General features: G+C 60.2%; 42 protein-coding genes and 3 pseudogenes (2 of these 45 cut by a window edge). 27 read left to right on the plus strand and 18 right to left on the minus strand.

What is annotated here, in order from left to right:
• The 4 genes in view from H8F21_RS25135 to H8F21_RS25150 are tightly spaced (at most 20 nt apart) and all read right to left on the minus strand, a layout consistent with a single transcriptional unit that may run on beyond the window.
• On the minus strand, positions 1-87 hold the beginning of the coding sequence (locus tag H8F21_RS25135) for an efflux RND transporter periplasmic adaptor subunit (protein WP_203541362.1). It extends 1,254 nt beyond the left edge of the window; 87 of the gene's 1,341 nt are visible here — the first part of the coding sequence; it begins with the start codon at positions 85-87; the stop codon falls past the left edge of the window.
• Positions 80-847, minus strand: a complete 768-nt coding sequence (locus H8F21_RS25140) for an efflux RND transporter periplasmic adaptor subunit (protein ID WP_203541361.1) — start codon at positions 845-847, stop codon at positions 80-82. The genes H8F21_RS25135 and H8F21_RS25140 overlap by 8 nt, the downstream gene beginning before the upstream one ends.
• Positions 831-2,360, minus strand: coding sequence for a TolC family protein (locus H8F21_RS25145; protein WP_203585563.1), 1,530 nt, complete (start codon positions 2,358-2,360; stop codon positions 831-833). Before H8F21_RS25145 ends, H8F21_RS25140 begins: the two co-directional genes overlap by 17 nt.
• A 20-nt stretch (positions 2,361-2,380) precedes the next feature.
• Positions 2,381-13,876 (minus strand): VCBS domain-containing protein, encoded by an 11,496-nt coding sequence (locus H8F21_RS25150; RefSeq protein WP_203585564.1) that lies wholly within the window; start codon positions 13,874-13,876, stop codon positions 2,381-2,383.
• 371 nt (positions 13,877-14,247) lie between these two features.
• Between H8F21_RS25150 and H8F21_RS25155 the strand changes: the two genes are divergently transcribed.
• The 5 genes from H8F21_RS25155 (at position 14,248) to H8F21_RS25175 (ending at position 21,148) form a co-directional block, all read left to right on the plus strand.
• Positions 14,248-15,825, plus strand: a complete 1,578-nt coding sequence (locus H8F21_RS25155; protein WP_203585601.1) for a mechanosensitive ion channel family protein — start codon at positions 14,248-14,250, stop codon at positions 15,823-15,825.
• A complete protein-coding gene (aspT, locus tag H8F21_RS25160) occupies positions 15,822-17,507 on the plus strand; it encodes an aspartate-alanine antiporter (protein ID WP_203585565.1) in 1,686 nt (561 codons plus the stop codon). Before H8F21_RS25155 ends, aspT begins: the two co-directional genes overlap by 4 nt.
• Positions 17,508-17,727: 220 nt before the next feature.
• Entirely contained in the window at positions 17,728-18,105 is a 378-nt protein-coding gene (locus H8F21_RS25165) for a helix-turn-helix domain-containing protein (protein WP_203541357.1), read from the plus strand.
• Positions 18,102-19,406 carry a type II toxin-antitoxin system HipA family toxin gene (locus H8F21_RS25170; protein WP_203585566.1) on the plus strand — a complete coding sequence of 435 codons (1,305 nt, stop codon included), beginning with the start codon at positions 18,102-18,104 and terminating at the stop codon, positions 19,404-19,406. Before H8F21_RS25165 ends, H8F21_RS25170 begins: the two co-directional genes overlap by 4 nt.
• A gap of 410 nt (positions 19,407-19,816) precedes the next feature.
• Entirely contained in the window at positions 19,817-21,148 is a 1,332-nt protein-coding gene (locus H8F21_RS25175; protein WP_203585567.1) for an MFS transporter, read from the plus strand.
• On the opposite strand, the gene H8F21_RS25180 is transcribed toward H8F21_RS25175, so the two are convergent.
• Entirely contained in the window at positions 21,145-22,041 is an 897-nt protein-coding gene (locus H8F21_RS25180; protein WP_203541350.1) for a LysR family transcriptional regulator, read from the minus strand. The two genes, H8F21_RS25175 and H8F21_RS25180, sit on opposite strands and share 4 nt — an antisense overlap.
• Before the next feature lie 126 nt (positions 22,042-22,167).
• Between H8F21_RS25180 and mdlC the strand changes: the two genes are divergently transcribed.
• The 5 genes from mdlC (at position 22,168) to H8F21_RS25205 (ending at position 28,862) form a co-directional block, all read left to right on the plus strand.
• Positions 22,168-23,754 carry a benzoylformate decarboxylase gene (gene mdlC / locus H8F21_RS25185; RefSeq protein WP_203541349.1) on the plus strand — a complete coding sequence of 529 codons (1,587 nt, stop codon included), beginning with the start codon at positions 22,168-22,170 and terminating at the stop codon, positions 23,752-23,754.
• A 64-nt stretch (positions 23,755-23,818) separates the two neighbouring features.
• Positions 23,819-25,159: an MFS transporter gene (locus H8F21_RS25190; RefSeq protein ID WP_203585568.1), complete on the plus strand. Its 1,341-nt coding sequence runs from the start codon at positions 23,819-23,821 to the stop codon at positions 25,157-25,159.
• Positions 25,160-25,184: 25 nt separating this feature from the next.
• Positions 25,185-26,660, plus strand: a complete 1,476-nt coding sequence (locus tag H8F21_RS25195; RefSeq protein WP_203585569.1) for an aldehyde dehydrogenase family protein — start codon at positions 25,185-25,187, stop codon at positions 26,658-26,660.
• 120 nt (positions 26,661-26,780) lie between these two features.
• Positions 26,781-28,034, plus strand: coding sequence for an OprD family porin (locus H8F21_RS25200; protein WP_203585570.1), 1,254 nt, complete (start codon positions 26,781-26,783; stop codon positions 28,032-28,034).
• A gap of 114 nt (positions 28,035-28,148) precedes the next feature.
• A complete protein-coding gene (locus H8F21_RS25205) occupies positions 28,149-28,862 on the plus strand; it encodes a GntR family transcriptional regulator (RefSeq protein ID WP_203585571.1) in 714 nt (237 codons plus the stop codon).
• 6 nt (positions 28,863-28,868) lie between these two features.
• Here the strand turns inward: H8F21_RS25205 and H8F21_RS25210 are convergent, their stop codons facing one another.
• The 4 genes from H8F21_RS25210 to H8F21_RS25225 all read right to left on the minus strand — a co-directional run bounded on the left by H8F21_RS25210 (position 28,869) and on the right by H8F21_RS25225 (position 31,842).
• On the minus strand, positions 28,869-29,819 hold the full coding sequence (locus tag H8F21_RS25210; RefSeq protein ID WP_203585572.1) for a PDR/VanB family oxidoreductase: 951 nt from the start codon (positions 29,817-29,819) through the stop codon (positions 28,869-28,871).
• A 24-nt stretch (positions 29,820-29,843) separates the two neighbouring features.
• Positions 29,844-30,911 (minus strand): aromatic ring-hydroxylating oxygenase subunit alpha, encoded by a 1,068-nt coding sequence (locus tag H8F21_RS25215; RefSeq protein WP_203585573.1) that lies wholly within the window; start codon positions 30,909-30,911, stop codon positions 29,844-29,846.
• A 228-nt stretch (positions 30,912-31,139) separates the two neighbouring features.
• Positions 31,140-31,319, minus strand: a complete 180-nt coding sequence (locus H8F21_RS25220) for a hypothetical protein (RefSeq protein WP_203585574.1) — start codon at positions 31,317-31,319, stop codon at positions 31,140-31,142.
• Positions 31,320-31,425: 106 nt separating this feature from the next.
• Positions 31,426-31,842, minus strand: a complete 417-nt coding sequence (locus H8F21_RS25225) for a low affinity iron permease family protein (protein ID WP_236043216.1) — start codon at positions 31,840-31,842, stop codon at positions 31,426-31,428.
• Positions 31,843-32,026: 184 nt separating this feature from the next.
• On the opposite strand from H8F21_RS25225, the gene H8F21_RS25230 reads away from it, so the two are divergent.
• Positions 32,027-32,551 carry a hypothetical protein gene (locus H8F21_RS25230; protein WP_203541341.1) on the plus strand — a complete coding sequence of 175 codons (525 nt, stop codon included), beginning with the start codon at positions 32,027-32,029 and terminating at the stop codon, positions 32,549-32,551.
• Positions 32,552-32,625: 74 nt separating this feature from the next.
• Here H8F21_RS25230 and H8F21_RS25235 read toward each other — a convergent pair.
• The 6 genes and pseudogenes from H8F21_RS25235 to H8F21_RS25260 form a co-directional block, all read right to left on the minus strand.
• Positions 32,626-34,025, minus strand: a pseudogene (locus H8F21_RS25235) (MmgE/PrpD family protein).
• A 34-nt stretch (positions 34,026-34,059) separates the two neighbouring features.
• Positions 34,060-34,677: a TetR/AcrR family transcriptional regulator gene (locus tag H8F21_RS25240; RefSeq protein WP_203585576.1), complete on the minus strand. Its 618-nt coding sequence runs from the start codon at positions 34,675-34,677 to the stop codon at positions 34,060-34,062.
• Positions 34,678-34,699: 22 nt separating this feature from the next.
• Complete coding sequence (locus H8F21_RS25245) at positions 34,700-35,524, minus strand: HpcH/HpaI aldolase/citrate lyase family protein (RefSeq protein ID WP_203541338.1); 825 nt, start codon at positions 35,522-35,524, stop codon at positions 34,700-34,702.
• Complete coding sequence (locus tag H8F21_RS25250; protein ID WP_203585577.1) at positions 35,521-36,363, minus strand: HTD2 family dehydratase; 843 nt, start codon at positions 36,361-36,363, stop codon at positions 35,521-35,523. Before H8F21_RS25250 ends, H8F21_RS25245 begins: the two co-directional genes overlap by 4 nt.
• A gap of 15 nt (positions 36,364-36,378) precedes the next feature.
• Positions 36,379-37,581 (minus strand): CaiB/BaiF CoA transferase family protein, encoded by a 1,203-nt coding sequence (locus H8F21_RS25255; RefSeq protein WP_203585578.1) that lies wholly within the window; start codon positions 37,579-37,581, stop codon positions 36,379-36,381.
• A 39-nt stretch (positions 37,582-37,620) separates the two neighbouring features.
• Positions 37,621-37,821 (minus strand): annotated as a pseudogene (locus H8F21_RS25260) (acyl-CoA dehydrogenase family protein); the annotation flags it as partial.
• On the opposite strand from H8F21_RS25260, the pseudogene H8F21_RS25265 reads away from it, so the two are divergent.
• From H8F21_RS25265 to H8F21_RS25310, 10 genes and pseudogenes are all read left to right on the plus strand, one after another.
• Positions 37,812-39,146, plus strand: a pseudogene (locus H8F21_RS25265) (acetate--CoA ligase family protein); the annotation flags it as partial. The pseudogenes H8F21_RS25260 and H8F21_RS25265 overlap by 10 nt on opposite strands.
• A complete protein-coding gene (locus H8F21_RS25270; protein ID WP_203585579.1) occupies positions 39,136-40,002 on the plus strand; it encodes a MaoC family dehydratase in 867 nt (288 codons plus the stop codon). The pseudogene H8F21_RS25265 and the gene H8F21_RS25270, both read left to right, overlap by 11 nt.
• A 50-nt stretch (positions 40,003-40,052) precedes the next feature.
• On the plus strand, positions 40,053-41,399 hold the full coding sequence (locus H8F21_RS25275; RefSeq protein ID WP_203541328.1) for an MFS transporter: 1,347 nt from the start codon (positions 40,053-40,055) through the stop codon (positions 41,397-41,399).
• A gap of 25 nt (positions 41,400-41,424) precedes the next feature.
• A complete protein-coding gene (locus tag H8F21_RS25280; RefSeq protein WP_203585580.1) occupies positions 41,425-41,892 on the plus strand; it encodes a PaaI family thioesterase in 468 nt (155 codons plus the stop codon).
• Positions 41,889-42,947, plus strand: coding sequence for an acyl-CoA dehydrogenase family protein (locus H8F21_RS25285; protein ID WP_203585581.1), 1,059 nt, complete (start codon positions 41,889-41,891; stop codon positions 42,945-42,947). Before H8F21_RS25280 ends, H8F21_RS25285 begins: the two co-directional genes overlap by 4 nt.
• Positions 42,947-43,711, plus strand: coding sequence for an enoyl-CoA hydratase/isomerase family protein (locus H8F21_RS25290; protein WP_203541325.1), 765 nt, complete (start codon positions 42,947-42,949; stop codon positions 43,709-43,711). Before H8F21_RS25285 ends, H8F21_RS25290 begins: the two co-directional genes overlap by 1 nt.
• A gap of 1 nt (position 43,712) precedes the next feature.
• Positions 43,713-44,858, plus strand: a complete 1,146-nt coding sequence (locus H8F21_RS25295) for an acyl-CoA dehydrogenase family protein (protein WP_203585582.1) — start codon at positions 43,713-43,715, stop codon at positions 44,856-44,858.
• Positions 44,859-44,928: 70 nt separating this feature from the next.
• On the plus strand, positions 44,929-45,846 hold the full coding sequence (locus tag H8F21_RS25300; protein ID WP_203541323.1) for an SDR family NAD(P)-dependent oxidoreductase: 918 nt from the start codon (positions 44,929-44,931) through the stop codon (positions 45,844-45,846).
• Between the two features lie 16 nt (positions 45,847-45,862).
• Positions 45,863-46,849 carry an NADH:ubiquinone reductase gene (locus H8F21_RS25305; RefSeq protein ID WP_203585583.1) on the plus strand — a complete coding sequence of 329 codons (987 nt, stop codon included), beginning with the start codon at positions 45,863-45,865 and terminating at the stop codon, positions 46,847-46,849.
• A gap of 69 nt (positions 46,850-46,918) precedes the next feature.
• Positions 46,919-48,169 carry an OprD family porin gene (locus tag H8F21_RS25310; protein ID WP_203541321.1) on the plus strand — a complete coding sequence of 417 codons (1,251 nt, stop codon included), beginning with the start codon at positions 46,919-46,921 and terminating at the stop codon, positions 48,167-48,169.
• 115 nt (positions 48,170-48,284) lie between these two features.
• Here H8F21_RS25310 and H8F21_RS25315 read toward each other — a convergent pair whose 3' ends face one another.
• On the minus strand, positions 48,285-49,307 hold the full coding sequence (locus H8F21_RS25315) for a substrate-binding domain-containing protein (protein WP_203585584.1): 1,023 nt from the start codon (positions 49,305-49,307) through the stop codon (positions 48,285-48,287).
• A 253-nt stretch (positions 49,308-49,560) separates the two neighbouring features.
• Here H8F21_RS25315 and H8F21_RS25320 point away from each other — a divergent pair, with 253 nt between their 5' ends.
• The 6 genes from H8F21_RS25320 (at position 49,561) to H8F21_RS25345 (ending at position 56,010) form a co-directional block, all read left to right on the plus strand.
• Entirely contained in the window at positions 49,561-50,910 is a 1,350-nt protein-coding gene (locus tag H8F21_RS25320; RefSeq protein WP_203585585.1) for a uracil-xanthine permease family protein, read from the plus strand.
• 21 nt (positions 50,911-50,931) lie between these two features.
• Entirely contained in the window at positions 50,932-52,329 is a 1,398-nt protein-coding gene (locus H8F21_RS25325; RefSeq protein WP_236043217.1) for an amidohydrolase family protein, read from the plus strand.
• A gap of 21 nt (positions 52,330-52,350) precedes the next feature.
• Complete coding sequence (locus tag H8F21_RS25330) at positions 52,351-53,064, plus strand: sulfite exporter TauE/SafE family protein (protein ID WP_203541318.1); 714 nt, start codon at positions 52,351-52,353, stop codon at positions 53,062-53,064.
• Between the two features lie 47 nt (positions 53,065-53,111).
• A complete protein-coding gene (locus tag H8F21_RS25335; RefSeq protein WP_203585586.1) occupies positions 53,112-54,368 on the plus strand; it encodes an OprD family porin in 1,257 nt (418 codons plus the stop codon).
• A 265-nt stretch (positions 54,369-54,633) separates the two neighbouring features.
• On the plus strand, positions 54,634-55,128 hold the full coding sequence (locus H8F21_RS25340; RefSeq protein WP_203585587.1) for a YkgB family protein: 495 nt from the start codon (positions 54,634-54,636) through the stop codon (positions 55,126-55,128).
• 51 nt (positions 55,129-55,179) lie between these two features.
• Positions 55,180-56,010 (plus strand): AraC family transcriptional regulator, encoded by an 831-nt coding sequence (locus tag H8F21_RS25345; protein WP_203541699.1) that lies wholly within the window; start codon positions 55,180-55,182, stop codon positions 56,008-56,010.
• A 276-nt stretch (positions 56,011-56,286) separates the two neighbouring features.
• Here the strand turns inward: H8F21_RS25345 and H8F21_RS25350 are convergent, their stop codons facing one another.
• Both H8F21_RS25350 and H8F21_RS25355 read right to left on the minus strand, forming a co-directional pair.
• Positions 56,287-56,955: a GntR family transcriptional regulator gene (locus H8F21_RS25350; protein WP_203541315.1), complete on the minus strand. Its 669-nt coding sequence runs from the start codon at positions 56,953-56,955 to the stop codon at positions 56,287-56,289.
• A 66-nt stretch (positions 56,956-57,021) separates the two neighbouring features.
• On the minus strand, positions 57,022-57,671 hold the 3' portion of the coding sequence (locus tag H8F21_RS25355) for an SDR family NAD(P)-dependent oxidoreductase (RefSeq protein ID WP_203585588.1). It continues 85 nt past the right edge of the window; the window shows 650 of its 735 coding nt (coding positions 86-735); the start codon falls outside the window, past its right edge; it ends in the stop codon at positions 57,022-57,024.

The raw sequence follows: 57,671 nt of genomic DNA on the forward strand, positions 1-57,671 counted from the left end.
CGCATTCAACGAGTCGGCGGCCAGGGCTTTGTCACGCAGGGCTGCGATCGCCAACAGCAGCTGCGGGTGCGGTAGCGGCTCAGTCATTGGCGCCAGGGAAGCGTGCGGTGCCGCTCATGCCAGCGATCAGGTCCGGGTGTGCGGCGTCCAGGCGTGCCTCCAACTCCACGGTTTGGGCAACGGCGTCTACCCGTGCGTTGATGGCGCTGACATGCGCTGGGTAGGCTTTGCCGGTTTCCAGAATGCTCACCTCAAGCGCCTGGTTTGCCTTGAGCTGAGGCAACAGGCTGGACGGCACATTCAACCGCACCTTGAGTGCGCCATCGCTGACCAGGTCAAACAGCGGTGTGCCTGCGGCTACGGTTTGGAAAGGTTTGGCATGCACTTTGGCCACGCGCCCGGCAAAAGGCGCCTGTACCACGCAGTAGCCGCTCTGGGCCTGCGCCATGGCGCGTGCACCATCGGCCTTCTGCACTTCAGTGTTGGCCATATTCACTTCAAGGTCGCCCACAGCGTCGAGCTTGCGCAGGTTGCGTTTGGCTTCGAGGTTTTGCCGGGCCATGGTCAGTTCGGCGGCAGCGACTCGCGAGCGCGCCTGGGCTTCGGCGCAGTCAAAGCGCGCCAACACCGCATCCTTGGCCACATGTTGGCCGAGCGCTGCCTTGAACTCGCCAAGGGTGCCGGCCATCTGGCTGGAGAGGGTGGTTTCAAGCCCGGCAACCAGCAACACGCGAATCGTACTCGGCTCGTTGCTGCTGGGCAGTGGTGCCGTTTCATCGGCTACTGCAGGGCTGAGGATCAAGGACAGGATTACTGCGAGCAGACTGCGCTCAAGGCTGTTTGGCATTCGGCGTTCCTTGCATGGCCAGAAGGTTGCCGCGTTCCTGATTTTCCACGGTGCGCTGGATTTCCTGCGCCAGGGTTTTGATGCTGTGTTGTTCGATCTGTTGGGGTAGCGTGTCCAGGCCGACCGAGTTGTACAACCGTCCCCACGCCGCCTGGGCGCTGGAATAAGCCGCCTCACGCTGGTAGCGCGAGAGCAGGTAGCGACCCTCGGCACGTATCACCTCCAGCTCTGAGCCATAGGCAGTGGTGCGTGCAGCTTCAGCGTAGCTCAGTAAACTCTGATCGACGCGCAGGCTTTGATCGGCAAATTCAACTTCCTGGCGTGCCAGTTGGTAGCGCAAGGTGCCCACCCGTACCTGAGTGAGGATCGCCATCGATAACGCCACCCGGCGCATGTCATCGGTTTTGCTCTGCGACTCGGCGGCGCGATTGAGCGAAGGCAACTGCAACAGGCGCAGCAGGTTCATCGAGACTTGCAGGCCGGTCTCGTTCCAGTCGTTGTTATAGAGGTATTTGTTGGAGTCGTACTTGTAACCGAAGTCCAGGCTCACGTTCGGCCACAGTTGAGTCTTGGCGATCTTCAGGTCGTTCTCGTTGACCCGCTTGCGGTACCACTCCTCCATGATTTCGGGACGGTGGTTCAACGACAGCAATTCGAGCTTGTTGATGTCCTGGGACAACTCCGGCAGGGTTGGCTCGACCTGATCAGCCAGGATTAACCGAGAACCGGGTGGCAGCGACATCAGTGCCGACAACTCGGCGCGGGCAAACTCCAGGTCCTGGCGGCGCACAGTCAACAGATAGATGGAATCGAGCAGCGCGCGCTGGTACGACAATACCTCCTGGCGCGGCAGCAGGCCCTTGGTCTCGGCTTGACGTGCTGAAAGCAGCGCCTGATGGGTGCGTACCAGCAAGCGGTCCACCTGCGGCATCAACCGCTGCGCGCTGAGGGCCCGCCAGTAAGCATTGCGTACGTCTTGCAGAACATTCTGTGCCACCTTGCGGCGGCGCTCTTCGGCCATGAGGATCTGGTCGGTTTTCTGCTGGGTGCGGTAATAGGCCACGCCGAAGTCCAACAGGCTCCAACTCAAACCGAGCCCGTAGATTTGCCGGTAGCGCTCTTCAGACGTCGATGCACGCAAGCTCTGTTCGCGGTCTTCGATACCGATGGAGGTGCCACCGGAATCATTGTTACGCCCCGCGTACCCGGCCGAAGCTACCAGGCGCGGCAGCATTTCGTGGCTGGAAACGTCGCGCAGGTCGCTGGCCAGTGCGCCTTCCATCAGTTTCAGGCGGTAATCAAGATTGTACTTGAGGGCGCGTGCAGCGGCCTCGTAGAAGGTGATGGGTGTGGTTACCGGCTCCTGGTTTGCATACATCTGCGCCTGGTCCTGAATGATCCGTTGCCGGGTTTCATCCTCGGTGTATTCGACAGGCTTGGTCGCAGAACAGGCGGCGAGCAAAAAGGTGGAAGCAATGGCCGTACTGAACAATGTCTGAGGCAGTTTTGGCATGGTCTGTCCTTGGTCCTTGCTTATTCGCGGGTACCGTTGTCCATTGCCCGCAGGCGCTCGGCCGCTTCACGCAGTTGGGCGCGAAAACCGGAGGCAATGCGTGCTTCGGAAGGCGGTGGCAACTGGGCATCGCCCTTGTTCATGTGCGCAGCGTCGCTGGCAAAAACCGAAGGGTCAGGCAGCAGGCCGTCGGCGCTGAGGTTGATGCGTGACTGGCGGCCGAGAATCCAGGCCATGTCCAGGCTGCTTTCGCGACTGCTGTTGTGCACGGCCTTGGCAACGAACTGACCTTGTTCCAGGCCCAAGCGCTGGTTCAAGGTTTCGCTACGAATTTCAGGGATCAGGCCATAGCTCAAGTTGCTGCCGTCGGCCTGCCAGCTGGAAAGCTCGAGCGCGCGGCTTTGCGCTTCAACCACGGGGCCGACGAACACTGCCGGCTGTACATCGGGCAGCGGCAAGTTGTGCAGCGGGTCCACTGCATCGCGGCCGAAGAACGGGCCGGCGGGGGCCGGGATGAACGGGGCGGTGATGTCTAGCGAAATGGTCAACTGGGCAAGGTCCGTGGCGCCGGCTCGATCGACAAGGGTGTAGGTGAAGACATCCTGGAGCACTTGACCCAGCCCGGCGGCGGCCAGTACTTGCGGATTGCTCATGTCGATGGTGTAGGTGTAGCTGCCATCGGCGTTTATCACCAGTGTGCCGTAGCGACCGGCCAGCGGTTGGCCGAGCACACCATGGGTGCCGGTGCCGGTTTCAGCACCGGTACGAATGGCGCTGACGCTCAATTGGTCGCCAGCGTCGACATCGCTGTCATTGGGCAGGACATTACCGGAGCTTTGCGGCGCTGTGGTCTGGTCGCTGGCGACGTTGCTGTCGTCGCGGGCAAGCGGACTGTCGTTGGCGCCTTGAATGAGGATATTGAGCCGCGCCTGCGACTCGACCCCGGCAGTGTCGTGCATGCGGTAAGTAAACACTTCACGCAGGGTTTCACCTGCCGTGCGCAGGGCCTGCACGGTTGGATTGTTATTGTCCAAAACGTACTGGTAGCTGCCGTCGGCATTGAGCAGCAGGTGGCCGTAGCGCCCGGCGATGGTCTGGCCGGCGAGGGCGGTGTTACCGGTTTCACTGGTCACCGATAGCACTTGGCGGGTTTCGCCCAAGGCGCTGCTGTCGACGTCGGTGTCGTTGTCCAGCACATTACCGCGTGGGTCTACACCGGGTTTGCCATTGCTCACACCTCCCGCCTCGACAGCGATGCTGTTGTCGTCGACGGCAATTGGCGTGTCGTTGCGACCGTCTATGGTGATGGTCAGCTGTGCAGTGTCATCGGCCTGGTGAGGGTCGACCACTGTATAGGTGAATACATCTACCAGTACCTGGCCACTGGTGCGCAGCGCTTGCACCGCTGCCAGGCTGTTGTCGACGGTGTAGGTCCAACTGCCGTCGGCGTTCATCACCAGGTCGCCATACAGCCCACGGAGGGTGGTGCCTACCGTGCCATCGGTGCCTGTACCGGTTTCACTGCCGGTTCGGATTGCCGAGACTGTCAATACATCGTTTTCAAGGTCGATGTCGTTGCTGAGCACATTGCCGCTGGGGTTGAAGCCAGGCGTCGCATTGTTCAATCCGCCCGCCTCGACAGCAGTGGCAGCATCATCAATGCCATCGGGCACATCATTGCGTCCGATGACGATGATCGACAGTTGCGCGAGGTCGGTGAGACCGCCTCGGTCGGTCACTTGGTAGGTGAATTTATCGACCACTGTCTGCAGCAGATCCAACGCCAGAACGGCCGGGTTGGAGCTGTCGACGTGGTAGGTGTAGCTGCCGTCGGCATTGATTACCAGTGTGCCATATTGGCCGATCAACACATTGCCAACCGTGCCGGCCACCCCCGTGCCACTTTCCGGACCGGTACGAATGCCGGTCACTGTAAGTACATCGCCTTGGTCAACATCGCTGTCGTTAGGCAGTACATTGCCGCTGGGGTTGATGGTCAGGCCATCGCCATTATCGGCCACGGCAAGATTGACGTTGTCTCGGGCCACCGGGGCATCCCACGCGCCTTGAATGGTCAGGCTGAACTGGGCGATGTCCTCGGCCCCGGCAGTGTCGCGCATGCGATAGGTGAACACCTCCTGAAGGGTATCGCCCGGTTTCAGGGCCTGGACGGCAGCCAGTGCGTTGTTGACTTGATAGCGATAATCGCCGTTGGCAAACACCGTCAAGGTGCCGTATATCCCAGAGACGGTCTGCGGGCCGGTGACTGCGGTGAAGGTGCCACCTGCCGCTTCGCTGCCCGCGCGAATGCCATTGACGGTCTTGCTGTCACCCGCATCGACGTCAGTGTCATTACTTAACAGGTTTTCAGTGGGGTTGAGGCCTGCGGTGCCGTTATTGGTGCCACCGGCTTCGACAGCAATGGCGGTATCGTTGACCGCGAGCGGATTGTCGTTCTGGCCGCGGATCGTGATGGTCAGATTGGCGGCGCTGAGCGCACCCGAAAGGTCGCGGATGGTGTAGGTGAAAAATTCACTGACAGTGGCGCCGGCCGTGCGCAAGGCTTGCACCTGCGGATTGTTGTTGTCGACCAGGTAGGTGTAGCTGCCATCGGCGTTCAAGGTCAGGCTGCCGTACTGACCGGTAAAGCTGCTGCCTACGCTGCCAGCGTTAGGCCCTTGGCGAACTGCGATGACCGTCAGTTTTTCGCCAAACTGGTCAACGTCAGTGTCGTTGCTGAGCACGTTGCCGCTGGGGTTACTGCCAGGGGTGGCGTTGTTCAAGCCGCCAGCCTCGACGGCCAGTGCACTGTCGGGGTTGGCGACAGGCGCGTCGTTGCTGCCCTGGATGGTGATGTTCAACACTGCAATGTCGGTAGCGCCTGCGGTATCGATAACGTGGTAGTTGAAGGCATCAGTCAGTGTGTTGCCGGGACGCAGGGCTTGCACGGCCGCCATGCTGTTGTCCAGGCGATAGCTGTAGCTGCCATCGGCATTGAGGGTCAGCCAGCCGTAGGTACCGCGCAATTCGCTCCCCAGCGTGCCGGCATTGCCAGCGCCCTCGGTGGCGCCGGTGCGTACCGAGGCCACGCTGCTGGTTTCGCCGTAGTCGGTCGGGTCGCCGACACCGCCATCGACGTCGTTGTCATTGGTCAATACGTTACCGGTCGGGTTGACGCCGCCACTGCTGTTGTTGTTGACCCCGCCGGCTTCTACGGCGGTTGCCGAGTCATTGCCAGCAACCGGGTTATCGTTCTGGCCTCGGATGACGATGACGATCTGGGCGTCGTCGAATTCGCCGTCGGAATCGGTGACCCGATAAGTAAAGACTTCCACCAGCAAATCGTCGATCCCGCGCAGCGCCTGGACTTCAGAATTGTTGTTGTCGATCACATAGGTGTAGGTGCCGTCGGGCTGAATGGTCAGGACACCGAATTTGCCGTTCAGCGGGTCGCCAACCACCCCGACAGTGCCGTCGGTTGCACTTTGCAGCCCTGTGCGTATACCCGTCACGCTGATTGGATCGCCATCAGGGTCGGCAAAGGTTACTTGCCGAATTGGCGCGGGCGGAACGCCGGGGTCAAGGCCTGGTGTGCCGTTACCGACGCCACCCGCTTCAGTGGCCAGCACTACGGTGTCCTGTGCATGAGGTGGATTGTTGGCACCGGTGACCACAATCACCAGTTGCGCGGTGTCGGTCAGCCCAGCCGAGTCGACAAGCTGATAGGTAAAAACCACTTCCATCGACACCCCACGGGGTAGGGCGATAATCGCGGCGTTGTTGCTGTTGACGTCGAAGGTGAAGGAACCATCGGGATTGATGGTCAGAGTGCCAAAGTTGTCGCCCGCGACGACGGCAATAGGCACCCCCGTGCTGTCTCGGGCGTAAACCGCCGCGATGGAAACCGGTCCGCTGGTGACTGGCGCCAGCGCGCCATTGCTCGGTTCGATGCCATTGACGGCCTCGATGCCACTGCGAATGCCATTGACCTGCAACACGGTATTGGGCCGGTCCGCCGCGTCGACGTCGGCGTCTATGCCAGTGCCACCTGGGCCGGTGTTGCCCGGGCGGCTGGGGAACTGAATAACGTTGCCGCTGGGGTTACTTTCATTGGTAGAGTCAGAACCTGCCTGCGCCTGGGCTGCATCGTCGCTGGCGAGTGGATTATCATAGTTGCCCTTGACCGTGATGCGCAGTTCAGCCAGGTCATTGAGGCCCAAGGCATCTGTTACTTGATAGCTGAACACTTCGGTCAGGCTGTCATTGGGCCCGAGGCGTTGTACGGCGGTATTGCTATTGTCGATGACATAGCTATAGGTGCCATCGGAAGCGATGGTCAAGGTCCCATAGGTGCCCGTGAGGCTGACACTGCCGTTGGCCGGCACAGTGGTCAGGGGCGCAGGGGAGATTTCCGGTGTGGCGCGAATACCGGAAACACGGATGGTTTCGCCATAGTCGATCGGGTCTGTCGGCTTTTCGCCGCCGTCCACATCGTTATCGTTGTCCAGCACATTGCCGCTGGCATCGGCGCCAGGAACAGGGAAATTACTGGGCGGGGTATCGTTGGGCTTGCCGACATCGGTGTTGCCAACGCCGCCTTTTTCAATGGCAGTGGCCGAATCGGCGTTTCCAACCGGTGCATCGTTGCTGCCTTGAATCACCACGGTCAAGCTGGACGTGGACTGCAGCGGCGGGCCACCCAGGCCGATATCGGCAATGGTATAGCTGAACACTTCGGTCAGTTGGTCGCCGGCCAGGCGCAGTGCCTGAACCTGGGCATTGTTGTTGTCGATGATGTACTCATAAGCGCCATTGGCCGACAGCACCAACTTGCCGTAACGCCCGGCAATCTCTATCACATCAATGCCAGTAAGCGCCCGGGTAACACCCAGTGGGGATGTCACCGAAATCACATTGAGCACATCACCGTTGGTGGCGATATCGACATCGGTGTCGTTATCCAGCAGGTTGCCACGTGGGTCGATACCGTCCAGCTGGTTGTTGGTGCCGCCGGCCTCTACGGCGGTGGCAGTGTCTGGATTGGCCAGGGGGGCATCGTTGACTGGTTCGAGGTTGATGACCAGGAAGTCGGTGTCGGTGCGCGCATCGGTCAGTTGTCCGGGAATGCCGTTGCCATCGAAATCGCCATAGTTGCCTAAATCGGTGGTTTGAACCTGAAGGGAGTCGACGCCATTGAAGTTCAGGTTGCCCAAATAGCTCAGGCTGGCCAACGCCGCGTTGATGTCGGCAATCCGTCCCAACAGCACCAAAGACGTGGTGCCCGTGCCGCTTACGTTAACCCCGGTGGCAGCACCGGTGAGCGACAGGGTGCCGTGAGTCACCGTCAGTGTCACCTGAATGGCCCGGCCGTTGACGTTCGGGTTGCGCTCGGCATCTACGTCGCTGACGCTGATACCGGGGATTGCCAGTGGGGCGTCCTCATTTCCAGACTGAGAGCCGGGCAGGGTGTTGACCGGTGCGTCGTTGACCTCGACATAGCCGGAGTTGGCTTGCTGGGTACTCCCTTCACCCAATGTCACGCGGACCTGGCCGAGGGTGCTGCCGTCGGTATCGATGCGGATGCGCAGCTCGCCAAACTGGCTGATGCTGTTGACGGTGGTCGGTGCATCTACACGGTACAAGCCAGAGGGCAGAACACCGAAGATAAAGCGGCCATTGCTATCGGTGGTGGTGCTGAAGGTCTTGTCGTCGCCATTGCCGAGGACTCCGTCAACGCCTGCCCAGATCAGCTTGATGGTCTGGTTGGCAATTGCCAGCTCGTAGGCTGGGGTGCCGGGAACAGGGTCTGCGTCCGGGGCGACGTCATTGGGTGAAGAGACGGCGGTGCCGGTGTCGTTCCAGAGGGTGCCGCTGATGATGCCAAGTCCGGCACCTTCGCGCAGGACATAGTTGTTCAAGGTTGTAGCGTCCGCACCGGGACCGTCTGTTCCGTTACGCTCGCCCGATGCGCTGCCGTCGGCGCCAACCGTGGTACCGCCCCAACTGGTGAACGTTTCGGGCAGGCTGCTCCAGCTCAGGTTGGCGTCGGTATTGGCGATAGTCGTGCCATTGGGAACGTCGACTGAATACACCACGCTGACCCGCGTACCTATGTCGATTCGAGCGATATCTACGCTCAGCCCACCTGTGGTGCTGAAGGTCACGCCCGCGGGCAGGTTGCCCGGACCATAGAGTGTGCCGCCGATGGTAACGCTGATCAGGTTGTAGTTGCTGCCGGTCGGGAAACCGTCGCTCAGGTGCACGTCATAGGCTGGCAAGCCGCCGCTGGCGGTGAAATTGACGGTGACCGTGGCATTGCCCGTGGTGCCGGCAGGGTTGGGCGTAAAGTCGGTGACCTGCTTGTTGAACTCGCTGAAACTGGACTCGACGATGCGCTCGCGCAGCACATCACTGGTTGCCCGCAGGTTGCCGTTGACACGGTCTTGAACAATGGCGTCGAGGCCCACGCCGGCCTGGTTTTCGACAATGTTGCTGACCCGGGCATTGAACTCGACGACGATGCCCTCAAGGTCATCATCGTTGCCATCGTCACCCGCGCCATGCGCGCCGTTGGTGATGTTACCCAAATTAAGGGTAACGATCTGATTGCCATTGGCATCGGTATCGAGTTGGACATAAATCGGGTTGAGCACGCCGGTCGGCGCTGCGCCAGAGAGATCCGGGGTGATGAATTGGGCCTCTGGACTGTCCTCGTTGCCAAGAATCTGCAACGTACCGCTGGTGATCAGGTTATTCAGGCTGGTGACCAGGCCACCATCGGAGACGAAGCCGATACGCAGGGTACTCAGGTCGCCCAGGGTCAAACCACGCCCCAAGGTAATCACCAGCTGGTAGTTGGGGTTGTTCCCTTCAGGCACCAATACAGTCGCCCGGTAGCGAATCACTTCTCCGACCGCGACCTGTTCTTCCAGGGCGTTGGTCGGGTTGGGGGCTGCGGTGTCGGTAAGCCCGCCCACGCGCGAGAACTTGATGCCTTGCGCCACTGGAATGATGAGCACGCTGTCCCGGCGGTAATCATTGAGTACGCCGCTGTTGAGTGTGCCGTCGTTGCCGGTTCGTTCACCTGCAACCGTACCGTCAAGGCTACTCCAGCGTACTTGTGCCAGGTTGTCGAACTGCGCTACCGATGCGCCGGTGGCATTGACCACCCCGGAAACGCGCAAGAGCACGGTGCCGCCTTTGGCGATATCGACATTGCCGGTGTTGATCAGCGTACGACCTGTAGGGTCGAGGGTAAAGCTGCCAGTGATATCGGTGCTCACACCATTGACCGTGTAAATCGCACTGATCAGGGTCAAACCGTCCAGCTCAGTGGGCAGTTCGCTGCTGAAATTGATATCGAAGGCGTTATTGTCGCTCGACGCAGTACCGTTGCTGAGGGTGATGTTGTACTCGACCTTGTCACCTAGGTCGAAACCCAGCCCTGGCGGGGTGACCAGTTGCTGGTTGAGTTGCAGGGTTGGTTCCTGAATGGTGATGGTGGGTTTGGCGCCGGTCAGTGCCACGTCGCGGCTTACTGCGGTAGTGCCATTTGGCGTATCACCGTCGGGATCGCGGTAGTTGAGGGTGGCGTCGTTTTGCCTGACTGCGCTGGTCTGGTTAGCTGTGACGTTACTGGCAACCAGGCGCAGGCGAATGACGAAACTGTTGTTGCCGGTGTTGTTGTCACCGGTGGCGCTGGAGACTGTAAAGACGAAGCGCGCATCGGCACCGTCAGCGCCCAGGGTGCCAGAGGGTGCACTTAAGCTGCCGATGGTGACGGTACCGCCAAAATTTTGCGCCAATAGGCCACCAGCGCTGGTGATCACCAGATAGCCACGACCCTCAAAACTGGTGTCCAGGCGCATGCCGGGCGGTATCAGATCATCGATACGCAGGTTCTGGGTAGTCCCTTCAGGCAACGTCACGACGATGTCGTAAAGCATGCTTTCACCGACCACCAGGTTTGAGCCGGTGGTGTGGGCGGCGCTGGAGTCGCTATTGTCGAGACTGCCGCCCGCATAGTTCTTACTGATGGTCGGGGCAGCGACCTGCTGGCCGGCAAGGTCGGTCAATGGCGTAGCGCCAACGAAGTTCTGTCCACCTTCGACACTGGCGTAACCGAGCAGTTGGGCGCTGGTTTGCAGCGTAGAGCTGGCGGCGATGGTGGCGCTGACATTGACCTCGTAAGTGATGACTACCACGTTGGCACCGCTGTTGTCGGCAGCACTGCCGGGGCGCCCGGCCAGAAGCGCGCCGACCCCAGCGCCGTCGATGAAGGTAATAGTGTTGGTGGCGTTGTTTACGGTGAAGTGAGTGCCGGCGATGAGCCGTGTGCCGTCGCCACGGTAGATTTGCAAGTTGGCGGCAGACAGGCTGCCACCGACAAAGGACAGCCCCGGCGGCAGCGTGATGCTGGTGCGCACATCGAATGCACTGCCACCACCGGAGTTCTCGATGGCGGTGGCCAGGCGCAGGCGATCACTGGCGTCGATGCCGCTGACATTGCCATTGACCGCGCTGATATCGGTGATACTGCCCGCGAACGGCGTGCCAGCGGTGCCCGGTAACGTCCAACTACCGGTTGTACCCGATACCGTGCCATGGCTGCTGGAGACTACGCCATGGCTGATGTTGAGCACAGGCTCAGCGACCGAGGCGATCAAGGTCACGTCATCGGTGGTTACCAGGGCGCTTTTGTCCAGCGTCCGGGTCTGACTGGATTCGCCCAGCACGTTGAAGGCACGTTGGTCGGCGAACGGCTGGTCACTGACGGTCAGGGTGAAGTCGATCGAAATACGGCTGCCTTCGACCCCGGTGTTTACATAGTCGGCGAAGGTGAACACCAGCGAGTTGCCTGGCCCGAGGGTAACGGACGTTGGAGTATTTGGATTGGTGTTGTCTGTAGCCAGGCGCCAGATGGTGTTGAGGTCCAGGCCGCTGAGGTCGAACAGCGGCAGCGGTAGGTAGGCCGTGAGCTTGAAGTTCTCGTAGTCGCCGGTGATCAAATCGTAGCTGAGGCGGAAGGTGACACGGTCACCAGGGCGCAACTCGGTGCCAGGTGCCGGCGCGCCACTGCCGTTGCGATCGGCCAGGTTGATTTCAACCTGGCTGGTGGGGATGGTCGTGGTGGTAGTGGAGCTGTCGCTCTGGTTGTCGCCGCTGAGGTTTAGGGGGTCGAGCAGTACCGTGGCGGTAACAGTGGCGTTGTTGCCGAGCGGATCGCCTTCGTTGATTTCAGGATGAGGGTTGCCGCTTGGTGGTGTATAGCTCTGTCCGATTCGCGCCTGGTAGCTGATCACCGCCAGGGTTGCGCCTTGCAGCACATCGTCAAAGGCCAGGTCACCGTTGAGCCAGTTGCGCAGGGCAAAGGCATTGCTGATAGATCCGGCAACGTCGAACTGCATAGACGTAGTACCGTCCGCATTGACCACAGCGCTGCTGATCAAGGTGATGGTCTGGCTGACACCGTTGACCGTGAGGGTCAAGGTGGCCGTGCCCGGCACCAGGGTCTGGCCATCACCGAGGCTGTCGGCAATCACGAAACTACCATTGCCGAGGAAGGTTTTGCCAAAGGCAAAATAGTCGGAGAGGGCAATGTTGAGACGGTAGCTGAGGGTGTCGCCCGGGCTTACCCCGGCAGTGCCACCGTCAATCGCGACCGTGACCTCCTTTTGCAAGGTAATCGACTTGGCAATAAAGCTGACATCCTGCCCAGTGCCACTGAACTCGATCTGCCCACCCGCAGCGTCGCGCGGATCCAACGGCACCCAGTCGCCGGTAGCAGTAGGTCCATCGAAAACGATGGCGACATCATTGCCGGTGACCGGGTTGAGGACTGGAACGCCATCGGCATCGTCATCGGGCACAAAAAACTGCACGCTGGTGACAGTCGGGACACTGATCGTCGGGTACCGCACGCTGAACTCGCGAAGATACACGTCGTTGCCGAGGTTACTGTCGTTATTGCGCGCGAGCGTTACCCGAATCAAGGCCGGGTCGGTAATCACACGACCATCGTAGAGGGTTATGGATACAACTGTGCCTCCGGCAGCCGGGGTGATGCCTTTGACAATGACATTGTCTGGCACCGGCTGGCTGATCACCACGTTGGTCAAGGTCTGCGAGTCGGCGGGGGTAATGGTGCCAGATAGCGTGCGCACGAAGTTCGGGCCGGTGGCAGTTTCACCTTCCGGTGTGCTGACCGTTTGATCAACCGTAATGACAGTGGGGTGCACGACGTAGCTGTCGGCATTGGCTGAAGGCTCAAGAATACTCGGGTCAGTGGCAGGGTTATTAAGTGAATCGTTGCCATACTGAAAGCCACTGCGTGCACGAATGGTCAGGTCAGGGGTGGAGCCTGAGAAGGAGAAGTCGGTGTCTGCCAGGTTACTTAAGGTCGCGGTCACTTGAATGGCAATCGGCGGCTGGCCCTGGCTGACGCTGGAGAACGGCAGTTCGAGAACTACCATCTGATCACCCGCGCGCATTCCAAAGTCAGCTGCGTTGATAACCAGGGGCTTGCCGTCGGTGCCGACGGCCAAGGGGTGGCTGGCCTTGCCATTGGCATCGAAGGTCAATACGTGGGCGGTCAGCGTCTGGCCCAGGTAGCTGGCGGAACTGAAGGTGATACCGTCGTCAATTTCTGCGCCGGCGCCATCCTTGCCGGTGGCGGGGAAGAATAGATCGATAAAGGGCGCATAACCGGCATCGGTAGTGCTGTTGCTGAAGGTCACCGTGAAGGTGAAGTTCTCACCCAACAAGACGTCGGCACCACCGGACAATCCAGTGCTTGGACCTGCAGCCAGCAACCGCTCGTAGCTGCTCATGGCCGCGCTGGAGAGCGCGATAGACTTATCGATCAAGCCATTGCTGATTTCCAGGCTCCAATCGCCACCCGCTTTAGCGCTACCGGTGTTGTCGTCAGAGGCGCCCACGTCTGCGCCGGTCCAGCGCGCCAGTTCATCCACCAGGGTACGCCCATCCTTGCCTTCGCCCACCTTGCAGCCGTAGAGCTGGATGTCGGCGCCTTCGTTCAGGGACTGGCTCCATTGACTCAACGGTTGCGCGTATTGCCCAACATTCTCGGCAGTCAGGGTGGTGCTGCCCAGGGTGAACTCGCCGGCGGCACCATGGGATAGAATTTGAATTGAGTCGACTTGGCCCAGCTTGGCCAGGGCGCTGGAAATCGCGGCCAGTCCATCCTGATTAGCCTCCACCACCAGCACGTCAACGTTGTCCGGCAGATTGGCGGTGAGTTGCTCGCGGCCTTCGATACGGCTGTCGAGCACTAACAGGTGACGCGCTGCAGACGCTTGCTGGGCGGGCTCGCTACGCGCCTCGGATGGTGTGGCGTGCGTCGTGTCGCTTTTGCCTGCATCGCCGGCATCCTGCTGGTGCTGGTCTGCGGTCGCTGCCGCCGCTGCCCCGTCAAACAGTATTCGCGGCTCAAGCGCCAGGGCTTGGCGTTGCGGCTTGAATGCAGCTGGAATTGCAGTACGGAGTCGGGTCGTCATGTCCACCTCAATACGAAAAGCTCCTGGCGAAGGCGCACCGCCGGCAACTGGAGCAGCGCTGATGCTGGCGACAGCCGGTTATTCCTTCGGGCCGTCGAATGATTCTCAACAAAACCAGACTAGACGCATTTTAAACATTGTGTGATTCGCCTGACGGATGCGGTCCACGCGCCTTTCAGCCGGTCTGGACGGCCAGCAATCTCATGCGTGCAGAGGAATGATCGCTCAGGAGGTAGGAGGGCGGAACGCCGTCTATCCTGACCTTGCCGCTTACCACGGGGGTGCGTGGGAGGTGGCGATGTTCAACCGGAGCGAAGGCTATGGAAAAGTGGGTAAAACGCTGGTGCCTTGGGGCGGCTGTACTGTTGTGGATGACGTGTTATCAGCCCGCTTACGCCGATCAGGAAACTGCTGTCGTTACAGCGCCGCCTGCCGAACTGAAAGTGTTCAATCGCAGCATCCTGACCTTTCGCGCCACCTTGCTCGGCGAAACCCCGAAGGTTCGCATGCAACGTGCCGAAGCTGTGATCAGCGAGATGATTGGCGGTACCGAGGAACTCGACATCAGGATCGATGCCATCCAGGACAGCTATCTTGTGCTGCTCGGTGAGCGTCGGGCGTTCATTGTCACACCCAAGGATACTGACGCCGATATCAGTGTTGCCGAGGCTGCCGCTGAGGCTGCCAAGCGCCTCGAGACGGTTGTGACTGAATCACAGCAGGCGCGCAGCGTACGATTTTTGCTGGTCGCAGGCGGCTTCAGTGTGGTTGCTACCTTGCTGTACCTTGCCTTGTTGCGCCTTGCTGCGTATGTACAGCGCAAGCTGTTGTCGTGGCTGCCGAAGAAAATTCGTCGCCATCATGATGTACTGAAGGTTGGCCAAACGCCCCTGTTCGATACCAGCAATCTGTTTCCCGTGTTCAGGCGCTTGTTGGCGTTGCTGTACTGGATTGTGGTGCTGCTGCTCACGTATGAATGGTTGACCTTCGTGTTGCGGCGTTTTCCCTACACCCGACCTTGGGGTGAGAGCCTTGATAACTACCTGCTGAACCTGGCGGGATATCTGCTGGATGCCATCGTCAGCGCGATTCCGGGGCTGGTGATTGCGCTGATGATCTTTTTCATCGCACGTGGGGCCAGCGCCTTCAGCAAACGCATTCTTGAGCGGCTGGCGCGTCCCGGCACAATTTCCTGGCTCAACGAAGAAACCCTGCAGCCGACGATGCGCCTGACGGCCCTGGCGATCTGGCTGTTTGCCCTGGCGATGGCGTATCCCTACCTGCCCGGTGCCGGGACTGAGGCGTTCAAAGGGCTTTCGGTGTTGATCGGCTTGATGATCTCGCTGGGGGCTTCGAGTGTGGTTGGCCAGGCGGCGGCCGGTCTGATCTTGACCTATACCCGCACCTTGCGCCCCGGCGAGTTTGTCAAAATTGGCGAGCATGAGGGTACGGTGACCGAGTTGGGCATGTTCACCACCAGTATTCGCACCGGCTTGGGGGAGGTGTTGACCCTGCCTAACTCGATGATCACCGGCACGGTGACGAAGAACTACTCGCGTGTGGTGCAGGGCGCCGGTTACGTGGTGGACACAGTTGTCACCATTGGCTACGACACACCCTGGCGCCAGGTAGAGGCCATGCTGCTGGAGGCGGCAAGCCGCACCGCCGGTATTTTGCAAACGCCTCGGCCGCAGGTGTTTCAAACCGCACTTTCCGACTTTTACCCTGAGTACCGCCTGGTCGCCCAGGCAGTGCCCAGCGAACCGCGACCACGTGCCGAGTTGCTTTCGCTGCTGCATGCCAATGTGCAGGATGTGTTCAACGAGTACGGTGTGCAGATCATGTCGCCGCACTACCTGGGCGATCCGGAACACGAAAAACGCGTGCCCAAGGAGGGCTGGTATGCCGCGCCCGCGCAGGCGCCACATGACCAGGGAGACGCGCAATGATCGAATTCGTGCTGCATGCCTTGCGTTCCAACCCCGAGATCGCCGTATTCCTGGCCATTGGCTTGGGTGTACTGGTCGGTCGTATCCAAATTGGCAGCTTTCATCTGGGTTCGGTGGCCGGTGCGCTGCTGATGGGGCTGGTGATCGGCCAGGTCGGGCTGGAGGTGCCCCACGAACTCAAATCAGTGTTCTTTGTGCTGTTCATTTATGCCGTTGGCTTCAAAAGTGGCCCGGAGTTTTTCGGTTGCCTGAACCGTGGCAGTCTCAAACTGGTGCTGTTCTCGGTGGTGCTTTGCAGCACCGCCCTGGGCACGATTTTGCTGATGAACAAAATCTACAACTTTGATGCCGGCTTTACCGCCGGCTTGGGTGCAGGCGCCCTGACTGACACGGCGATCATGGGTACGGCCAGTAGCGCCATTGCGCAACTGGGGTTGGATGAGGCGGCGAAGAACCAGTTGTACAGCCATATGGCAATTGCCTATGCCATTACCTATGTGTTCGGCACAGTGGGGTTGGTGGTGTTTGTCGGCAGCATCGCCCCGAAATTGCTGGGCGTGGACCTGCGCGCCTCGGCGCGGGAACTGGAGCTGGAACTGGGCATCGCCAGTCAGGAAGAGATCATCAGCATCCCCTATACACGCATCGTGGTGCGCGCCCATTCTTTGACTGAACCCAGCACACTAGGCTTATCCATCCACCAATTGGAACGCCAGCATCCGAGCATGAGCATCGAGCGGGTGGTACGCGCAGGGGTGGTGCATGAGCGCGACTCGGCGATGCAATTGCAGTTGGGCGATATCGTCGGTATCTATGCCCTGCGCGAAGACGTTGGGTACTTGAGTGGATGGCTGGGCGCCGAGCTGGACCACCCCGAAGCGTTGTCGTTTCCTACTCGTACTGCCGAGATAGTGCTGACCAACAGGTCATTGGCTGGCAAGACCGTGCATGAGATCAAATCCCGGCTATCGGGCTCCGAGCGTATGGGCTGCTTCATCAATTCGATCACCCGGCAAAACCTGGACTTGCCACTGCTGCCCAATACTGTACTGCACAAAGGTGATGTGATCTCGCTTACCGGGCGTACGGCCAGTGTTGTCGCCCTGGCCGAACAGTTGGGACGAATTCGCGAGCGCAGCTATAAAACCGATATCGCCGTCCACGGCTTGGGCATGGTGGTGGGCGCGCTGCTGGGTATGCTATCGACGCATATCGGCATGATCCCCATTGAACTGGGCGTGGGTGGCGGGGTGCTGTTGGTTGCACTGCTGATCGGCTGGTACAACTCGCGTCATCCGGAATTCGGCAGCTTACCGCCGGCTGCCCAGTGGGCGTTTTCCGAGTTTGGCCTCACCGCATTCGGCGCAGTCGTTGGCTTGCTGGCAGGCCCACCGGCAATCGCCGCCATGCAGAACGAGGGCCTGGCGCTGCTGATCTCAGGAGTCGTGGTGACGTTGTTGCCGCCGCTTGTATCGCTGTACTTCGGTCGCTATGTGCTGCGATTGCACCCCATGGTGCTGTTTGGTGCATTGGCCGGAGCGCAGACTGAAGCGGCGTCGATGAACAAGATCATCGAACAATCCGGTAGCAACACACCGGTGATTGGATTCACTGTGTGCTACGCGATTTCCAACGTGTTGTTGGCCGTGTGTGGCCCGATCATTGTGTATATAGCCAGTTAACCTCCGTTTCAGTCATTCGTTAGGTTCAGATGCACCTGATTAGCGCCAACAAAGCTAGGCGTTAATCGGTTTAAAGTAATTCTGCGCCTAAAAATCTAGGCGTTGCTATATCTCTTCATAAGCCCTTTAATAGCAGTCATACAAGGCCTATAATTCTAGGCGTAACTTGGCTTAATAGCCTTCTTTGCATAGGAAACTAGGCATTATGCGAGCAGAATCGATGACTGATGAAGCGATCGCCGGTGAAATTGGCCAGCGCATCGAAGCCATTCGCTTGAAACGCAATCTGGGCCAGGACATCGTTGCCCATGAAGCCGGCATCTCGCGTGAGACGTACCGCAAAATCACTGCAGGAAAAGGCACGTTAGTGAACGTTATTGCAGTGCTCCGCGTACTGGGGGAGCTGGGGCGCTTGGCGACGTTGATCGAGGAGGTCCGGTCAAGCCCCCTGCAGTTAGCCAAAATGCAGGGTAAGCGGCGACTGCGGGCCGCGCGAGCGACGTCTGCTGCGCCTTCATTGAAGCCGACTGCAACTACACCTATCGGCAAGCCGACGCTCATCGGTGGCACCCATACGAAAAAGGACAGTAGCTGGTGATTGCACGAATCTACCTGTGGGATGTGTACGTGGGTGCACTCAACTGGAACGCCGACACCCAGATTGCCGAATTTGAATACACCCCTGAGTTTGTCAGGACTGGATTGCAGATTTCACCGATCCACATGCCTTTGCGCGAGGACTATACCTATGTGTTCCAGGGTCTGGATCGGGAAACCTTCAAGGGCTTGCCTTCAGTCCTCGCCGACTCGTTGCCAGATGATTTCGGTAACGCGCTGATCGACGCCTGGCTGGCTCAACAAGGGCGCGACAAGGTCACCTTCTCACCGGTGGAACGCCTCCTGTACCAAGGGACACGGGGCATGGGCGCATTGGAGTATCGGCCGGCACTGGCTGCAGAGCAGAACAAGGGAGAGAGCATCCAGATCGATGCACTCGTGCGCCTGGCCAGCGAAGTATTGTCGGAACGCGGATCGCTGGCCGAAAGGCTGACTGCGCACGACCCGTCTGTCGATGACGTTGCCCTGCAGCACCTCATCCAGGTCGGCACCAGCGCCGGTGGCGCGCGGGCAAAAGCCGTCATTGCCCTGAACGCTGCGGGTGAGATTCGCTCGGGCCAGGTACCGGCGCCAGCGGGATTCGAGTACTGGCTGTTGAAATTCGACGTCGCCAAGGACTCGAAAGTCCTGGCGGACTCGCAAGGCTATGGGCGTATCGAATACGCCTACCACCTCATGGCCAAGGCCGCGGGCATTACCATGACCGAATGCCGGTTATTGGAGGAGGGTGGCCGGGCGCACTTCATGACCAAGCGATTCGACCGTACCGCCGATGGTGAGAAAATCCACGTTGCCACGCTGTGCGCGATGGATCATGCAGACTTCCGCAAGCCCGGCCAATACTCTTACGCCGAAGCATTCGCTGTGCTGCGCGCGCTTGGCGTTTCCCGCGATGGTGCCGAGGAATTCTATCGCCGTATGGTCTTCAATGTGGTGGCCCGTAACCAGGACGACCACACCAAGAATACCGCCTTCATGATGGACACCGACGGCAGCTGGTACCTGACTCCAGCCTACGACGTTTCCTATTCCTACCTTCCCGGTAGCTTCTGGGTCGACACTCACCAGATGAGCATCAATGGCAAGCGTGATGACTTCACCCTTGAAGATTTGCTCAGCGTGGCGAGCCAAGTGCGCGGCATGGACGCCAAGCAGATCATCCGTGATGTCGTCGAAGCTGTCCGGCAATGGCCGCATTTCGCTCAAGTGGCCGGCGTTAACGCTACATCCAGCAAGCGCATTGGTGACGTACACCGGTTGTATCTGAGCGAAGGGCTTTGATCGCGCGGAAACGCCACGGGTGTTATCGCAACAGTTTTCTATGGATCCAGTGGTGAATGATCAGGTAATGGCTTCTGGGCGATAATCGAACAGAATTATTTACTTTAGATTAACTAGATAAGTGCATGATATTTAACGCAATTACTATTCTGGTTTGATTTCAAATGGAGATTTCAAGGAGTAAAAGGCCCAGCTAGCTCAGTTAGCCACCGTTGTTTATGGATCCATTATCTGATTGATTAGCCCCTGGCAGCGTCGGGAGCCCTCCCGAACGTAGGCGATAACAATTACAAAAAGGGTTCAGTCATGAATGGCTTACCAAGGATGCGCACCTGCCAAGGTTCGCGCCGCTCGCTTTGTGTGCGCTCAGGTCTCTCCAAGCTGGTGGTTGCCGGTGAGCAGGTGACGCTATGAGCAATGATCTCAAGCATCGGGTCGACCATGGGGCAATGAGCAGCTTTCAATGTCTGGCCATCGGCATATGCATTCTCCTGAACATGATCGATGGCTTCGATGTGCTGGTGATGGCCTTTACCGCCGCATCGGTTTCTGCCGAGTGGGGCTTGAGCGGGGCGCAGATCGGGCTGCTGCTCAGCGCTGGGTTGTTCGGCATGGCGGCAGGCTCGCTGTTCATCGCGCCCTGGGCCGATCGCATTGGCCGGCGCCCGCTGATTCTATTGTGCCTGGCGCTTTCAGGTGCCGGCATGCTGCTCTCGGCGTTAAGCCAGACGCCCCTGCAATTGGCACTGTTGCGCGGGCTCACGGGGCTAGGTATCGGCGGCATTCTGGCCAGCAGTAACGTGATCGCCAGCGAATACGCCAGTAAGCGCTGGCGCGGTCTGGCAGTCAGCCTGCAGTCCACCGGTTACGCCCTTGGCGCAACCCTGGGTGGTCTGCTGGCGGTATGGCTGCTAGGGCATTGGGGGTGGCGCTCGGTGTTCCTGTTTGGCGGCATTGTCACCTTGCTGGTGATTCCCCTGGTACTGCTGTGGCTACCCGAATCGCTGGATTTTTTGCTGGCGCGCCGCCCAGCCAATGCCCTGGCGCGGATCAATCGCCTGGCCGTGCGCCTGGGCCAGCCGGCACTGACGCAATTGCCAACAGCCCAGGTAAGCGTTGCGGGAGCCGCTACCGGGTTCCGCCAGTTGCTGACCCCGGCTCTGCGCCGCACCACCTTACTGATCTGGTTGTTGTTCTTCCTGGTGATGTTCGGCTTCTACTTCGTGATGAGCTGGACACCGAAGCTGCTTGTCGCCGCAGGTTTGTCGGCCGAGCAAGGGATTACCGGCGGGGTGTTGCTCAGTGTCGGCGGGATCGTTGGCGCGGCGCTGATCGGCGGGCTTTCTTCGCGCTGGCCGCTGGTGCGGGTGCTGGCGTTGTTCATGCTGATTACCGCCGGGCTGCTGGTGCTGTTTGTCGGCAGTGGTTCATCAGTGAGCACGCTACTAGGGCTCGGCCTGTTGATCGGGTTGTTCTCCAACGGTTGCGTGGCCGGGCTGTATGCGCTGTCGCCGGTGGTCTATGACACCTCGGTGCGTGCCACCGGGGTGGGGTGGGGCATCGGCATCGGGCGGATCGGCGCGATCCTGTCGCCGATCGTGGCCGGGGTACTGCTTGATGGCGGCTGGCAACCACTGCACCTATATGGGGTGTTCGCCAGTGTCTTTGTGCTGGCCGCCGGTTGCCTGTTGTTGCTCAAGCCAGCATGCACCCCGGCGCAGCCAGTGATGGCCGGCGCCTAGGCCTGACCGTCGATGATCGCCTCGGCGACAGTGGCGCAGAACCATTGCAGGGCTGCGGAACTGTCGCTGTTGGGATGCCAGTGCAGTGACACCGTGAACGCGGGCACCTGGAACGGCAGCTCGAGCATCTTCATGCCGCCTTCCTGGATGAACAAGCGAGCGATCTGCGCCGGCAGTACCGCAAGCAGGTCGGTGCCGGGGAGGATTTTCGGCAGTACCGAGAAGTGCGGCACCTGCAGGCTGATCCGGCGCTGCACGTTCATGGCCGTCAACACGTCCTCGACGCTGCCGTGGCCGGTGGTACGGGTAACGGTGATATGACGCTCGGCAGTGAATTGCTCCAGGCTCAGCGCCTGGTTGATGCGCGGATGGTCGAGGCTCAGCAGGCACACATAACGCTCGTGCATCAGCACCTGGCTGCGGGTCCCGGCAACGGCTGGCCGGCAGATGGCCGCGTCGATCTTGCCACTGGCCAGCCAGTCGCCGACCTGGTCCACCTGCAGGGGCAGTACTTCCACTTCCGCGTGAGGCGCCTCACGGTTGAGGCGCGCCAGGATCAGCGGCAAGAAGCCCATTTCGCCAAGGTCGGAAAGGGCGATGCGAAACCTGCGTTCGGTGCTGCCGGGGTCGAACTGGCGCGTGCTCTGCACGGCGCCTTCGATACGGCTCAGCGAGTCGCGCAGGGTGGTGTACAGCTGTTGGGCGACAAAGGTCGGCTGGATGCCGTCGCGGGTACGGCTGAACAACGGGTCGTCAAACAGCTCGCGCAAGCGTGCCAGGCCATAGCTGACTGAGGGTTGGGTGACGAACAGGCGCTCGGCGGCGAGGGTCACGCTGCGGGCCTCGAAGAGGACGACGAAGGTGCGGATCAGGTTCAGGTCGAAGTTGCTCATGGGGCCTCGATGCACGCGCTTGGATATAGATCGTCTTTATTTTTGATAGAGATAGTATCAATTTGATCAATCTACTGGTGACTGCAAAAGTAACCCACATTCTAAAAACGAGCAGTAAGGGTCTTTATGAAAACGGTTCACCGCGCCTCCTACGACATTCTTCGCCAGCATGGCCTGACCACCATTTTTGGTAATCCCGGTTCCAACGAGCTGCCGTTTCTGCAGGGCTTTCCGGAAGATTTTCGCTACATCCTCGGCCTCCACGAAGGCGCGGTGGTGAGCATGGCCGATGGCTACGCGCTGGCAACCGGTCAGCCAACCTTCGTCAACCTGCATGCCGCCGCGGGAACCGGCAATGGCATGGGTGCGTTGACCAACGCCTGGTACTCCCACAGCCCGCTGGTGATCACAGCTGGCCAACAGGTGCGTTCAATGATCGGCGTCGAGGCGATGCTGGCCAACGTCGACGCCGCGCAGTTGCCCAAGCCGCTGGTCAAGTGGAGCCACGAGCCGGCCTCGGCGCAGGATGTGCCGCGCACCTTGAGCCAGGCGATTCACATGGCCAGCCTGCCGCCTCGCGGCCCGGTGTACGTGTCGATTCCCTATGACGACTGGGCCTGTGCAGCACCGACCGGTGTCGAGCACCTGGCCCGTCGCCAGGTCACCAGCGCTGGCCTGCCTTCGCCGGCGCAGCTTGAGCAACTGTGCGAACGCTTGGCCGCGGCGCGCAATCCAGTGCTGGTTCTCGGGCCTGATGTCGACGGCAGCGGTGCCAACCACCACGCCGTACAGCTTGCGGAAAAATTACGCATGCCAGCCTGGGTAGCGCCGTCGGCCTCGCGCTGCCCGTTCCCGACCCGCCACGCGTGCTTTCGTGGCGTACTGCCAGCGGCAATTGCCGGTATTAGCCGCTGTCTGGCGGACCACGACCTGATTCTGGTCGTCGGTGCACCGGTGTTCCGTTACCACCAGTACGCACCGGGCGACTACTTGCCTGCCGATTGCGAGCTGCTGCACATCACGTGCGATGCCGGGGAGGCTGCCCGCGCGCCGATGGGTGATGCGCTGGTCGGCGACATTGCCCTGACCCTGGCGGCGCTGGTCGACAGCGTGCCACAGGTGGATCGACCCATGCCGACAGCTTTGTCCCGAGCACAGCCGGTGGTCGAGGACGGTGGCTTGCTGCGCCCGGAAACAGTATTTGACTTGATCAACGCCTTGGCACCCAAGGACGCTATTTATGTGAAGGAGTCCACTTCGACTGTCGGTGCATTCTGGCAGCGTGTGGAGATGCGCGAGCCGGGCAGCTATTTCTTTCCGGCCGCCGGCGGACTTGGCTTTGGCCTGCCTGCCGCGGTGGGCGTGCAACTGGCGCAAACCGATCGACGTGTGATCGGCATTATCGGTGATGGATCGGCGAACTACGGCATCACGGCGTTGTGGACTGCAGCCCAGTACAACATTGCGGTTGTGTTCATCATTCTGAAAAACGGTACCTACGGCGCACTGCGCTGGTTCGCCGATGTACTCAATGTCAGCGATGCACCGGGACTGGATGTACCGGGCCTGGATTTTTGCGCCATTGCCCAGGGTTACGGGGTACACGCGGTACAGGCAGCCAGCGCCGAGGCCTTTGCCAGTGCCTTCAGCGAAGCGCTGGCAGGCAACCGCCCGGTGTTGATCGAGGTACCTACGCAAACCATCGAACCCTGACGCGGCTTGTGTAACCACGGCTTTGCGGGCAGGCGCACGTCCACAATAAAAACAAGAGGTGGCTATGAAAACGACTTCCGTCAGTGAAGTGATCGACGCTGCACCCTTCAATCGCACCCATTTGCTGATTCTGATGTGGGGCTGTTTCATCATGCTGTTCGATGGCTACGACATGGTGATCTACGGCTCGGTGGTACCGCGCCTGATGCAGGAGTGGCAGCTCACCGCCATCGAGGCCGGCACCCTGGGTAGCTGCGCATTGTTCGGCATGCTCTTTGGCGGGACCTTGCTGGCGCCATTGGCTGACCGCTTCGGCCGGCGCAAGCTGATTATCGTTACCACGTTGATGGCCAGCCTTGCGGCGTTCATGACCGGCCATGCCCAGACACCGATCGAGTTGGGGGCCTGTCGCCTGATTACCGGCCTGGCACTGGGTGCGCTGGTGCCAAGCGCGGTAAACCTGATCAGTGAGTTCGCCCCGCAAGGTCGGCGCAGCACCATGATTACCGTGATGTCGAGCTTCTATTCGGTGGGCGCGGTGCTCTCGGCCCTGCTGGCAATTGCGGTGATCCCGCAGTGGGGTTGGCAGACAGTGTTCTATGTGGCGGTGCTGCCGGTACTCGCGGTGCCGTTCATGCTGCGCTACTTGCCGGAGTCGGCGGCGTTTCTAGAACTCAAGGGGCGCCGCGTCGAGCTCGATCAGTTGCTGGTCAAAGTCGACCCAGGCTTTCGCCCTGGTACCGAGTTGCGCCTGCCAGACAATGACAAGCAAGTACGGGGTGCACGCCTGCCGCAGTTGTTCAGCAAAGGCCAGGCCCTGGCGACGCTGCTGCTGTGGGTAGCATTCGCCATGTGCATGCTGATGAGCTATGGGCTTAACACCTGGTTACCCAAGCTGATGGCACACGGGGGCTACCCACTGGGTTCGAGCCTGGCATTCCTGGTGACCCTGAACATCGGCGCCACGGTCGGCGCATTGTTTGGCGGCTGGCTTGCCGACAAGCTGGGCGTGCAACGCACCCTGGCGTTGTTCTTTGTGCTCGCGGCACTGTCGTTGGCGGCACTGGGCTTCAAGCCCGGCCCGCTAGTACTTAACCTGCTGCTGTTGATTGCCGGTGCCACCACCATTGGCACCCTGGCGGTGATCCATGCCTATGCCTCGATTGCCTATCCTGCGCATATCCGCTCCACCGGGGTCGGTTGGGCTGCCGGTATCGGCCGTCTGGGCGCCATCGCAGGTCCCATGCTCGGCGGCAGCCTGCTGTCGCTGGATCTGCCGTTCCAACAGAACTTTCTCGCGTTTGCCCTGCCGGGCGTAATCGGTGCGCTGGCCATCGTTTTTATCCAGGTGCGTGCACCGCAGCAGGCTTGCCAGCCTGAAGCGGCCAGCAAGCCCACTGTATGACTTTTATCTGTCCAAGGAGCCTTCCATGACTGAAACTCGCCCTCATTACAGCGACCTGCACCTGCAACCGATCGCGGGCCAGTGGCGCACTGGCGCTGCCGGTAAAAGCCTGCGGGTCACCAATCCGTACAATGATGCGCTGCTGCTGCAGATCCCGCAGGCCAACCGCGACGACCTCGATGCCGCCTACCGCGAAGCCGCGCGGGTGCAGCCGCAATGGGCCGCATTGGGCCCGTCGGCGCGCGCCGCGGTGCTGCATGAAGTGGTGGCGGTGTTTGACCGGCGCCGAGACGAAATCATCGACTGGATCATCCGCGAATCAGGCAGCACCCGGCTCAAGGCCCAGCTGGAGTGGGGGGCGGCGCGGGCCATTGCGCTTGAGTCGGCGTCGTTCCCGGCGCGGGTGCATGGACGTATTGTCGAGTCCAATGTCCCAGGCAAGGAGAGCCGGGTGTACCGCAGCGCGCTCGGCGTGGTAGGGGTGATCAGCCCGTGGAACTTCCCGCTGCACCTGACCCAGCGCTCGATTGCACCGGCCTTGGCGCTCGGCAACGCCGTGGTGGTCAAGCCCGCCAGTGACACCCCGGTGTGCGGCGGCTTGCTGCTGGCGCGGATCTTTGAAGAAGCGGGATTGCCTGCGGGCGTGCTCAGCGTGGTGGTAGGTGCTGGTAGCGAGATTGGCGATGCCTTCGTCGAGCATGAACTGCCCTCATTGATCACCTTCACCGGCTCCACCCCGGTGGGGCGCGGCATCGGTCGCATTGCCAGCGGCGGTGAGCACCTCAAGCACGTTGCGCTGGAGTTGGGCGGCAACAGCCCATTTGTGGTGCTCGATGACGCCGACCTTGAACAGGCGGTGAACGCTGCAGTGTTCGGCAAGTTTCTGCACCAGGGGCAGATCTGCATGGCGGTCAACCGCATTATCGTCGACAACAGCCTGTACGACGCCTTTGCCGAACGTTTCGTCGAGCGGGTCAAGGGTCTTGCGGTCGGCGACCCCAACGCACAGGACACGGTGATCGGCCCGGTAATCAATTTCCGCCAACTGCAGGGTTTGCAGGAAAAGATCGCCCTGGCGCGTCGCGAAGGTGCCGAGCCGCTGTACGAGGGCGGGGTGGACGGCAACCTGCTGGCGCCGCATGTGTACGGCGAAGTCACGATCGACATGGACCTGGCCCGTAATGAAATCTTCGGACCGCTGGTAGGGCTTATCCGCGCGCGCGATCAAGCGCATGCCTTGGAGTTGGCCAACGCCAGCGAATTCGGGCTTTCCAGCGCGGTGTTCAGTGCCAACCTGGAGCGCGCAGTGCGCTTTGCCCGGCAGGTACGGGCGGGCATGACGCACATTAACGATATCCCGGTGAATGATGAGGCCAATGCGCCCTTTGGCGGTGAGAAAAACTCGGGGCTTGGGCGCTTCAATGGCGATTGGGCGATTGACGAGTTCACCCGTGATCACTGGATCAGCGTCCAGCATTCGCCGCGCCAGTATCCCTTCTGAAGCCTTGAGTCACTGAGTACTGCCCGGCATTTGCCGGGCTTTAACGCAGCCACTGATGGACGGGCCCTGAACGGCCTGTCGGGGAGCGGCTGCGCCCATGAAAAGCGGAGAACAATAATAATGATCCACACTCCTTGCACCTTGTCGCGCGCGGTTGCCGCCGCCTCCTTGATTCTGGGCGCTAGCCTGCCGGCCTGGGCCGAGGACGGCGGCTTTTTCGAAGATGCCAAGACCGATCTGCTGCTGCGCAACTATTACTTCAACCGTGACTTTCGTGATCCGGGGGCGGCTAAAAGCAAGGTCGACGAGTGGGCCCAGGGTTTTATCCTCAAGTTCACCTCAGGCTACACCCCGGGGGTTGTCGGCTTTGGCCTCGATGGCATCGCCATGTTTGGCATGAAGCTAGACAGCAGCCGAGATACCAGCGGCTCGGAACTGCTGCCAGTGCATGACGATGGTCGAGCGGCAGATGACTACGGTCGCGCTGGCGTGGCAGCGAAAATGCGGATCTCGGCCACCGAGATCAAGGTCGGTGAATTGTTGCCGGACATCCCGCTGCTGCGCTACGACGATGGCCGCTTGCTGCCACAGACCTTTCGCGGCGCGATGCTCGATTCGCGGGAGATCGAAGGCCTTAGTCTGCAGGCTGGCCAGTACCGCGAAGTAAGCTTGCGCAACTCCTCGGACATGCAGGACCTGTCGGCCTGGGCCGCGCCCGGGGTCACCTCCGACGGCTTCAACTACGCCGGTGCCGAGTACCGATTCAACGAGCAGCGCACGCTGGTCGGCATGTGGCATTCGCAGCTCGAAGACATCTATCAGCAGAGCTACTTCAACCTGCTGCACAAGCAGCCGGTGGGCGACTGGGTGCTGGGTGCCAACCTGGGTTACTTCATTGACAAGGAAGATGGCCAGGCACGTATCGGCGACATCCAAAGCCGTACCGGCTACGCCTTGCTGTCGGCCGCAACTGGCGGCCACACGCTGTACCTGGGGTTGCAGAAAGTCAGTGGCGACAGCCAGTGGATGTCGGTGTACGGCAGCAGTGGCCGGACCCTGGGCAACGACATGTTCAACGGCAATTTCAGCAATGCCGACGAGCGCTCCTGGCAGGTGCGCTACGACTACAACTTCGCCGCCATGGGCATTCCGGGACTACTGGCGATGGTGCGTTATGGGCATGGCGAAAACGCAACCACGGCGGCGGGCAGCAACGGCAAGGAATGGGAGCGCGACACCGAGGTGGGCTATACCATCCAGAGTGGGACCTTTCAGCGCCTGAGCATCCGCGTGAACAACGCCACCAACCGGCGCAGCTTCAACAGTGATTTTGACCAGACCCGCTTGATCGTCAGCTACCCGTTGTCGTTCTAGGCAAGGGCTGGACCACCCCACGCACCGGGCAGTGGCCTTGACGGTAACGAGGCCGCTGCCACGCTGCTCACCTTGAGGTAGTATGACGGTCCATGTGTTGCGGAAGTCGCCTGGATGAGTAAGCCCGGTCAATTGGTGCTGGTTGCGTTGCGCAAGATGATTGCTTCGGGCGAGTTAGCGGCCGGTGCACGTTTGATGGAAATCCCTACCGCCGAACTGTTCGGTGTTTCACGCATGCCGGTGCGCATGGCGTTTCGTACCCTGGAGCAAGAAGGGCTGCTGGTACGCTTCGGCGGACGCGGGTTTCAGGTACGCTCGGTCAGTGCCGACGATATCGCTGGAGCCGTCGAGGTACGCGGTGTGCTCGAAGGCCTAGCTGCGCGCCAGACGGCTGAGCGCGGCTTGTCGCAGGCGGCACGAGATACCCTGCAGCACTGCCTGCACGAAGGCGATCAATTGTTTGAAAAAGGCTTCGTCACCGAGGAAGACCTCGAGGCCTATCATGACCTCAACATGCGCTTTCACCAGGTCATCGTCGAAGGCAGCCACAACCCGGCAATTGCCGATGCGCTAGCCCGCAACGACCACCTGCCGTTCGCCTCGGTCACCGCGCTGGCCGTCGACCGCCATGACCTGGCGCGCGAGTACCGGCGCTTCAACTACGCGCACATGCAGCATCACTCGGTATACGACGCGCTGGTCAACGGCCAGGGCGCCCGTGCCGAGGCGATCATGCGCGAGCATGCCAACGCTACCTTGCGCTATGCCGAAACCTTCGGCGTAGCAACGACCGCCGAGCGCATGAAGGTGATCCTGCCTTCGCCGTGACGTGGTTCAGATATCAAGCACCAGCAAGGGTGTTTTGGCGCGCGAGCAGCAGGGCGTGAACTGATCGTTCAACGCCTGTTCTTCTTCGGTCAGGAACAGGTCGCGATGCTCCGGTACGCCATCGAGCACCCGGGTCAGGCAGGTGCCACAAATACCTTGTTCACAGGACATGGCGATCGCGATGCCATGACGCTCCAACACCTGCACCACCGTCTGGTCGGCGGGCACCTCGAAGACCTGGCCGGTGCTGCCCACCTGTACTGAAAAGCTGCCGTCGTTGTCGGTATCCACCGGCGCGGCGGCAAAGTATTCGCGGTGCAGACAACTTTCCTGCCAACCCTGCGCCTTGGCGCTGTCGAGCACATGCTGCATGAATCCACCGGGACCGCATACGTACAGATGGAGGTCGTCCTGCGGGTTGGCCAGGACCTTACTGGTATCCAGGGCAGTTTCAGGTTGTTCATCGAGGTGCAGGAACAGGCGGTCGGCAAACGCTGCGGTACGGATCCGTTCGACAAAGGCTGCGCGCTCGCTGGAGCGGGCGCAGTAGTGCAATTCAAAGTCAGCGCCGATGTGAGCCAGGCGCTCAGCCATGCACAGAATCGGGGTGATGCCGATGCCGCCGGCAAACAGCAGGCTGCGCCGGGCGCCGTGGGCGAGCGCAAACAGGTTGCGTGGCTCGCTGATACGCAGCTGCGCACCACAGTGGATGTGCTCATGCAGGCTGCGCGATCCGCCTCGTGAGGCGGGGTTCTTGAGCACGCCAATCAAGTAGCGATGGCGTTCCTCGGGGTGATTGCACAGGGAATACTGACGGATCAGGCCGTCGGGCAAATGCACATCAATGTGCGCACCGGCGCTGAACGGCGGCAATGGACTGCCATCGACAGCAGCCAGCTCATAGCTGCAGATGTCTTGTGCTTCGTTGTTACGGGATACCACCACGACATCGATCATGTTCGCTCCTTGGGAGTAAGTGGCTCAGGCCGGTGTGGCGCTGGTGGCAATCAATTGCGCCTCGGGTGCGCGCTCCTGGGCGATCAACTGATCGAGAATTTTGCGCGACTGCACGCCGCCGGCATCGATGTTGAGCTTGAGCAGGTTGCGCTGCGGGTTGTCGAGCAGGTTGCGTTGCTGACGCTCGAGCATCTCCAGGTCTTCGCTGAAAATCTTGCCCTGTCCCTCGCGGATGCTCGCGGTCAGCGCGGTGTCCTGTGCGGCGAAATTGCGCGCCATGCCCCAGAAGTACCAAATAGAGGTATCGGTTTCGGGGGTAATGAAGTCGACGACGATACTCGACGCCTTGTGCTGCGCGTCGGCGTGGTAGCCACCTTTGCCCGCATGGGCTACGCCCACCTCGATCAGTACATGGCTGGGTGGGGTGAAGCGGCAGATCTGCCAGCGATCCACCGGCACATCGTCGGCCAGGCCATTGCCGCGCAGGGCCATACGCCAGAACGGTGGGGCCATGATGTTCTCCATGTGCCGGGCTGTAATCACCTCGTTATCGTTGACCGTAGTCACCGGAGGGGCTTCGTCGATTTCCTTCTGGCCGATGCTGGAGGCGTGAACATAGGTTTCGTGGGTCAAATCCATCAGATTGTCGATCATCAGGCGGTAGTCGCAGCCGATATGAAACAGTCCACCACCGTAGGCCCACTCATCGCTCACGGCCCACTCTAAATGCGGGATCAGGTCTGCATCAGCCAGCGTCTGATCACCGGGCCAGACCCAAATAAAGCCATAGCGCTCGACCGCGGCAAACGTCTTGTTGCACGGAAAGCCACGCACCCGCTGCCCTGGCATCTCGACCGTCTTGCCGTCGCAACCTATCACCAGGCCGTGGTAGCCACACACCAGATTGCCGTTCTCGACATAGCCCAACGACAACGGCGCACCACGATGCGGACAAAAATCCTCTACCGCGGCGACGCGGTGTTCCTGGCCTCGATAGAAAACGATGCGCTCACCGCAAATTTGCCGGCCCAGTGGTTTTTCAGCAATTTCGTCAGGGGTGCAGGCTACATACCAGGTGTTCTTGGGGTACATGAAGGCTCTCCGGTCAGCTTTGTTGTTATTTAATGGATCCATTAAATGTGCTTTGCGGAGAGGGCGTCAACAGATTGCGATGAGTTTCTTTGCCTTTCTGGGCGATAATCGGACGATGGATGGGATTTAATGGATCCATAGCCAGCGAGGGGCTATGGATTTACGCATCATGGCGAAAGCCGGGGCGGCGAGGACGGTGTTGTCGCAAGCGGTAGCGCCTGGCGTTGATCAAGGGTTCGTTTTGGACTGGCGTGAACGCTGGTATCGACTGATACCGATCTGAACGCCTGCCGCTACCAGGCAGAGCAAGCCAATCTTCAACGTCGAGTTCATTTCGTAATGCTCGCACACCTTTCCCACGAGTATCACGCTGGCAAAGATGGCGATCGGTAAAATCAGCTTGTTCATTTCATTCCCCTAGCGAAGGGGCTGAGTGTACGGAGCTGTATCTAATGGCGCCAGGTTCAACTGGTGTGAGCGCTCGGACGTGCTTTGACGGGTTGTCGCCGTCAATCTAGCGTTGAAAGTCATCGCGCCCCGTAGCATTGGACGGCAGCTCGGGCGGTGTGCCAGGGGGGCTTTGGCATCGATCGCCCATTGCCTGGTATTCCTTCCGGAGTTGGTGTAGCTGTCTGTTGTCCAGGGCTTCTAGATCGAGCACCGATTGCTCTGCGGATTTAGTGGCTCGAATCAGCTCATCAAGCTTCACATGAATAATGTCGTTGTCGCGGTTCTGGGTATTCTGAATGAGGAACACCATCAAAAAAGTAACGATGGTGGTCGACGTATTGATGATCAGTTGCCAAGTATCGTTGTAGTGGAACCAGGGACCTGATGTCGCCCACATGGCAATCAGGACCACGGCTATTAGGAAGGTGCTCGGTTTGCCGGCGTGGTTTGCAAGCCATTGGCAGAATTTCGCGAATTTCATGGTGCTGCTCCTCTCGTTCTATAAGCTCTGACCACAACGGAGCACTGAAATCTTTTTTTACACCCATCTTTGTTTACGAGCCCGAACCACATGGGCTCGCAACGATCCGATGAAATTTTCTCTGAGCCAGGGGATCTATAGCAGTCAACCACACAAGGCCTTGAACACTTCCAGGAGCATGCGAGTGCCGCGAATCATTACGCCGACAACCCCCGAGGAAGAGATCAGTGAGCACAACGCGCGCATGTTCGGCTCGCCGAAGGAGCGCCTGGATTTCTACCGCAAGGAAATTCACTACGAGACCAGTATTCTGGCCAATCGCACAGATGCGTATCTGGCCGCTCAGTCTTTTCTGGTCATTGCGTTTGTGTCGTCGATGGGCAACCTGAACCAGGGCTGGGGCGAGATGTTCACCCTGGTTGTGCCTGCGTTCCTCGCATTGCTGGGCGTACTGAGTTCGCTGAATGCCTGGCCGGGCATTCGCGACGCCTACCGCATCATTGATCACTGGCAGTTGAAGCAAAGCCATCTTTTGCGCAGCGAGCCAATGATGGGGTTGGTGTATGACGAGTCACCCTTGTTCTGTGAGGCGGAAACCTCCCGTGCGGGCCATCGCAAGTCACTGCTTTTTTCACTTCGTACGCCGTGGATCTTTCTTGGCTTCTGGGTGCTATTGGGCAGTTATTCGGTCTACATCCAGCTGGCGTGAGTGCCACTGTACGAGGGGCGCAGCTTGACGCTCACCCCCTGTGCGCGATCACTTGCGTCTTGCAAGACCGCGCGTCAGTCCATCAAGTTGTTTAGGCTTGGCGCCTGACGCAACCCCACACTCGCTGGATCAGTACGTCAGCCTGATCGGCATTCAGCGCACCGGCGTAGGCCAGCAAGCGGCGGAACTTATCTTCAAGCGCTTCGCGGCTCAAGGTGTTGTCGGGGTCACCTTTGGGTGAGTCGATCGCCGCCTGCAGCACGCGTCCGTCTGTAGTCTCTACCTCAACCCGGCCCAGCCAGCGCTGCGGGTACGCGCTGTCGACTTCGGCATCCAGCACCATGCTGACCTTGTCGCGCAGCGCAGCGACTGCCAAGTCGTTCAGTGCCAGCTCATCGAATTCGGTTAGCCCCGCTTTGCCATGCACGGCGATCAGGCCCAGCACGGTGCCCATGGAAAACTTGGCCTGGTGCACGGTTTGCGGCACGTGGACTCGTCCCAAAACATCGATCGCACCTTGATGCACGCGCGTCACTACCCGGGCGATGTGCTGGTGAGACAGGCCTTCGCGCTGCATCAACAGCAACAGTGCATCTGCAGCCGGGTGGGTATGGCGGCAAGAAGCATGGAACTTGAAGGAGGTTTCCAGCAGCGCCCAACGACTGCCGAGGCGATCAGACAAACACGCTGGGCGTGCATCGCTGGACATCCCGGCCGCCATACCTTGCTCGCCTTCGAGGATATCGCGCGCACCGGTCAGGCCGTCCGCAGTGAGGTAGGCTGCCAGCAGCCCGTCGGCAGCCGCCTTGGCTGTGTGCAACTGCTTGGAATCGGCCGCGTCGCGCAGAAATGCCCAGAGGCCGGCGGCCTGGGTGCCCGCGCTGCCCAGTAGGTTGATAAAGGCCTCTTGGTCGAACTCCATTAGTTTGCCGACGGCCACGGCAGCGGCGAGGGTGCCGACCGTCGCCGTGGTATGGAAGATGCGATAGTGCGAGCGCCCCAGAAACTCACCGATTCTGATGCCTGCTTCATAGCCGGCGACAGCCGCAAGCAGTAACGCCTGGCCGCTCTTGCCCAGGTCCTGGGCCGCAGCAAGCACGGCGGGGAACACCACGGTAGCCGGGTGCAGAACGGAGCTGTTGTGCAGGTCATCCTGCTCAACGAGGTGCGAGGAGGCAGCATTGACCAGGGCGGCAAAGTAGGCAGAGCTGCGCTGGCCACTGACCAGGATCGCTGCAGGCCCTGAGGCCGGCCCCATTTTCGCCGCATAGCGCTCAAACAGCGGAATCGGGTGAGCACCCTGACTGGCCAGCGCCGAGCCTAGCCAATCAAGGAACAAGTCCTCGGTGCGCGCCAGCACCGCGTCGGGAAGGTCGGTATACGAAAGGCGCGCCAAAAACGCGGCCAGTTCACGGGTATGGTTGACATCCGAGTCGTCACAAACAGCGTTCAGTACAGGGTTGCTGGAAGTCATTGTCAGTCCTTGCTTATTGTTATTCGGTGACGCGCTACTTGCTCGATGACGTGCAGTCAGGCCTGAGATCGAGAAGGCGCGAGATCATTTGGTAGTAGTGTGTTTCCAGGCGGGCGGGCGTCCAGGGTTCAGGGCTGTGCTGCAACCCCGTGGCACTGCCAATCAAGGCCAGAATCGCGGTGGTCGTAAACGCAGGGTCGATATCGGCGAACAGCCCCTCCAGACGACCGCGCTGCAACAGGCGCTGCAGGTGCGCCTGCAAACTGTGGGTCCGCTGTTCCAGCCAACGCTGCGAGTGCAGGTCTAGATGGCGATATTCATGTGCAAGCACCTTCATCTCATGAGGGTGTGAAGCCTGCCACTTGAGCAAAAAGCCGATAAAACTACGCAATTCGCCAAGTGTGCCGGCGCGACGTGAATGCTTGCGCCACGCGGCATCGCGCGTTTCGAGCAGGTCCGTCAGCACATGCAGCAGGACCTCTTGCTTGCCCGCAACATGGTGGTAGAGGCTGCCCGGCAACAGGCCGGCCCGAGTAGCTAATTGGCGCATGGACATCGCGCCATAACCGACCTCGGCCAGCAGATGCCTGGCCGCCTCAAGAATGAAGTCTGCGTACTGCGGCGTGCTTGCAAGCTGGGCAACTCTTGGCATTACGCTCTCCCAAACGGGCGACTCACGAAGGCTTCTCAGCCCGTTGCAGGATCGACCGCGCACGACCGATAACGGGAGCATCAACCATCTGGCCGTCAAGCACGAAAACCCCGCCTCCCGTTGCCGTTGCTTCGATTACCCGTCGCGCCCACTCCAGCTCTTCACGACTGGGATGCAGCGCTGCATGTATGGGCGCAACCTGGGACGGGTGAATGCACAAGGCGCCGCCAAAACCCATGTCGTGAGCAAAACCGACGCTGTCGCGCAGGCCGTTGCTGTCGTTGATATCCGGGTGCACACCATCCAGCGCTGGTGACAGCTTGGCGACGCGGGTGTTGAGCAAAACGGCATAGCGGGCCTGGGCCAGGATTTGTTCGGCTGCAAGGCTGCCTTGGCGCAGGTTCAGATCAAGCCCCAGGTCCAGGCTGCCGAAGCACAGGCGTTCGACGCCCGGCGTGTGGGCAATGCTTGCAAGCTCGGCGAGGCCTCGGGCGCTTTCGATGATCGGCCATACCGGTTTGCCGCTAGCGTGGGCCGCCTGGACCTGATCGCGACTTTCTGCTTTAGGCAACACAATGCCGATAACGCCGGCGAAGCGTCGACACAGCGCCAGATCTGCTGCATGCGCCCAGTGCTGGGGAGCGTTGATGCGCACCAGCACTGTCACATCCGGCTGCGCACAGAGAAACTGCTCAAGGTTGCCGCGGGCTTGCTCCTTGAGCCTTTCTTCAACGGCATCTTCCAGGTCGACAATCACCCGATCGGCGCCGCTCGCCAGTGCCTTGAGGATGCGCTCAGGGCGGGTAGCCGGCACAAACAGGGCGCTACGGATAACTGAAGTACTCATGCGCGGGCTCCTTTGGTGAACTCGACTTCACCCAGCTGTGCGCTGCCTTCTTCGTTACCCGCCCAAACCTGCGCCTTGCCGGGCGCGGTCACTGTGCCGCCCACCTCGAAGGCTTTTGGTGAGATCAGGGGGCGCACGCCTCGGAAACTGAAACGCTTGAGTGTCACCCCAGGGTGGGCTCGCACAAAGGCACGCAAGGCCAGGGTTGCGATCAACGGCCCGTGCACTACCAAGCCTGTATAGCCCTCGGTGGTGGTTACATACGGCCAGTCGTAGTGAATGCGATGACCATTGAAGGTCACCGCCGAGTAGCGGAACAATAGTGTTGGGCTGGGCTCGACCGGTTCTCGCCACTGGCCCTGGGGCAGGGGATCGTTACCGCCCTGCTTGGGCGGGGTCGGTTCGCGATAGACAATGTCTTGCTCATCGATCAGGGCGCATTCGCCTTCGTGGTAGTACTCGTGACGCACCGTGACAAACAACAACGAGCCGGTACGCCCCTGCTTTTCTTCAACTTTGCGCAGGGTGGAAAGACGTTCGATGTGCGCGTCAACTCGCAACGGGCGATTGAAGGTCAGGCGGCTGCCAGCCCACATGCGATTACGATTGTCCGCCGGCGGCAGAAAACCTCCTCGGGCAGGGTGCCCGTCCGGGCCGAGGCCGTCTTCGCTTACAGGCTCAACAAAAAAAGCCCAATGCCAGAGTGGCGGCAGGGGCTCGCCGGGCAGGGGTGCGACTTCGCCCAGGGTCGCGGCGATGCGCTTGACCATGTTGTAACTTATTTGGTCGCGGCATTCTTCGACGCGGCCCACCCAGCTGGAATATTCAGGAGAGGTCATGGTGTCGTGTCCTTTTCAGATGACGCCGTCGGCACGCAATTGGGCGATGCCTTCAGCAGACATGCCCAGGCCGGAAAGAATTTCACCGGTGTGTTCGCCCAGGGCGGGCACCGCTGCCATACGCGGGGTATAGGCATTGCTGTTGGCTGGCGGTAGCAGGCTTGGCACACTGCCAGCAGCCGTCGAAACGGTATGCCAACGATTACGCGCCTTGAGCTGAGGGTGGTCCCACACGCCCTGCATGTCGTTGACCCGCGCGTTGGCAATCTGCGCCAGATCAAGGCGCTCGATGACTTGATCGAAGGTAAGGCTTGCAAAGGTATCGACGATCAATTGACGCAGCGCCGCTCTGTTCTCGACACGCTTGAAGTTGGCGTTGAAGCGCTCATTTGCGCTCAGTTCAGGTTGCTGAAGGACCTTGTCGCAGAATGCCTGCCATTCGCGCTCATTCTGCAACCCGAGCATCACCGTACTGCCGTCGCCGATCGCAAACGGCCCGTACGGGTAGATCGTTGCGTGAGCCGCGCCAGCCCGGGGCGGCGGCGGGGCGCCTTCGTAGGCGTAGTACAGCGGATAGTTCATCCACTCCACCAGGCTTTCGAGCATCGACACATCAAGGTGGCTGCCTTCACCGGTGCGCTCACGCAGCAACAGTGCGCTGAGGATGCCGGTGTAGGCATACATACCTGCGGCGATATCGGCAATTGAACAGCCAGCCTTGGCCATTTGTTCATCGCCCGGGCCCCCGGTAACCGAAAGAAACCCGCCTTCGCTCTGGATCAGCAAGTCATAGGCTTTCTTCTTTTCATAGGGACCACCAGCACCGTATCCGGAAATATCGCAAACGATCAGCCGTGGAAAACGCTGGTGCAAGGCTTCGTACGACAGGCCCATACGGGCGGCAGCGCCAGGCGCAAGGTTCTGCACCAACACGTCGGCGCTGCTCAGCAGGTCGTCAAGTATCGCGCTGGCGGCGTCATGTTTGAGGTCCAGGGACAAACTTTGTTTGGAGCGGTTGGTCCAGACGAAATGCGAGGCCAGGCCGTTGACGCGCTGGTCGTAACCGCGGGCAAAGTCGCCGACGCCAGGACGTTCAACCTTGATAACGCGAGCGCCAAGGTCGGCAAGTTGGCGAGTACAGAAGGGGGCAGCGATAGCATGTTCGAGGCTTACGACAGTAATCCCGTCCAGTGGGCGTACACCTGAGGGCTGGCTCATGTTGTTCTCTCTGTTGTCATCAAGGCGTGCATACGGGCATCAGAACGAACGTGGAAGCTCCAGCAGATGCTCGGCGACGTAGGACAAAATCAGGTTGGTGGAAATAGGGGCGACCTGATACAGGCGGGTTTCGCGGAATTTGCGCTCCACGTCGTACTCCGTCGCGAAGCCAAAGCCGCCGTGGGTCTGCAGACAGGCGTTGGCGGCTTCCCATGACGCCTTGGCAGCCAGCGATGTCGCACACCGCGTCACTGGCCGGTGACGATAAAGTACTCGACGCGGTGCTGGCCGACTATGCGGTAGTGCGCGCGCGCAACACCGAAGAGTTGATGGACATCGCGTATCTTGCCACCCAGCGCATATACCCGGTAGGCAACAACCTGGGGATGATCACGGTGAGCGGTGGCGCGGGAATTATTGTCAGCGACGCCGCCGAAGAGGTCGGGCTGCCAATGCCGGCAATGCCAGACGCCGCGCAGGCCCAACTCAAACAGCGACTCTCGTTCGCCTCGCCGATCAACCCGGTGGACTGCACGGCCCAAGCGCTGAATGACTTGAGTCTGGTGCATGACTTTACTGAGTCGATGGTCGTGGACGGTGGCTACCAATCACTGATCGCCTTTTTTACCCAAGCAGGCACCGCCGCCTCCATCGGCCCGCGACTGGCTGAGCAGTTCAGCCGGATCAAGGTCGACCATCCGGAGCGCTTGTTCGTGGTCTCTGTAATGGGTGAGGGCGAGGAATTGGCGCCTTACGAGAAAGCAGGCTTTGCCTTGTTCGAAGACCCGACCCGCGCAGTACGGGCCATTCACGCCATGGGTCAGCTCGGCGAAGCGTTTGCCCGGCCATTACGCCAAGTGGAGGCGGTCGGCGGTGTTGAACTGCCAGCGCGTACACCGGGTGAAGCTGAAGCGAAACAACTGTTGGCCCGGGCCGGCATCGAATCTGCGCCTGAGCAGGTGCTGCACAGTGCCGCCGATGCCGCCGCATTTGCCTCCCAGGTCGGGTTTCCGGTGGTGCTGAAGATCGCCTCGGCGGACATCACGCACAAGTCCGAGATTGGCGGCGTGCTACTGAATATCGATAGCGTCGAACAGGTACGCGAAGGCTTCGATCTGTTGTTGCGCCGTGCGGCCGAACACGCGCCCGAGGCGCGAATCGATGGCGTCTTGGTCGCCCGTCAGTTGCAAGGTGGCGTGGAGTGCTTCATGGGTATCCAGCGTGACCCGCAGTTTGGGCCTATTGCGGTATTTGGCCTGGGCGGGATTTTCGTCGAGGTGCTCAAGGATGTGGTGTTCCGTCGATGCCCGTTCGGGGTCGAAGAAGCAGAAACCATGATCCGCAGCATCAAGGGTGCGCCCCTGCTGCTGGGCGCTCGTGGCCGCCCGGTCACCGACGTTGCAGCGCTGGCGCGGGTTCTCTCGCGGCTCTCGCAATTCGCCGCGCAAGCAGGCCCGCGCTTACGCTCGGTTGATCTTAACCCGGTCTTCGCCATGCCCCAGGGCCAAGGTGCCTGGGCTGCCGACGCGGTGCTTGAAATCGAGGAGCTGGCCCATGGCGCTTGATCCGGATCACTTGCTCAATTACTGCATTCCACCTGTACGCCAGCACTATAGCCGCCAGGACAGTGCTTTCTATGCGCTGTCTCTGGGTTTTGGCGCGGACCCGATGGATGAAGCGCAATTGTCTTTTGTCGACGCCAACCGTGATGTTCAAGCGTTGCCGTGCATGGCGGTGGTCCTCGGCCATCCGGGATTCTGGTTGGGCAATCCGGACACCGGTGTCGATGCCCTGCGCCTGGTGCACGCAGAGCAGAGCGTCGAGTGGCGCAGCGCGCTGCCGCCTGAGGGTGAGGTGATCGGCCGTACCCGCGTGACCGGGCTCGTCGACAAGGGGCCCGGCAAGGGCGCGCTGCTCTACAGCGAAAAAGTGCTCAGCGACGCTGTCAGCGGCGAAGTGTATGCCATCACGCGTGGCACCACGTTCCTGCGTGGCGACGGTGGCTTTGGTGGCGACCGTCAGTCGTTGTGTCAGCCCCACCGCGTGCCGGAGCGCACGCCGGAGCTGGTCGTCGACCTGCCGACGCGCAGCGAGCAGGCCCTTTACTACCGTCTGAACGGCGACGACAACCCGATCCACTCAAGTCCTGCCACCGCCGCCAAAGGTGGCTTTGAACGCCCAATCCTGCATGGTCTGTGCACCCTCGGTGTGGCCTACCACGCGCTGTTGCGCGGCCTGGCGGATTATCGCGTCGAGCGATTCGCGCACCTGCAGGCGCGCTTCTGCGCCCCGGTGTTTCCCGGCGAGACCCTGCGCACCGAAATGTGGAACGACGGTTCGTTCCGCACGCGCGTGGTTGAGCGTGACCTGCTGGTGCTGGACAACGGCCTAGTCAGCCTGGCGCAGGAGGAAAGCAACTGAGCCGGGCATGACACTACAACGCAATCAACCAACTTGCGAGAACAAGAACAATGAACGCACCCAAGATCGCTCCACAGAGTCCTGCTTTTCCCAGGCGGACCCTGGTCATCGCTTTTTTCTTCTGTTTCCTGGGGTTGCTCGCCGATGGCGTCGACCTGATGGTCCTTGCTTATAGTCTTAACAGCCTCAAGGCCGAGTTCGGGCTAAGCAACTTTGAAGCCGGCTCACTGGGCAGCATTACCTTGGCAGGGATGGCCATCGGCGGCATCTATGGTGGCTGGTGCTGCGACCGTTTTGGCCGTGTGCGGGTGGTCACCTGGACCATCGTCCTGTTCTCGGTCGGCACGGTACTGCTGGGATTGACCCACAGCTACTGGCAGTTTGCGCTGATCCGCTTTCTGTCCTCGCTTGGGCTCGGCTCGCTGTTCGTCGCCTGCAACATTCTGATGTCCGAGTTTGTCAGCACAAAGTACCGCACCACCATTCTGGCGACCATGCAGGCTGGCTGGACAGTAGGGTATCTGGTGGCAACCGTTCTCGCCGGGCAGATCATCCCAGACTACGGCTGGCGCATGCTGTTCTTCGCCGCCGTGACTCCCGCCGTGATTTGTCTGGCACTGCGCCCTTGGGTGCCGGAGTCGCCATCCTGGCTGGCGGCGCAGTCCGAGCGCCGGCACCACGCGACCTCCACCCGCACCGCACCGGCTGCAGCAGCGGGGGGCTTTAGTGGCCTTTTGAGCGACCCATCAACACGCAAGATGTTTCTGATGTGGAGCCTGACCTCGTGCTTTCTGCTGTTCGGCTACTACGGCACTAATAACTGGATGCCGTCTTATCTGGAAAGCGAGCTGGGCATGAACTTCAAGTCCATGACCAGCTACATGGTCGGCACCTATACCGCGATGATTCTCGGCAAGGTCCTCGCCGGGATCGCCTCGGACCGCTTCGGTCGTCGTGCGACCTTTGCCGCCGGCAGCATCGGGACCGCGATCTTCATGCCAGTGATCGTGTTTTGGCCCAACCCTGAGAGCATCGTTTGGATCCTTGCGCTGTTCGGCTTCATTTACGGCGTGCCCGTGGGTGTTCTCGCCACTTACATGACCGAAAGCTTCTCTACCCGTGTTCGCGGCGCAGCGGTCGGTACGGCCTATAACCTGGGTCGCATCGGCGCGGCGGTGGCACCGGCAGCCATCGGCCTACTTGCCTCGCACATCTCCATCGGCGCCGGGTTCCTGGTGATGGGGATTACCTACGTGATCACCGGCCTGATTCCGGCACTGTTCATCCCCAACCGTCTGTTCGATCCGAACCAGGCGGCAAACGATGCTGAGGCTGCCTCGAACCTGGAATCTGCGGCACTCGCCGAGACTGCCAAGCACCGCCCCCTTAAAGCCTGATCGCCCAGACCGGGAGGAACCTGCAATGACCGATTCCCCTTTGGCACACGCCCCGAACGCTGCGACCGATCCAGGCCCGGTGTTCCCCGGCGCACGCTTCAGCTTTCAGGAGTTCATTGGCCTGGAGCGCTGGGCTCAAGGCGAAGTTGCCCATATTCGCTTGCAGCACCGTGAAGAGCTGATGAATTACCTCGGCCATTTCCACGGCGGCGTGCTGATGACGGTGCTCGATGCGGCAATGGCCGGGGCCATACGTATCCATGCGCCAGGCTGCACGATGGTCACCATCGACATGGCCACGCACTTTCTAGGCGCCGCGCGTAGCCAACTGAACGCCGTCGGCCGGGTGCTGCGCCAGACCCGCAACCTGTGTTTCTGCACTGCTGAGATTCGTAACGAAGACGGCGAACTGATCGCCACTGCATCCGGATGCTTCAAATACCGGCCTGCGCAGGCCGCAAACCGTTTCACAGACATGAGTACGACGATATGAGCGACATCGACGAAATGAATTCTGAGCGCGAAGAGCGGCTGCGCATGATCCGTGACAGCGCCGCGTCGCTGACTGCTCCAGATGGGGATCTGGGGCGGGTACGCCGCTTGCGCTTTAACGAGCCCGGAGTAGACCGCGCGGCCTGGACCGAAATCTGTGCCATGGGCTGGCCAGGCCTGCGTCTGAGCGAGGCGCTGGGCGGCAGCGGCTTGGGCATGGCCGAGTACGCCGCATTGTTGGAAGAGCTTGGCCGCGGCCTGCTGCCTGAACCGCTGATTGAGGCGTGCCTGGTGGCTCCCATGCTACAAGCCGAGGAGCGCGAGGCGCTGCTCAGTGGAGAATGCTTAGTGTTGCCGGCAGGTATCGGCTACGAACAGGCTGCAGCGCTGCCTCAAGTGCGCGATGGCAAGATCTACGGCGAAGTGACTCACGTTGCCCTTGGCGCGGCTGCCGATGCTTGGCTGGTGGCATGCGAAAGTGGCTTGGCGCTGGTTGAGAAGGGCGCCCAGGGCCTACAGTTGAGCCAACAATCAACTCAGGATGGCGGCCACCTGGCACACCTGCGCTTCAATGGTACCGAAGTCCGGCTGCTGGAGGCCTCGCCCGCAGCGCTCGACGAGGCGGCGTTGGCCTGCGCTGCCTATTTGGTGGGGTTGATGGATTCGGCGTTCGAGAGCACCCGTGAGTACCTTGGTGTGCGTAGCCAGTTCGGGCAACAGATCGGCAGCTTCCAGGCCCTGCAGCACCGTATGGTCGACCTGAAGATTCAGATCGAACTGGCACGCGCGATCGTAGCTCAGGCCGCGTCGGCTATCGACAGCAACAGCTCAGCGGCTGAATGCCAGAGACTGGTTTCAACCGCCAAGGTGCGCGCGGCCGAGGCGGCGATGCTGGTCACCCGTCAGGCTATTCAGTTGCACGGCGGTATCGGCTTTACCGACGAAGCTGACATTGGTCTGTACTTGCGTCGCGCCATGGTCTTGCTCAACGCCCAGGGGTCGCTGGCATTTCACCAGGCGCGTTACATCGCCTTACTGCAACGCGAGGTGGCCTGATGAGCGACCTCTTGCTGGAAGAAACCCACGGCAGTGTGCGTTTGCTGCGCTTCAACAACCCTGAACGACGAAATGCATTGTCTGTGGCACTGCGCGGCGAACTGCTGCTCGCGCTGCAAGCGGCTGAGCACGATTCCCGTGTGCGCAGCGTGGTTATCAGTGGCTCGGCGCAGGTGTTCAGTGCCGGCGGCGATCTAAGTGACATGCATGTACACGACCTTAGTGCAGGCCGTGCGCGGATGCAGAACAACGCCGCGCTGGTGCTGCAGATGGTACGCATGGGCAAGCCGCTGATTGCTGCCATTGAAGGTTGGGCGGTAGGTGCGGGTCTGTCGGTGGCGTTGGCTTGCGACAGCCTCGTATGCGGTGCAACCGCGCGCTTTGCTGCCGGTTTTGGCAAAGTCGGCCTGCTGGCCGATCTCGGTCAGCTGTACACCCTGCCTGCGCGCATAGGCCAGGGGCGTGCGCGTCAGATCTTGCTGTTTGGCCAGGTGGTCGAGGCACAGGAAGCGCTGCGTATTGGTCTGGTCGATCAACTGTGCGAGCCCGGTGCAGCACTGGACACCGCGCTGGCGCTGGCGTCGACGCTTGAACAGCAGGCGCCGTTGCCTTTGGCCATGAGCAAGACCCTGCTCGCCGAGGGCCTGGGCCTACTACTCGATCGTGAAGCCGAACTGCAGAGTCAGTTGTTCCTCAGCGCCGATCACGCCGAAGGTAAGGCAGCTTTTTTGGGCAAGCGTGCCCCCGTATTCAGAGGACAGTGAAATGACCGATTACAACGCTTTGGCCGATGAAGACTTCCGCCTGATGGTGCGCCAATGGATAGCCGCCAACTACCCGCAACGTATCCGCAACCCGGCCCACCGCCTGGGCCGGGAGCAAACGTGGGAGTGGTACCAGGCGCTCTCGGACAGGGGCTGGTTGTGTCCCGGCTGGCCGACACAGCACGGTGGCATGGGCCTTAATGCCGGCAAGCAGCTGATCATGATCGAAGAAATGGAAGGCTACGGCTGTGCGCGCCTGCCAGATAGCGGCATTACCATGCTGGGACCCTTGCTGATTCGCTACGGCACTGCGGCCCAGCGTGAACGCTTTCTGCCACGCATCCTCAGCGGCGAGGACATCTGGTGCCAGGGCTACAGCGAACCTAATGCCGGTTCTGACCTCGCCAGCCTGCGTACCGAGGCGGTGCTGCAGGACGGCCAATGGGTCATCAATGGTCAAAAGACCTGGACCACCATGGGTACCGAATCCAACTGGATCTTCGTACTTGCGCGCACCCAGCGCGGTGGCAAGCCACAACAGGGCATCAGCTTCCTGTTGGTGCCGATGGACAGCCCAGGCATTGAAGTCAGACCGATCCTCAATCTGGAGCTGCACGGTGAGTTTTGTGAGGTGTTCTTCAACGATGTGCGTGTGCCGCAGGACAACCTGGTATGCGAGGTGAACAAAGGCTGGGGGATGGCCAAGGCGCTGCTGGGTTTTGAACGGATCTTCTTGGGCTCGCCCAAGCAGGCCACGTTCGCACTGGAGCGAGTAGCGCGCCTTGCCCGACATCAGGGGCTGTGGGAAGACCCAGCATTTGCTCGACGCTTTGGTGCCCTGAGTATGGACCTTGACTGTCACAAGGCGTTGTACGGGCACTTCGCCGAGCGTTTGCGCCGCGGGGAAACCCTTGGCGCGGAAGTGTCGATGCTCAAGATCCATCAATCTGAGCTGTATCAGCGCATCAGTGAATTGGGGCTGGAAATCGCCGGCCTGGATTCTGGACTGTCGCAGCCCTTTGCCGACGATCCTGAATTGCACCCGGCGGGCATCTTCATCCAGTCGCGACCCACCACCATTTACGGCGGCACCAACGAAATCCAGCGCAACATTTTGGCCAAGAGCCTGCTCGGCTTGCCGGGCTGAAGTGAATGTGGCCCGCCTGGTCGGGCCCATCGCGGCTCAACAATCGCAAACAATCAAAAGGAAAGCAGCGATGAGTGCACAGATGAATGAAGGCAAGGTAGCAATCGTCACTGGCGCAGGTGGCGGCATTGGTCGCGAAATTGCCCTGGCAATGGCTAAGTCCGGTGCGCGGGTAGTGATCAATGATATTGGCGTTTCGCTCAGCGGTACGGGAGGCTCGGCATCGCCCGCCGAGGAAACACGCTCGTTGATTCTCCAGGCGGGGGGCGAAGCGGTGATCAATACCGACAGCGTTTCGCAATGGGACAGCGCGCGTCGCATCGTCGACTGCGCGATGGACACCTTCGGCCAACTCGACATTGTGGTTAACAACGCAGGCATTTTGCGTGACGTGATCTTCCACAAGATGAGCGCCGAGGACTGGTTGTCGGTGATCGATGTGCACCTCAACGGCAGCTTCTTTGTCAGCCGCGCTGCCGCCGAGCGCTTTCGCGCGCAGCAAAGCGGGGCGTTTGTGCACATGACCAGCACATCGGGGCTGATCGGCAACTTCGGCCAGGCTAATTATTCGGCTGCCAAGCTCGGCATTGTTGCCTTGAGCAAGTCTATTGCCCTGGATATGCAGCGCTATAACGTGCGCTCCAACTGCATCGCACCTTTTGCCTGGAGCCGCATGACCGACTCCATCCCGGCCGAAACGCCGGAGCAAAAGTTGCGGGTCGAAAAGCTGCAACGTATGACCCCGGAAAAGAACGCACCGTTGGCGGTGTACCTGGCCTGCGACGCCGCTCGCGAGGTTAACGGCCAGGTATTTGCCGTGCGCAATCACGAGCTGTTCCTGATGAGTCAGGCCCGACCACTGCGCAGCGTTCACAGCGAGCATAGCTGGACCCCGCAAACCATCGCAGAGCGCGGTATGCCGGCGCTGTCGGGTAGCTTCATGGACCTGGCACGCAGCCCGGACGTGTTCTGCTGGGACCCAATCTAAGACGCGGAGGCAGAGCATGAGTGTATTTAAAACTCGCTTTACCGAAACCTTCGGTGTCGAGCATCCAATCATGATGGGCGGGATGCAGTGGGTCGGTCGCGCCGAGTTAGTTGCAGCCGTCACCAACGCCGGCGGCCTGGCAGTGCTTTCGGCGCTGTCCCAGCCGTCCCCACAAGCCTTGGCCACTGAGATCGCTCGCTGCCGCGAACTGACAGACCGTACCTTCGGTGTAAACCTGACGCTGCTGCCGACGCAAAAGCCGATGCCTTACGCCGAATACCGTGCGGCGATCATCGAGTCGGGCGTGCGTATCGTGGAGACAGCTGGCAACAACCCCGCCGAGCACATCGCCGAATTTCGTCGCCATGGGGTCAAGGTTATCCATAAGTGCACATCGGTGCGACATGCGTTGAAGGCCGAGCAGTTGGGTGTTGATGCCGTGTCCATCGTCGGCTTTGAATGCGCGGGTCACCCAGGCGAAGACGACGTTCCGGGGTTGGTATTGATCCCGTCGGCAGCCAACCGGCTGAAGGTGCCGATCATTGCCTCCGGTGGTTTTGCCGACGGTCGTGGGCTGGTTGCAGCGCTGGCCCTGGGCGCTGATGCGGTTAACATGGGTACGCGTTTTCTCAGCACCCGTGAGTGCACCATCCACCCGGCAGTGAAGGCAGCCATTCGCGCCGCCGACGAGCGCAGCACCGATGTCATCATGCGCTCGCTGCGCAACAGCGCGCGGGTTGCCCGCAATGCCGTCAGTCAAGAGGTACTGGCCGTTGAGGCGCGCGGCAATGTCAGCTACGCAGATATCGCCGCGTTGGTTAGCGGGCAGCGGGGGCGCGGCGTCTATGAGCAGGGCGACACCAACCTGGGGATCTGGTCGGCGGGTATGGTCCAGGGCCTGATCGAGGATGAACCGAGTTGTGCGCAGCTATTGCAAAACTTGGTCGAACAGGCGCGCGGCCTGATTAAACACCGTCTTGAAGGAATGCTCAGTTACACCTGAGGCATAACACTGACGCGGCGCTGCCCACGCAGCGCTGCGTGCACAACACCTGACGAAGAGACAACAACAATGAAAAATCTTCCCCTCCGGGCGCTGGCCTCGGTCGCCGTTTGCCTGCCATTCAGTGCGCATGCAGATTTCATCGGCGACAGCAAAGCCAGTCTGGAGCTGCGCAACTTCTATTTCAACCGCGACTATCGCCAAACCGGCGCTACGCAGTCCTATTCGCAGGAATGGGCCCAGGGTTTCTTACTGCGCTACGAGTCTGGCTACACCAATGGCACGATTGGCCTGGGTGTGGACGCCTTGGGCCTGCTCGGTGTGAAACTCGACTCCAGCCCTGAGCATTCGGGTTCCGGCCTGCTGCCGTATTCTGCCCGCGACCGTCGGGCCGCTGATGAGTACAGCGACTTGGGTCTGACAGCCAAACTGCGCGCCTCCAAGAGCACACTGAAACTGGGTACCCTGATGCCAAGGTTGCCAGTGGTGCAGTACAACGACACGCGCCTGCACCCGCAAACTTTTGAAGGCGGGCTGCTGCAAATCAACGAGATCGACAACCTTTCGCTGCAGCTCGGGCAACTGCGTCAGGTCAAACAGCGCGATTCGACCAACGTTGAGGACATGACCATCACCCGTGGTAACAAGCGCAATATCCAGCTGGGAGGCCACGCTACCAGTGACCGCTTCAATCTTGGGGGCGGGACCTGGCGCTGGAATGAAAATCTGAGCACCAGCTACTACTATGGCGACTTCCAGGATTTCTATCGCCAACACTCCCTGGGGCTGGTACACGAGCTGCCAATTACCCAAGGGCAGTCGTTAAAATCCGATGTGCGCTGGGCTCGCTCCACCGACGCCGGTGGCAGCAACGTTGACAACAACGCGCTCAACGCACTGTTCACCTACCGCCTGCGCAGTCATAGTTTTGGCCTTGGTTTGCAGCGCATGTCGGGCGATACCGGTTTTGCCTATTTGTCTGGAACTGATCCGTACCTGACCAACTTTGTGCAGATCGGTGACTTTGCCAACAAGGATGAACGCTCCTGGCAGCTGCGCTACGACTTCGATTTTGCCGGTATCGGCTTGCCGGGATTAACGTTCATGACGCGTTACTTGCGCGGCGACAACATCGATTTGCTCAACGGTCAGGGCAACGGCAAGGAATGGGAGCGAGATACCGACATTGGTTACGTGGTGCAGACAGGGCCTCTGAAAAACCTTGGGTTCAAAGTGCGAAACGGTAGCTTTCGCAGCAGTTTTGGCAACGATATTGATGAGACCCGCGTCTTCGCTACGTACACATTACCGATCTGGTAATGGACTAACGATCAGCCTGATCCGTTGAGAGGGCAGGGCACGGCCCAAGCCACGGTCTGGATGTCAAACCTGCATCCAGGCCGCAGCTGTTGGCAACACAACCCGCTGGCAGCGATTACCCTTGGCGGGTCGATTCGCGTGGGATCAGGGTCGCCAGCGGCGCGTCGATGCGCTGGCGCGTGCCGGTATCATTGATTTGCTCGAAGAGCAGCTCGATAGCCAGGGATGCAACGTCTTCCAGGTGCATGTTCAACGCGGTCAGCGGCGGGTTGCATTCGCGTGCGCGCAAGCCGTCGTAGCGTGTCACCACTTTCACGTCCTGAGGGATTTTCAGCCCTTTGTCCAGCAACGCGCGCACGGCGCCGGAGGCAAAGGCATCGACCGGCACACACAGGCCGTCGATACCTGGGTGCGCGTGCAACAACTCCATACACGCAGCCGCTCCGGCAGCTTCGCCACCGCCTTCATCTGCCCGAACAATTGCGGGCTGCTGATTGTTGGCCGCGCAATAGGCCCGGTAAGCCTGCTCCATGTCCAGGTAGGAATGCCGCGACTGCACGCCAATCACCAGCCCGATACGCTGCGCGCCTTGTTGCTGCAGGTGCGCGAGTAGCAGGTTGCCTATGGCTTCGTCATGCATGTCGATGTACGGCAAGGCCTGAGCCTCGGGTTGGCGCCCGATAGACACCAGCTTCACGCCGCGTTTGCGCAGGCGCGCAACATTGGGATCGTTGGCAACCGGCTCGATGATCACTGCGCCGTCGATATCCAGCGTATCCAGCAGCTCCCTGGCCTCATCCATGGGCGGTACCAGCACCAAAGCCACGCCCCGACGCAGCGCGGCTTCGGTTGCGGTCGCGGCAATTTCCATCAAAAAGCCCAGGCGTGACGAACCCCCGGCCACGGCAAACGGCATGGAGGAGAGCAGCGCAATGGCGTTGGCGCGACCGGTGCGCAGGCGCTGTGCACGCAGGTTGGGACTGTAACCCAGGCGTTCAGCAACTTCCTTCACCAGCGCCCGAGTGACCGGATCGACTTGCCCGCGATCATTCAGCGCGTGGGACACGGTGGTGCGCGAGACCCCGGCGGCGTTGGCAACATCGGCAATGGTCAGGCGGCGAGAAGTGCTGTTAGGCATAGACGGTTGGCTCTTTAAACAATGGCGGCAGTTATACGCTGCCTGAAGGCTATCAGCTACTCAGGTACACAGGGGGCGATGGATGCGTTGACAGTCGATTGGAACAGGAATACATTCCACCCAAATCGATTTGGGTAAATAAACAAATCGATTTGGTTGGGCAGATGGCAGCATTTTCCCTACCAAGGCTCGTCCAGATCCAAATAACAATAATTCAATGGGCTGTCGCGGACGGCCCAGGTCGAGGTGGGATATGCCGGATATCGAAAAGAACCCTGTTAGCCCTGTTGATGAGCGCCTGCCGTGGCGCCAGTTACTGATGTTTGGAGCCCAGCATGTACTGGTCATGGCGGCATCGCCGATTGCATCGGTGTTCCTGATGGCCACAGCGCTGGGTTTTTCCAGTGAGTTGACGCTGCAACTGCTCAGCGCCACCTTTCTGGTCTGCGGGTTGGGTACGTTGTTGCAGTCACTGGGCTTGCGCGGCTGCGGCGCACGCTTGCCATTCATCATGCTGCCCGGTGGCGCACCGATCATGCTGTTTATTCTGATCGCCCAGCAGAACGGGGTGGCAACGGCATCGGGCGCGGTGATTCTCACCGGTGTGTTCTATTTTCTGGTGCTGCCAGTGTTCCGCCGCCTGCTGCGGTTTTTTCCTTCGGTGGTGGTGGGCACCATGTTGCTGCTGGTCGCGGTCAACCTGGTCAAACTGTCGGGGCAGTTGATTGTTGGTGCGCCCGGCAGCGCGCATTTTGCCGCGCCCCAGCAACTGCTGCTGGCCTTTGCCACCATCGCCATTACCGTCCTCTGCGCGCGGCTGTTGCGCGGCACCCTGGGCCAGTTGTCGATTCTGCTCGGTTTGCTCGGTGGCAGTTTGCTTGCAGTCGCCATCGGCGCGTTCGACAGCACTGGCCTGAGCGTCTATCCGTTGCTGAGCCTGCCGACCTTCATGCCCTTTGGCGTGCCGCACTTCGATGTCTTCGCCTCCATTCCACTGATGCTGTTTTGCCTGGTTTCGATGGTAGAGGCCACCGGCCAGACCGTGGCCATCAGCGAAGCCGTGGACAAACCCCTCGACGTGCATAAAGACGTGGTGCGGACCATTCGCGGCGACGCCGTGACCTCGATACTCGGTGGTTTCATGGGTACGTCAGTGATCATCACCAGTGGCGAAAACATCGGCGTGATTCGCGCCACCCATGTGCGTTCACGCTATGTGACGGCTGTTTCCGGCGTATTGCTGCTGGTCTTCGCGTTGCTCGCACCGCTGGCTCGGTTGATCGAAGGCGTACCTGAAGCCGTGGTCGGTGGTACCAGCCTGATTGTGTTTGCCATCGTCGGCACCATGGGCATCGACATGCTGCGCAAAGTAGATCTGCGCAACCACGGCAACATGTACGTGGTGTCCATCGCCATGGCCGTCGGGCTGCTGCCGATTCTCGTGCCTGGCGTGTACAGCCAGTTCCCCAACGGCGTCGCCGGGTTGCTCGGCAATGGCGTGGCCATGGGCGCGCTGACCGCGGCCGTGATGAACTTCCTTTTTCATTGTCTTGGCCAGCAGCGCAACGCCGTTGATGCCAAGACCAAACTGATCAACTCCTGAGCGCACACTAAGGCTTTTTCTATGAACTGCACTGTTAGCAATCACCTGGCGGTTTCGCCGGAACACCTTACTGCGCCCGGTCAACTGCTGGCCCCCGACTGGCTGCTGTTGCCTGAAGGGCCGCGTCGGGACCACGCGGTACGCATTGTCGATGGCCACTTTGCCGATGTCGGTCCACTGGCGGTGCTGCAAGGGCGCTATCCCGACCATGGCGTGCTGCGGCTCGAACATCAGTTGTTGATGCCAGGCTTCATCGACACCCATCACCACCTCAGCCAGAGCTTTGGCAAAGGCCTGGTGTTCGGTGAACCGTCGGAGATTTTCCGTCGTGTATGGATTCCCCTTGAAGGCTCGCTGGACTCCAATCTGCTTTACCTGACCAGCAAACTCGCCGCCTTCGAATCGCTGCGCGGCGGTTTCACCACCGTATGCGATGCCGGCACCCGCTCCAAGGAAGGTGTGGAGGCCATTGCCCAGGCAGTTCACGAGGTGGGCATACGCTGCGTGCTGGCCAAGACCTGCAACGACCTGGAAGGCGAGCGCGTCCTCGATGCCCGCCAAGTGTTATCAGTAGCTGAGCAACACCTGGCGGCGTGGGACAACGATCCGTTGATTACCCCGTCCCTGGCAATCCCGATTCCCGAGATTGCCACCGACCTCACCCTGGGCGCCGCATACCGCTTGTGCCATGAGGCGGGCAGGGTGTTCCAGAGCCATGTCAACGAACACCTGGTTGCGGTCGAGCGTTCCCTTGAACGGTATGGGGTAAGGCCACTTGAGCAACTGCACCGCGCGGGCGCGCTGGGGCCGGGAGCGCTGCTGGCCCACGCAACCCTGCTGACCTCGAACGAACTCTGCCTGCTGCGTGATAGCGGTGCGGCGGTAAGTTACAACCCGGTAGCGAGCGCCTGGAAAGGCAATGCCGTTGCCCAGGCGCACCTGATGCACTGCCTGGGCATAGCGCTTGGACTGGGCACCGACGGCACACGCGGCGACGGCTTTCGTCTGCTCGATTACGCCGAAGCCGCACAACGCTTTGCTCATGGTTTGCCGGTAGGTGATTCGGTATGCGGCGGCGGCCAGTTATGGCTGGACATGGGCACCCAGAACGGCGCTGACGTGCTAGGGCTGGGCAAGGTGACTGGGCGCATCGCGGTGGGAAAAGCAGCAGATTTTCTGCTGGTAGACCTGGCGGTACCCGAGTTGCTGCCATCGTGGAACCTGCCCTGGGACCTGGTCAGGCTCGCCAACCGCGATCAGATCCAGGCTGTGGTGGTGCAGGGTAAGGTGCGCCTGTGGCAAGGCTGGCCCACCGACTGGGATGCACGTGAACTGATGCGCCGGGTCGATACCCTGGCGCGTAGCGTGGTCGACCAGGCTCCCATCCATAAAGTGCACCCCTTGCCGACTGTGGCATGACTGATCTGGAACCCGATAACGATGAATCTACCATTCGACCCCCTGTATATCATTGCCGTAGCCGTGGCCTGCGGTGCGCTTATCCAGGGTACGACGGGCATGGGCTTCGCATTGATCGTGGCGCCAGTGATGGGATTACTGGCACCGGAGTCCTTGCCCGTCAGCTTGTTGATCTTGATGCTGCCACTTAACGCCGCGGTCGCCTGGCGCGAGCGTAGCGCTATTGATTTCAGAGGCAGCTCGTGGATCACCCTGGGGCGTTTTGCCGGCACCTTTGGCGGTGTCTGGATATTGCTGGTGCTGCCAATTTCGCAGCTCAACCTGTTGATCGGGCTGTCAACGATCGCCGCCTGCCTGGTCACCTGGATGGCGCCGTCTTTCGTCCCCGGGCGCCGGGCGTTGATCTCGACCGGGGTGATCACCGGTATCACTGAAACAGCTACCGGGGTAGGCGGCCCGCCGCTTGCTCTGGTGTACCAGCACTCGCCAGTCGCCACGCTGCGAGGTTCTGTGGCCCTGTGCTTTTTAGTGGGCGAGGTGATCTCACTGGTGGTGTTGGCCATGGGCGGGCATTTGAACACCGAGCAGGTCTCACCCGTGTTGGCCTTGTGTGTGCCTCTGGCGCTGGGTGTGGTTGCCAGCCACTGGGCTCGCCATCTGATCAACGAGACGAGGCTGCGCCGCTTCGTGCTCATTTTCGCCTTCGTTTCCGGGGCGCTTCTGCTGGTGCAATAAGCAACACACCATCGCATTCCACAACAAGTACAAAAAAGGAATTCGCCATGTTTGCTTTGAACAACCCGATTACCCGGGCGGCACTGCTGTGCACGTCTGCCTGGTCCGCTGTGGTTGATGCTGGCTTGATTGATGACAGCAAGGCCACGGTATTGCTGCGCAACTATTACTTCGACCGCGACTACAGTGACAGTGGTGCGGTGCAAAGCCAGCGCCGGGAATGGGCCCAGGGCTTTATCGTCAAAGGCACCTCCGGCTACACCCCGGGCACCGTGGGCCTGGGCCTGGATGTGCTGGGCCTTGTGGGCGTGAAGCTGGACAGCAGCCCAGACCGCAGCGCAACCGAACTGCTGCCCTACGACCATGACGATGGCCGCGCGCCGGGCAGTTATGGTCGACTGGGCCTGACCGCCAAGCTGCGCCTATCGCACACCGAACTGCGTCTGGGAGAGCTACTGCCCGAAGTCCCCATCCTGCGTTTCAACGACGGCCGTTTGCTGCCACAGACCTTTCAAGGCGTCATGGTGACCTCCAAAGAGATCGATCACCTGACCCTGCATGCCGGCCAGATACACAGCTTCAGCCCGCGCAGTGCCGCAGACAGCGAAGACCTCTACCCATCGGTCAGCGGCCGTAGCGTTACCCGCGCGACCTCCGACCGTTTCACCTTCGCGGGTGGCGAATACAGCCTTGGCAAGGATTCGGCACTGGGACTGTGGACGGCGGAGCTTGAGAACGTCTACCGCCAGAACTATTACAGCCTCACTCACTACCAGCCGCTTGGCGCCTGGACAGTCGGCGGCGTGCTGGGCGCATTCGATACCTACGACTCAGGTCGCTCGCTGGCCGGAACACTGGACAACCAAGCCGCCTCGCTCCTGTTGTCTGCCGCCCATGGCGGCCACCGGTTTTACCTCGGGCTGCAGCGCATGTATGGCGAGGACGGCTGGGTCACCATTGACCGCTCGCTGGGCAGCACCCTGGCCAACGACATGTTTGCCAACACCTTTGTTTACGCCAACGAGCGCTCCTGGCAACTGCGGTATGACTATAACTTTGCCGCGCTGGGCATACCCGGCTTGACGCTGTTGATGCGCTACACCCACGGCGACCATATCAACAGCACCGAGACAACCAATGGCCGCGAGTGGGAGCGTGATGTGGGGCTGACGTACACCTTTCAGTTCCGTCAAATCAAGGGGCTTAGCTTGCGCTGGATCAACGCCGAAGTGGGGCGAGATTTTGGGGTGAATGACTTTACCGAGAATCGATTGATTCTGAGTTTGCCGGTTGAGCTTTTTTAGTGGTGTGGCCGCAAACGTACTGTTGTGTAGCAATTTTAGACGATCTGCACGATAACGTTGACGATCAGATCCCAAGACGCCATCAACAACACCCAACATGTCTCTCTGGTTGATAAGCCCTGACCTACTTACCGGAGACTCATCATGACGCGCATTTCCACCCGGGATCTTGAACAAGCCCCGAAGGCTTCTCGATGTCACCTGTAACAAGTTAATGCTCATGCACTCAGTTCCAGAGTCAATTAATGCAATGCAGGTACTTTCTATGAAGCCGTCCGTATTTACACACCTGTTACATAGCGACATTGAAATCAAATTCATCCGTTGGACGCTGGTTATGATCTTCGTCCTGTTCGGCTACGCCAAATGGTTTCCTTACGAGGCGCAAGGGCTATTGCCCTTGATAGGCAACAGCCCGGTACTGGGCTGGATGCACACCCTGTTCGGTATTCAAGGTGCCAGTTACGCACTGGGCGTCGCGGAGTGGACAATAGGGTTGGGCCTGGTGCTGGGTGCCTGGTTTCCCAGGGTCTCGGTTCTCGCATCGGCGGGATCCGTGGCGACTTACCTGACTACCATAACCCTGATCTTCTCCACCCCTGGTGGATGGGAGGCGTCGGCGGGCGGCTTTCCGGCCATGGGGGGGGCGACTGGCTTTTTGCTCAAGGACGTGGTGTTGCTGGCAGCTTCACTCGCGCTTCTCAAACACAGTGTGCTGCAAGTTCTGCCAGGCTTGCAGAAACCGAAAGCTGCCGTTTGAGCACTGAATTTTGCCGGTGTTGACATTGGGTTACGCGAGCCGAGGAGTTTCATGAGCAGTCTTGACATCGTACTCAACCATTTCAATCTTCATGCTTCGACCTACCATCAAGGTGGCTTTTGCGGCACGGCGGAGTACGCGGGCGAGAAGTGCTGCGGATACATCCATTTACTGCGCGCAGGTCGCGTTACATTTGAGGATAAGTCCAAACAGGTCTTCCAACTCGAAGAACCAGGACTGATGATGATCGTGCGGCCCAATGCTTACAGGCTCACGGCGACGCAAGACTGTGGTGCGGAATTGGTCTGCGCGACCTTGCAATTTGATGGAGGCGCCGACAATCCATTGTCCCGGGCTCTTCCGGACTACATCATCAGGCCGCTGAGTGAGTTGCCAAGCCTCGGCGGCTGCCTTGACTGGATCTTTCAGGAGGCAACAGGTCAGCAAGCAGCCCGAGAGCTGGTACTCAATCGCTTGTTTGAGCTGATGGTTATCCAGTTACTACGTCATATCATGACCCGCCGTGAACTTCCTTGTGGGCTGATGGCGGGCTTGGCTGACACCCGCCTGTCACGCGCACTGACTCAAATCCATCAGCGCCCCGAGCAAAGCTGGACGGTCGCGGCGTTGGCCAGCATTGCCGGAATGTCTCGCGCTGGTTTTGCTGCGCATTTTCGCAAGGTGGTAGGGTTCTCTCCTGCAGATTACCTGCTGGAGTGGCGAGTGAGCCTGGCTCAAAAGCGTTTGCGTGAGGGGAGGCCGATAGCCTTGATTGCAGATGAGGTAGGTTATGAAAGCCCATCCGCGATGGCCAGGGCATTCCGCCGTAAGGTTGGCAGCAGTCCCCGTCAATGGATACAGCAGGACGCTCGGCCTGGCTGAGCCATGGAACAGAAGGAGTATCTTGTTCGGTGGAAATCGCTCTGTCTCTTTGTAGCGCAAAGCGTCTAACCTAGCGCCTCAGCTTCATAACAGACATTGCGCCCTGCGCCATAACGGCGTGGAAATCGGCAAGCGCGATTTCATGGGCGCATTCTGACCCAGGGCTCGCCCGGGGTTGAGCGAGGCTGTCGTTTCATACGTCTGCTGCGAGACCCGTGGTGGGCGCCGCCTTCGACATACTGATGGTTGGCGCACACGGCTCTTGCTGCTTGAATTTCAATCGTGCTCAAGTTGAACGTATTCCAGCATTTTTTGGCTTCCATCAAGAATGTCGCTGCAGATTGCCTGACGAGCGCCCGCGCCATCGTGTTTCTTCAGTGCATCGAGAACGTCCCAGTGATGATCAATTGCCATACGCTCGTTGAAGCTCCCATAGGCGCGAGCAATAAGCGGTCCAGTACGCATCCATAAGCCGTCCAGCAGGCTGGTGAGTACCGGCATGTCGGCGATTTCCGTCAAGCTGAAGTGAAACTGGTGATTGAAGGTCAATGCTGCCTTCATGTCGTTGTCTTTGATCGCTATAAGATTGTTTTGAATGCAGGTTTGTAACTGCACCAAATGCTGTGGGGTCGCCAACGATGCGGCGGTCTCGGCTGCCAATCCTTCGAGCGAAAGCCGGATGCTTCTGATCTCCAGGTACTGCTTGGACGTCAGTACCGGGACGCGAATGTCCCTCGGCGTTTTGAGAACCAGCGCCTGCTCTTTCGCCAATTGAAGAATGGCGTCCCGTACCGGCGTGACACTCGTACCCAATTGCTCGGCAAGGTCGCGTATGCGTAGCCGGTCGTTAGGCTGGAAGCGGCCGGTGATCAAGGCTTCCCGGAGCAAGCCATAGATACCGCTGCCAAGGTATGAGTGTTTCAGGTTCTCAATGGGGTAATTCATTGCGTACTCGTATGCGGCACAGGCCCGGCTGGATGGGGAGGCTACCGGCAGTGATTATCGAGTAACTCAAACATGTTGCCCACCATTCACGTGGATTTCCGCGCCATTGATGTACGAAGCGCCGTTGGTGCAGAGGAAATGCACCAGTGCGGCGACTTCCTCGGGCTTGCCCATGCGTTTCATTGGGATCGATCGCTCAACGATCAGCTCGGTGCCGGCGGAGAGGATAGAGGTGTCGATTTCTCCAGGAGCGATTGCGTTTACACGCACGCCGTGCGGCCCAAAGTCATGCGCCATCTCTCGGGTGAGGGCCGATAGCGCCGCTTTCGAGCAGGCGTAAGCGACACCTGCAAACGGATGGACGCGCGAACCCGCAATGGAGGTGACGTTGATAACCGAGCCTCTGGCTGTCTTGAGCTCCTCGAAAAGCCCTCGAGCCAGCAGTACTGTAGAGAAAATGTTCACATTGAAAACGTTCAGCCAGGTCGCATAGTCGGATTCCAACACCCCTAGTCGTTCACCCTCTGCGCCCTTGGGTGACATGCCGGCGTTGTTAACCAGCGCATCGAGTCGACCACCGAGCTTCTCCCTGATTTCTGGAAGTCTGTTCTGGACCTCTTCGACGTTGCCGAGGTCGAGGTGAATGTGGTTGGCCAGGCCTTCAGCCCATGGACAGCCTTCGCCCAGATCTTGGCGCGACGCGGTAAACACTCGCC

Origin of the sequence: Pseudomonas arcuscaelestis (assembly GCF_016881005.1) — a bacterium.
Taxonomy (GTDB): domain Bacteria; phylum Pseudomonadota; class Gammaproteobacteria; order Pseudomonadales; family Pseudomonadaceae; genus Aquipseudomonas; species Aquipseudomonas arcuscaelestis.

What these genes read in the sequence shown, in the direction of transcription:
- H8F21_RS25140 (WP_203541361.1), bottom strand. Translation starts at nt 847, where the DNA reads ATGCCAAACAGCCTTGAGCGCAGTCTGCTCGCAGTAATCCTGTCCTTG.
- H8F21_RS25145 (WP_203585563.1), bottom strand. Translation starts at nt 2,360, where the DNA reads ATGCCAAAACTGCCTCAGACATTGTTCAGTACGGCCATTGCTTCCACC.
- H8F21_RS25150 (WP_203585564.1), bottom strand. Translation starts at nt 13,876, where the DNA reads ATGACGACCCGACTCCGTACTGCAATTCCAGCTGCATTCAAGCCGCAA.
- H8F21_RS25155 (WP_203585601.1), top strand. Translation starts at nt 14,248, where the DNA reads ATGACGTGTTATCAGCCCGCTTACGCCGATCAGGAAACTGCTGTCGTT.
- aspT (WP_203585565.1), top strand. Translation starts at nt 15,822, where the DNA reads ATGATCGAATTCGTGCTGCATGCCTTGCGTTCCAACCCCGAGATCGCC.
- H8F21_RS25165 (WP_203541357.1), top strand. Translation starts at nt 17,728, where the DNA reads ATGACTGATGAAGCGATCGCCGGTGAAATTGGCCAGCGCATCGAAGCC.
- H8F21_RS25175 (WP_203585567.1), top strand. Translation starts at nt 19,817, where the DNA reads ATGAGCAATGATCTCAAGCATCGGGTCGACCATGGGGCAATGAGCAGC.
- H8F21_RS25180 (WP_203541350.1), bottom strand. Translation starts at nt 22,041, where the DNA reads ATGAGCAACTTCGACCTGAACCTGATCCGCACCTTCGTCGTCCTCTTC.
- mdlC (WP_203541349.1), top strand. Translation starts at nt 22,168, where the DNA reads ATGAAAACGGTTCACCGCGCCTCCTACGACATTCTTCGCCAGCATGGC.
- H8F21_RS25190 (WP_203585568.1), top strand. Translation starts at nt 23,819, where the DNA reads ATGAAAACGACTTCCGTCAGTGAAGTGATCGACGCTGCACCCTTCAAT.
- H8F21_RS25195 (WP_203585569.1), top strand. Translation starts at nt 25,185, where the DNA reads ATGACTGAAACTCGCCCTCATTACAGCGACCTGCACCTGCAACCGATC.
- H8F21_RS25200 (WP_203585570.1), top strand. Translation starts at nt 26,781, where the DNA reads ATGATCCACACTCCTTGCACCTTGTCGCGCGCGGTTGCCGCCGCCTCC.
- H8F21_RS25205 (WP_203585571.1), top strand. Translation starts at nt 28,149, where the DNA reads ATGAGTAAGCCCGGTCAATTGGTGCTGGTTGCGTTGCGCAAGATGATT.
- H8F21_RS25210 (WP_203585572.1), bottom strand. Translation starts at nt 29,819, where the DNA reads ATGATCGATGTCGTGGTGGTATCCCGTAACAACGAAGCACAAGACATC.
- H8F21_RS25215 (WP_203585573.1), bottom strand. Translation starts at nt 30,911, where the DNA reads ATGTACCCCAAGAACACCTGGTATGTAGCCTGCACCCCTGACGAAATT.
- H8F21_RS25220 (WP_203585574.1), bottom strand. Translation starts at nt 31,319, where the DNA reads ATGAACAAGCTGATTTTACCGATCGCCATCTTTGCCAGCGTGATACTC.
- H8F21_RS25225 (WP_236043216.1), bottom strand. Translation starts at nt 31,842, where the DNA reads ATGAAATTCGCGAAATTCTGCCAATGGCTTGCAAACCACGCCGGCAAA.
- H8F21_RS25240 (WP_203585576.1), bottom strand. Translation starts at nt 34,677, where the DNA reads ATGCCAAGAGTTGCCCAGCTTGCAAGCACGCCGCAGTACGCAGACTTC.
- H8F21_RS25245 (WP_203541338.1), bottom strand. Translation starts at nt 35,524, where the DNA reads ATGAGTACTTCAGTTATCCGTAGCGCCCTGTTTGTGCCGGCTACCCGC.
- H8F21_RS25250 (WP_203585577.1), bottom strand. Translation starts at nt 36,363, where the DNA reads ATGACCTCTCCTGAATATTCCAGCTGGGTGGGCCGCGTCGAAGAATGC.
- H8F21_RS25255 (WP_203585578.1), bottom strand. Translation starts at nt 37,581, where the DNA reads ATGAGCCAGCCCTCAGGTGTACGCCCACTGGACGGGATTACTGTCGTA.
- H8F21_RS25270 (WP_203585579.1), top strand. Translation starts at nt 39,136, where the DNA reads ATGGCGCTTGATCCGGATCACTTGCTCAATTACTGCATTCCACCTGTA.
- H8F21_RS25275 (WP_203541328.1), top strand. Translation starts at nt 40,053, where the DNA reads ATGAACGCACCCAAGATCGCTCCACAGAGTCCTGCTTTTCCCAGGCGG.
- H8F21_RS25280 (WP_203585580.1), top strand. Translation starts at nt 41,425, where the DNA reads ATGACCGATTCCCCTTTGGCACACGCCCCGAACGCTGCGACCGATCCA.
- H8F21_RS25285 (WP_203585581.1), top strand. Translation starts at nt 41,889, where the DNA reads ATGAGCGACATCGACGAAATGAATTCTGAGCGCGAAGAGCGGCTGCGC.
- H8F21_RS25290 (WP_203541325.1), top strand. Translation starts at nt 42,947, where the DNA reads ATGAGCGACCTCTTGCTGGAAGAAACCCACGGCAGTGTGCGTTTGCTG.
- H8F21_RS25295 (WP_203585582.1), top strand. Translation starts at nt 43,713, where the DNA reads ATGACCGATTACAACGCTTTGGCCGATGAAGACTTCCGCCTGATGGTG.
- H8F21_RS25300 (WP_203541323.1), top strand. Translation starts at nt 44,929, where the DNA reads ATGAGTGCACAGATGAATGAAGGCAAGGTAGCAATCGTCACTGGCGCA.
- H8F21_RS25305 (WP_203585583.1), top strand. Translation starts at nt 45,863, where the DNA reads ATGAGTGTATTTAAAACTCGCTTTACCGAAACCTTCGGTGTCGAGCAT.
- H8F21_RS25310 (WP_203541321.1), top strand. Translation starts at nt 46,919, where the DNA reads ATGAAAAATCTTCCCCTCCGGGCGCTGGCCTCGGTCGCCGTTTGCCTG.
- H8F21_RS25315 (WP_203585584.1), bottom strand. Translation starts at nt 49,307, where the DNA reads ATGCCTAACAGCACTTCTCGCCGCCTGACCATTGCCGATGTTGCCAAC.
- H8F21_RS25320 (WP_203585585.1), top strand. Translation starts at nt 49,561, where the DNA reads ATGCCGGATATCGAAAAGAACCCTGTTAGCCCTGTTGATGAGCGCCTG.
- H8F21_RS25325 (WP_236043217.1), top strand. Translation starts at nt 50,932, where the DNA reads ATGAACTGCACTGTTAGCAATCACCTGGCGGTTTCGCCGGAACACCTT.
- H8F21_RS25330 (WP_203541318.1), top strand. Translation starts at nt 52,351, where the DNA reads ATGAATCTACCATTCGACCCCCTGTATATCATTGCCGTAGCCGTGGCC.
- H8F21_RS25335 (WP_203585586.1), top strand. Translation starts at nt 53,112, where the DNA reads ATGTTTGCTTTGAACAACCCGATTACCCGGGCGGCACTGCTGTGCACG.
- H8F21_RS25340 (WP_203585587.1), top strand. Translation starts at nt 54,634, where the DNA reads ATGAAGCCGTCCGTATTTACACACCTGTTACATAGCGACATTGAAATC.
- H8F21_RS25345 (WP_203541699.1), top strand. Translation starts at nt 55,180, where the DNA reads ATGAGCAGTCTTGACATCGTACTCAACCATTTCAATCTTCATGCTTCG.
- H8F21_RS25350 (WP_203541315.1), bottom strand. Translation starts at nt 56,955, where the DNA reads ATGAATTACCCCATTGAGAACCTGAAACACTCATACCTTGGCAGCGGT.